Source organism: Helicobacter labetoulli (assembly GCF_003670275.1).
GTDB classification, from domain to species: domain Bacteria; phylum Campylobacterota; class Campylobacteria; order Campylobacterales; family Helicobacteraceae; genus Helicobacter_C; species Helicobacter_C labetoulli.
Genome location: NZ_QXJF01000014.1, coordinates 21,398 through 72,773 on the forward strand (window position 1 = coordinate 21,398; position 51,376 = coordinate 72,773).

49 protein-coding genes and 3 pseudogenes are annotated in these 51,376 nt (G+C 39.2%); 30 read left to right on the forward strand and 22 right to left on the reverse strand.

The features are described 5' to 3' along the window. From EBF12_RS11940 to neuC (EBF12_RS08205), 6 genes are all read left to right on the forward strand, one after another. Positions 1-669: AMP-binding enzyme (locus EBF12_RS11940; protein WP_425269268.1), on the forward strand; the 669-nt coding region annotated here is incomplete at its 5' end. Positions 670-751: 82 nt separating this feature from the next. Further along, positions 752-2,308 (forward strand): AMP-binding protein, encoded by a 1,557-nt coding sequence (locus tag EBF12_RS08185; protein WP_208630966.1) that lies wholly within the window; start codon positions 752-754, stop codon positions 2,306-2,308. Then, positions 2,305-3,078, forward strand: a complete 774-nt coding sequence (locus EBF12_RS08190; RefSeq protein WP_109205010.1) for a hypothetical protein — start codon at positions 2,305-2,307, stop codon at positions 3,076-3,078. The genes EBF12_RS08185 and EBF12_RS08190 overlap by 4 nt, the downstream gene beginning before the upstream one ends. After that, on the forward strand, positions 3,078-4,247 hold the full coding sequence (gene neuC, locus EBF12_RS08195) for a UDP-N-acetylglucosamine 2-epimerase (RefSeq protein ID WP_121727221.1): 1,170 nt from the start codon (positions 3,078-3,080) through the stop codon (positions 4,245-4,247). The genes EBF12_RS08190 and neuC (EBF12_RS08195) overlap by 1 nt, the downstream gene beginning before the upstream one ends. Positions 4,248-4,256: 9 nt before the next feature. Beyond that, positions 4,257-4,940 (forward strand): PIG-L deacetylase family protein, encoded by a 684-nt coding sequence (locus tag EBF12_RS08200; protein WP_244196466.1) that lies wholly within the window; start codon positions 4,257-4,259, stop codon positions 4,938-4,940. Beyond that, positions 4,941-6,191 (forward strand): UDP-N-acetylglucosamine 2-epimerase, encoded by a 1,251-nt coding sequence (gene neuC / locus EBF12_RS08205; RefSeq protein WP_121727222.1) that lies wholly within the window; start codon positions 4,941-4,943, stop codon positions 6,189-6,191. On the opposite strand, the gene EBF12_RS08210 is transcribed toward neuC (EBF12_RS08205), so the two are convergent. Continuing rightward, positions 6,173-6,868, reverse strand: coding sequence for a Crp/Fnr family transcriptional regulator (locus EBF12_RS08210; RefSeq protein WP_121727223.1), 696 nt, complete (start codon positions 6,866-6,868; stop codon positions 6,173-6,175). The two genes, neuC (EBF12_RS08205) and EBF12_RS08210, sit on opposite strands and share 19 nt — an antisense overlap. 91 nt (positions 6,869-6,959) lie before the next feature. On the opposite strand from EBF12_RS08210, the gene mnmG reads away from it, so the two are divergent. From mnmG to EBF12_RS08225, 3 genes are all read left to right on the forward strand, one after another. Then, entirely contained in the window at positions 6,960-8,858 is a 1,899-nt protein-coding gene (gene mnmG / locus EBF12_RS08215) for a tRNA uridine-5-carboxymethylaminomethyl(34) synthesis enzyme MnmG (RefSeq protein ID WP_121727224.1), read from the forward strand. A 25-nt stretch (positions 8,859-8,883) separates the two neighbouring features. Then, positions 8,884-9,495, forward strand: a complete 612-nt coding sequence (locus EBF12_RS08220) for a UPF0323 family lipoprotein (protein ID WP_121727225.1) — start codon at positions 8,884-8,886, stop codon at positions 9,493-9,495. A gap of 81 nt (positions 9,496-9,576) precedes the next feature. Then, positions 9,577-10,749 carry a glutathionylspermidine synthase family protein gene (locus EBF12_RS08225; RefSeq protein WP_121727226.1) on the forward strand — a complete coding sequence of 391 codons (1,173 nt, stop codon included), beginning with the start codon at positions 9,577-9,579 and terminating at the stop codon, positions 10,747-10,749. Positions 10,750-10,863: 114 nt separating this feature from the next. Here the strand turns inward: EBF12_RS08225 and EBF12_RS08230 are convergent, their stop codons facing one another. The 3 genes from EBF12_RS08230 to trxA form a co-directional block, all read right to left on the reverse strand. Beyond that, the gene (locus EBF12_RS08230) at positions 10,864-12,363 is read right to left on the reverse strand and encodes an SEL1-like repeat protein (protein ID WP_121727227.1); all 1,500 of its coding nucleotides are present in this window, start codon (positions 12,361-12,363) and stop codon (positions 10,864-10,866) included. 34 nt (positions 12,364-12,397) lie between these two features. Then, complete coding sequence (locus tag EBF12_RS08235; RefSeq protein ID WP_121727228.1) at positions 12,398-14,002, reverse strand: phosphoethanolamine transferase; 1,605 nt, start codon at positions 14,000-14,002, stop codon at positions 12,398-12,400. Between the two features lie 65 nt (positions 14,003-14,067). After that, positions 14,068-14,385 (reverse strand): thioredoxin, encoded by a 318-nt coding sequence (trxA, locus tag EBF12_RS08240; protein ID WP_121727229.1) that lies wholly within the window; start codon positions 14,383-14,385, stop codon positions 14,068-14,070. A 348-nt stretch (positions 14,386-14,733) separates the two neighbouring features. Between trxA and EBF12_RS08245 the strand changes: the two genes are divergently transcribed. From EBF12_RS08245 to EBF12_RS08275, 7 genes are all read left to right on the forward strand, one after another. Next, a complete protein-coding gene (locus EBF12_RS08245) occupies positions 14,734-15,894 on the forward strand; it encodes a hydrogenase small subunit (protein ID WP_121727230.1) in 1,161 nt (386 codons plus the stop codon). Positions 15,895-15,904: 10 nt separating this feature from the next. Next, complete coding sequence (locus EBF12_RS08250; RefSeq protein ID WP_121727231.1) at positions 15,905-17,635, forward strand: nickel-dependent hydrogenase large subunit; 1,731 nt, start codon at positions 15,905-15,907, stop codon at positions 17,633-17,635. Positions 17,636-17,653: 18 nt separating this feature from the next. Next, the gene (gene cybH / locus EBF12_RS08255; RefSeq protein ID WP_121727232.1) at positions 17,654-18,412 is read left to right on the forward strand and encodes a Ni/Fe-hydrogenase, b-type cytochrome subunit; all 759 of its coding nucleotides are present in this window, start codon (positions 17,654-17,656) and stop codon (positions 18,410-18,412) included. A 6-nt stretch (positions 18,413-18,418) separates the two neighbouring features. After that, the gene (locus EBF12_RS08260; RefSeq protein ID WP_121727233.1) at positions 18,419-18,958 is read left to right on the forward strand and encodes a HyaD/HybD family hydrogenase maturation endopeptidase; all 540 of its coding nucleotides are present in this window, start codon (positions 18,419-18,421) and stop codon (positions 18,956-18,958) included. After that, the gene (locus tag EBF12_RS08265; protein ID WP_121727234.1) at positions 18,955-20,763 is read left to right on the forward strand and encodes a hypothetical protein; all 1,809 of its coding nucleotides are present in this window, start codon (positions 18,955-18,957) and stop codon (positions 20,761-20,763) included. The genes EBF12_RS08260 and EBF12_RS08265 overlap by 4 nt, the downstream gene beginning before the upstream one ends. A 65-nt stretch (positions 20,764-20,828) precedes the next feature. After that, complete coding sequence (locus EBF12_RS08270; protein ID WP_121727235.1) at positions 20,829-21,596, forward strand: SIMPL domain-containing protein; 768 nt, start codon at positions 20,829-20,831, stop codon at positions 21,594-21,596. Positions 21,597-21,606: 10 nt separating this feature from the next. Beyond that, entirely contained in the window at positions 21,607-22,758 is a 1,152-nt protein-coding gene (locus EBF12_RS08275; protein WP_121727236.1) for a trans-sulfuration enzyme family protein, read from the forward strand. A 75-nt stretch (positions 22,759-22,833) separates the two neighbouring features. Here the strand turns inward: EBF12_RS08275 and EBF12_RS12340 are convergent, their stop codons facing one another. From EBF12_RS12340 to EBF12_RS12225, 4 genes are all read right to left on the reverse strand, one after another. Next, positions 22,834-22,938: an HNH endonuclease gene (locus tag EBF12_RS12340; protein WP_415579731.1), complete on the reverse strand. Its 105-nt coding sequence runs from the start codon at positions 22,936-22,938 to the stop codon at positions 22,834-22,836. Between the two features lie 47 nt (positions 22,939-22,985). Continuing rightward, positions 22,986-23,987 carry a DUF262 domain-containing protein gene (locus EBF12_RS08280; protein WP_208630968.1) on the reverse strand — a complete coding sequence of 334 codons (1,002 nt, stop codon included), beginning with the start codon at positions 23,985-23,987 and terminating at the stop codon, positions 22,986-22,988. 239 nt (positions 23,988-24,226) lie between these two features. Then, on the reverse strand, positions 24,227-25,240 hold the full coding sequence (locus EBF12_RS08285) for an adenine-specific methyltransferase EcoRI family protein (RefSeq protein ID WP_121727237.1): 1,014 nt from the start codon (positions 25,238-25,240) through the stop codon (positions 24,227-24,229). Continuing rightward, positions 25,165-25,629: an adenine-specific methyltransferase EcoRI family protein gene (locus EBF12_RS12225; protein WP_121727238.1), complete on the reverse strand. Its 465-nt coding sequence runs from the start codon at positions 25,627-25,629 to the stop codon at positions 25,165-25,167. Before EBF12_RS12225 ends, EBF12_RS08285 begins: the two co-directional genes overlap by 76 nt. A gap of 177 nt (positions 25,630-25,806) precedes the next feature. Between EBF12_RS12225 and EBF12_RS08295 the strand changes: the two genes are divergently transcribed. From EBF12_RS08295 to EBF12_RS08305, 3 genes are all read left to right on the forward strand, one after another. Continuing rightward, positions 25,807-27,003, forward strand: coding sequence for a PLP-dependent cysteine synthase family protein (locus EBF12_RS08295; RefSeq protein ID WP_121727239.1), 1,197 nt, complete (start codon positions 25,807-25,809; stop codon positions 27,001-27,003). 263 nt (positions 27,004-27,266) lie between these two features. After that, entirely contained in the window at positions 27,267-28,064 is a 798-nt protein-coding gene (locus EBF12_RS08300) for a DNA-methyltransferase (protein ID WP_121727240.1), read from the forward strand. Next, the gene (locus EBF12_RS08305) at positions 28,054-28,653 is read left to right on the forward strand and encodes an HNH endonuclease (RefSeq protein WP_121727241.1); all 600 of its coding nucleotides are present in this window, start codon (positions 28,054-28,056) and stop codon (positions 28,651-28,653) included. Before EBF12_RS08300 ends, EBF12_RS08305 begins: the two co-directional genes overlap by 11 nt. 20 nt (positions 28,654-28,673) lie before the next feature. Here the strand turns inward: EBF12_RS08305 and EBF12_RS12230 are convergent, their stop codons facing one another. The 14 genes and pseudogenes from EBF12_RS12230 to EBF12_RS08370 all read right to left on the reverse strand — a co-directional run bounded on the left by EBF12_RS12230 (position 28,674) and on the right by EBF12_RS08370 (position 41,054). Further along, positions 28,674-29,306: a methyl-accepting chemotaxis protein gene (locus EBF12_RS12230; RefSeq protein WP_279629427.1), complete on the reverse strand. Its 633-nt coding sequence runs from the start codon at positions 29,304-29,306 to the stop codon at positions 28,674-28,676. Beyond that, positions 29,270-29,608: a hypothetical protein gene (locus EBF12_RS11955; protein ID WP_244196468.1), complete on the reverse strand. Its 339-nt coding sequence runs from the start codon at positions 29,606-29,608 to the stop codon at positions 29,270-29,272. The genes EBF12_RS12230 and EBF12_RS11955 overlap by 37 nt, the downstream gene beginning before the upstream one ends. Before the next feature lie 522 nt (positions 29,609-30,130). Then, complete coding sequence (locus EBF12_RS11960; protein WP_244196469.1) at positions 30,131-30,454, reverse strand: hypothetical protein; 324 nt, start codon at positions 30,452-30,454, stop codon at positions 30,131-30,133. A 123-nt stretch (positions 30,455-30,577) separates the two neighbouring features. Continuing rightward, positions 30,578-31,477 (reverse strand): class I SAM-dependent methyltransferase, encoded by a 900-nt coding sequence (locus EBF12_RS08325; protein ID WP_244196470.1) that lies wholly within the window; start codon positions 31,475-31,477, stop codon positions 30,578-30,580. After that, entirely contained in the window at positions 31,437-32,087 is a 651-nt protein-coding gene (locus tag EBF12_RS11965; RefSeq protein ID WP_244196471.1) for a zinc-binding alcohol dehydrogenase, read from the reverse strand. The genes EBF12_RS08325 and EBF12_RS11965 overlap by 41 nt, the downstream gene beginning before the upstream one ends. Before the next feature lie 51 nt (positions 32,088-32,138). Beyond that, positions 32,139-33,224 carry a DegT/DnrJ/EryC1/StrS family aminotransferase gene (locus EBF12_RS08335; protein ID WP_121727243.1) on the reverse strand — a complete coding sequence of 362 codons (1,086 nt, stop codon included), beginning with the start codon at positions 33,222-33,224 and terminating at the stop codon, positions 32,139-32,141. 12 nt (positions 33,225-33,236) lie between these two features. Then, a complete protein-coding gene (gene lepA, locus EBF12_RS08340; RefSeq protein ID WP_121727244.1) occupies positions 33,237-35,054 on the reverse strand; it encodes a translation elongation factor 4 in 1,818 nt (605 codons plus the stop codon). Between the two features lie 64 nt (positions 35,055-35,118). After that, on the reverse strand, positions 35,119-35,769 hold the full coding sequence (locus EBF12_RS08345; RefSeq protein ID WP_121727245.1) for a class I SAM-dependent methyltransferase: 651 nt from the start codon (positions 35,767-35,769) through the stop codon (positions 35,119-35,121). Then, positions 35,736-35,876 carry a hypothetical protein gene (locus tag EBF12_RS11145; protein ID WP_157979084.1) on the reverse strand — a complete coding sequence of 47 codons (141 nt, stop codon included), beginning with the start codon at positions 35,874-35,876 and terminating at the stop codon, positions 35,736-35,738. Before EBF12_RS11145 ends, EBF12_RS08345 begins: the two co-directional genes overlap by 34 nt. A gap of 3 nt (positions 35,877-35,879) precedes the next feature. Then, a complete protein-coding gene (locus EBF12_RS08350) occupies positions 35,880-36,563 on the reverse strand; it encodes a class I SAM-dependent methyltransferase (protein ID WP_121727246.1) in 684 nt (227 codons plus the stop codon). A 57-nt stretch (positions 36,564-36,620) separates the two neighbouring features. Then, positions 36,621-37,729: pseudogene (locus EBF12_RS08355) on the reverse strand (N-acetyl sugar amidotransferase). Positions 37,730-37,802: 73 nt separating this feature from the next. Next, entirely contained in the window at positions 37,803-38,669 is an 867-nt protein-coding gene (locus EBF12_RS08360) for a TIM barrel protein (RefSeq protein WP_121727247.1), read from the reverse strand. Positions 38,670-38,772: 103 nt separating this feature from the next. Beyond that, entirely contained in the window at positions 38,773-39,633 is an 861-nt protein-coding gene (locus tag EBF12_RS08365) for a class I SAM-dependent methyltransferase (protein ID WP_244196472.1), read from the reverse strand. Then, entirely contained in the window at positions 39,633-41,054 is a 1,422-nt protein-coding gene (locus EBF12_RS08370; protein ID WP_104717395.1) for an aminotransferase class I/II-fold pyridoxal phosphate-dependent enzyme, read from the reverse strand. Before EBF12_RS08370 ends, EBF12_RS08365 begins: the two co-directional genes overlap by 1 nt. 217 nt (positions 41,055-41,271) lie before the next feature. Between EBF12_RS08370 and EBF12_RS08375 the strand changes: the two genes are divergently transcribed. The 11 genes and pseudogenes from EBF12_RS08375 to EBF12_RS08420 all read left to right on the forward strand — a co-directional run bounded on the left by EBF12_RS08375 (position 41,272) and on the right by EBF12_RS08420 (position 51,185). Next, the gene (locus tag EBF12_RS08375; RefSeq protein WP_002956409.1) at positions 41,272-42,318 is read left to right on the forward strand and encodes a nucleotidyltransferase family protein; all 1,047 of its coding nucleotides are present in this window, start codon (positions 41,272-41,274) and stop codon (positions 42,316-42,318) included. A gap of 18 nt (positions 42,319-42,336) precedes the next feature. Beyond that, positions 42,337-42,882 (forward strand): TylF/MycF/NovP-related O-methyltransferase, encoded by a 546-nt coding sequence (locus EBF12_RS08380; protein WP_121727248.1) that lies wholly within the window; start codon positions 42,337-42,339, stop codon positions 42,880-42,882. A 182-nt stretch (positions 42,883-43,064) separates the two neighbouring features. Beyond that, a complete protein-coding gene (locus EBF12_RS08385) occupies positions 43,065-44,432 on the forward strand; it encodes a hypothetical protein (protein ID WP_121727249.1) in 1,368 nt (455 codons plus the stop codon). 20 nt (positions 44,433-44,452) lie between these two features. Beyond that, the gene (locus tag EBF12_RS08390) at positions 44,453-45,241 is read left to right on the forward strand and encodes a class I SAM-dependent methyltransferase (RefSeq protein WP_121727250.1); all 789 of its coding nucleotides are present in this window, start codon (positions 44,453-44,455) and stop codon (positions 45,239-45,241) included. 100 nt (positions 45,242-45,341) lie between these two features. Next, on the forward strand, positions 45,342-46,214 hold the full coding sequence (locus EBF12_RS08395) for an acylneuraminate cytidylyltransferase family protein (RefSeq protein WP_121727251.1): 873 nt from the start codon (positions 45,342-45,344) through the stop codon (positions 46,212-46,214). Beyond that, positions 46,215-46,871, forward strand: a pseudogene (locus EBF12_RS11970) (Gfo/Idh/MocA family protein); the annotation flags it as partial. Between the two features lie 303 nt (positions 46,872-47,174). Continuing rightward, positions 47,175-47,888 (forward strand): annotated as a pseudogene (locus tag EBF12_RS11975) (acylneuraminate cytidylyltransferase family protein); the annotation flags it as partial. Positions 47,889-47,974: 86 nt separating this feature from the next. Continuing rightward, positions 47,975-48,703 (forward strand): acylneuraminate cytidylyltransferase family protein, encoded by a 729-nt coding sequence (locus EBF12_RS08405; protein ID WP_121727253.1) that lies wholly within the window; start codon positions 47,975-47,977, stop codon positions 48,701-48,703. A gap of 30 nt (positions 48,704-48,733) precedes the next feature. After that, on the forward strand, positions 48,734-49,543 hold the full coding sequence (locus EBF12_RS08410) for an SDR family NAD(P)-dependent oxidoreductase (RefSeq protein ID WP_157979085.1): 810 nt from the start codon (positions 48,734-48,736) through the stop codon (positions 49,541-49,543). An 8-nt stretch (positions 49,544-49,551) separates the two neighbouring features. Further along, positions 49,552-50,262, forward strand: coding sequence for an SDR family oxidoreductase (locus EBF12_RS08415; RefSeq protein WP_157979086.1), 711 nt, complete (start codon positions 49,552-49,554; stop codon positions 50,260-50,262). Further along, positions 50,256-51,185, forward strand: coding sequence for a Gfo/Idh/MocA family oxidoreductase (locus EBF12_RS08420; RefSeq protein WP_244196473.1), 930 nt, complete (start codon positions 50,256-50,258; stop codon positions 51,183-51,185). Before EBF12_RS08415 ends, EBF12_RS08420 begins: the two co-directional genes overlap by 7 nt. Positions 51,186-51,376 lie beyond the last annotated feature (191 nt).

Genomic DNA, 51,376 nt, shown 5'->3' on the forward strand with positions numbered 1-51,376 from the left:
AAATCCCACACAAACGCACTAGGCTATCTTAATAGTGATAATAGTGTGTTTGATAATGAAGGCTACTTTGCTACTGGAGATTTAGTAGAAGTAAAAACTATTAATGGGGAAGAGTATATAAAGATTATAGGCAGGGCAAAAGAAGTTATAAATGTGGGTGGAGAGAAAGTTATCCCACAAGAAGTTGAGGGAGTGCTATTACAGATTCCATTTATAAGTGATTGTGTTGTATATGGGGAATCTAATGCGATTACAGGGCAAAGTGTAAGTGTAAAGGTGGTGTTAGATTCTAATCATTACATAAAATCTAGCAAAGCAGAATCTGCAAACTTAGATTCTAAAAACACAGACAGCAACACTGCGGAAGTATCTTTGAGTGATTTTAGTGGTTTTCAAAGCAAAGGCGAAGGGAGTTACCTAAGGGGTAATGACCGATCCTTGAGCGAAGATGCAGTTGCAAAGCAACAAATCCACACTTGCAAATCCGCTAAAAGCACCAAAGAGACAACGCAGGTAACGCAGAATCTAGAATTAAAAAAATACATAAGAACTTTCTGTAAAGACAAACTTGCCCCCTTTAAGATTCCAAGTAAAGTCATCGTTGCGGAATCTTTGGAAGTGAGCGAGAGATTCAAGAAATTGCGACTTACTAATGGGGGGGGGGGGTAACACTCTATGAGTCCTATTATTATGCAATCTATCGTTATAAATCTTTATCATTTCGCCATATCTCTATATGTGAGAATTTACAATGTGCGTAAGTTCATTTATGCACAAAATGTCGTGCTATGGCGACAAAAATGCCTTAATACTCAACGACACACCCTACACTTATGCGGAGCTTTGCAAGAAAATGTCAGCCTTTAGTCTTTCTCAAACTATGCTTACAATCCCAAATAATGCAGTGATAGCACTTAGGGGGGATTATAGCCTTTCTTATATCATAGCATTTTTGGCTTTATGCAAAAAGCAGTGTATTATAGCCCCCTTACTTCCACGAAATATTGACATTTCGCTACAAGATTTTGGGGTAGAGTTTGTATTAGATACACAAGAAAACAAGCTAGATTCTATTAGTCCAAAATCACATAGTTTGCTTGATAGTTTAAAAAAGCAAAATAATGGCGGATTAATCCTTTTTTCAAGCGGTAGCACAGGCAAACCCAAAGCCATAGTGCATAATCTAAATACACTTTTAGAATCTTATTGTAATAAAAGGCAAAATCCATTGCGTATAATGAGTCTATATTTGCCAGACCATATCGCAGGGATTGATGTAATGCTAAATACCTTTGGGGGTGGTGGAAGCCTTATTATCCCAAAAGAGCGAAGTCCGCAGTGGATTCTAGAATCTTTACAAAAACATAAAGTAGAGATTTTACCTACTTCGCCGACATTATTGCGACTTTTGCTTGTTGCTGGATTAGGCAATTATGATTTAACTCATTTAAAGCTAGTCATTTATGGAAGCGAAAAAATGTCTTCAAAACTTTTAGAATCTTTGCAACAAGCCCTGCCGCACACAAGATTCAAGCAAAGCTTTGGGACAAGTGAGACAAATGCCATTAAAACCAAACAAACAGATGAGAGCGACTTCGCAGAGTTTTTTAGAATCATAAATGCAGGCTACAAGATAGTGGATAATATACTCTATCTTAAATCCCACACAAACGCACTAGGCTATCTTAATAGTGATAATAGTGTGTTTGATAATGAAGGCTACTTTGCTACTGGAGATTTAGTAGAAGTAAAAACTATTAATGGGGAAGAGTATATAAAGATTATAGGCAGGGCAAAAGAAGTTATAAATGTGGGTGGAGAGAAAGTTATCCCACAAGAAGTTGAGGGAGTGCTATTACAGATTCCATTTATAAGTGATTGTGTTGTATATGGGGAATCTAATGCGATTACAGGGCAAAGTGTAAGTGTAAAGGTGGTGTTAGATTCTAATCATTACATAAAATCTAGCAAAGCAGAATCTGCAAACTTAGATTCTAAAAACACAGACAGCAACACTGCGGAAGTATCTTTGAGTGATTTTAGTGGTTTTCAAAGCAAAGGCGAAGGGAGTTACCTAAGGGGTAATGACCGATCCTTGAGCGAAGATGCAGTTGCAAAGCAACAAATCCACACTTGCAAATCCGCTAAAAGCACCAAAGAGACAACGCAGGTAACGCAGAATCTAGAATTAAAAAAATACATAAGAACTTTCTGTAAAGACAAACTTGCCCCCTTTAAGATTCCAAGTAAAGTCATCGTTGCGGAATCTTTGGAAGTGAGCGAGAGATTGAAAAGGAAAAGAGGGTGAGAGAGAATATTATTATTTTAGAAAATAGCAAAGATAAATTAAATTATCAGGCAGAGATTCAAAACTTGTTTCACAAAATCTTTCGTAAGCCTATGCCGTATTATGAAAGATTTTTTACCGCCACACCATTTGGCAATAAAATGATTTGCTACACTCGCGATAACGCGATTAAGGGTATGGGGAATATCACAAGAATCCAAGCCAAGCTTGATGAGCAAAGCTACAATTATTATCTCTTTACAACCTCAATGATTGATGAAAGTGTGCGGAAAAATGGAGCGTATTTTGCCATTCTCAACACCATAAAAGAAGTAGCTATGGAAGATAAAGTTGATTTTATCCTTGCTTTTCCAAATGCTAATGCCTATCCTATCTTGTCAAAACTCGGTAGATTTGAGCTTATAGGCAAATATGCTTTTTCAACCCTACCCTTACATCAGGTTCTGTCTCTGCCTTGGCAACAACTTCGCTTTACGCAAGAAATGTTGCAGTGGAGATTGTCATTTCATCAATACTATAAGCATATTGATACAGACTGCCAAATCATTTACAAGCTCTATAATGATGTGATTGATGTGTTACACATCTTTGATAATCAAGTGCAAATCCCTATACCAACGCAAAATTTTAATCATAAGGAAGTGCTAATGCCACTAAAATTTGAGAGCAAGATTCATAAAAATACTCAACCCATTTGTATGACTTTTTTTCCTATACTGAAAGATAAAACCTCTTTAGATTTTTCACCTATTTTATCGGATGTGTTTTGATGAAAAAAATTCTAGCCTTTAGCTCTATTCGTTCAGAATATGACCTCTTAAGTCCATTGTATAAACTGCTTACACAAGATTCACAAATAGATTTTCGCCTTTTAGTGAGTGGAGCACACCTTTCGCCTATTTATGGATATTCTGTGAAAGAAATTGAAAAAGATAATATCCCTATCCTTGCAAAAATAGAAACACTTCTTGCAAGTGATTCTAAAATATCAAGGATTAAAAGTGCTAGTCTTTTATTGCAAAATTCACTAGAGATTATTGCAGATTTTGCCCCAGATGTCTTATGCTATGCGGGAGATAGGGAAGATGTGGTGATCTACAGTATGATAAGTGGTTATCTTGGTATTCCTTCAATTCACTTTTTTGGTGGAGACCATGTCCGTGATGGCTATATTGATAACCCGATACGACACGCCACATCAAAGCTATCAAGCCTACATTTTGTATCGTGTGAAGCACACTTGAAACGACTTGTAGCAATGGGGGAAGCAAGGGAGAGAATCTATAATATTGGAAGCATTGCCCTAGATAAATTTGTGGATTTTAACCCTATGCCCTTGAAACAGATTTTTTCAAAATTCAATAGAAAGCAACTTGAAAGATTCGCTATTCTTATTTTTCACCCTGTTACACAAGAAGCAGATATTGTTGATGTGATTTTTACAAATATTTTAGAATCCTTACAAGAGGCAAATATAGGAGCTTTTGTAAGCTATCCAAATGTTGATTATGGCAATCAAAAGCTTATTGCTACAATAGAGCGTTTCAAGACACATCAAAATTTTATTTTTTACGCAAACATAGATAGAGATTTATTTTTATCTATTTATAAACAAGCGGAGTTTATAATAGGAAACAGCAGTTCTGGGATAGGCGAGGCAGCTTCTATCCCAATACCTGCGATTAATGTCGGTATGCGACAAACCGGTCGTATGGCAGATAAAAATGTCATTTTCTGCTCATCAAATAAGCAGGATATTAAAGATTCTATTATCAAAGCGACAAGCACTACATTTAGAGAATCTATCCAAAATATACAAAATAGTTATGGTGATGGTAGAAGTGCAAAAAGAGCGTATGAACTTATAAAAACCTTGGACTTTTCTCGGTTTTTAAGTAAAAAAGAAGATCCACTTCATCAAACATTAGTATTAAAATAAAGGACACAAATGAATAAAGACATTCTAATTATTGCCACGCACCCAGATGATGAAACGCTAGGTGCTGGTGGGACACTTCTCAAGCACAAAGCTCAAGGAGATAGAATCCACTGCATTTTTTGCACAGATATTTTTGAAGAAGAGGGCTTCAGCAAAGAAGTAATCCAAAAAAGAGAGAATGAAATCATCGCCGTATGCCAAGCCTATGGCTTTTCAAGCGTGCATAGACTAGGGCTTAAAACAATGAAGGTTGATGAATATCCAAAAAGTAAAATTATTAGTGCATTTTCTGCCATTTTCAAACAAATACAGCCTAATATTATCTATCTACCCTTTGCGTATGATGTGCATAGCGATCATCGCGTGATTTTTGAATCTGCATTTGCCTGCACGAAGTCCTTTCGCTACCCAAGCATTGAACGCGTGCTAATGATGGAGACTTTGAGCGAGAGTGAGTTTGCCCCTAGCTTTGCCGCACAGAGCTTTGTGCCAAATGTGTTTGTGGATATTAGCGAGTTTTTTGCTAAAAAATGCGAGATTATGGCAATTTATGAAAGTGAAGTGGGAATCCTGCCCTTCCCCCGTTCAATCCCAAACCTAAAAGCCCTAGCACTCTATCGTGGCTGTATCCGCGGAGCGGACGCGACATCTATGCAAAATTTAGCCCATAATTTAGCTGGGGGGGGGCGATAGATGAAGTCCCTCTCTATGCAGAATCCTTTATGCTCCTTAAGGAAAAGCTCTAACTCTAAATCTCTTAAGTCCATAGCTTTAGTTACCGGCACTCGTGCGGAATGGGGCTTACTCTACCCACTTGCTAAAGCCCTAAGAGATAATCATATTTTTAATTTTTCCCTGCTTGTTACAGGCTCTCACCTTAGCCAAGCCCTTGGCAATACCTACAAAGAAATAAAATCTGATGGCTTTCATATCACTGCTAAAATCCCTATCTTGCAAGATTCTAGCTCTACTCAACTTGACATAGCAAAATCCCTAGCAGCCACTATCACAGCCTTTAGTCAATATTTCTTACAAACTCCTTGCGATATGGTTATTCTTCTAGGTGATAGATATGAGGCTTTTGGTGTGGCTATCGCGTGTGCCAATCTCAATATCCCCATAGCCCATATCAGCGGTGGCGAAACCACGCAAGGTGCAAATGATGAGTATATGCGACATTGTATCACTAAAATGAGCTATTTGCATTTTGCTAGCACAGAGATATATAGGAGACGCGTTATTCAGCTAGGCGAAAACCCATCGCGTGTGTTTAATGTCGGATCATTAGCCGTTGAAAATATCCATAACACACCATTGCTTACTCAAGCAGAGCTAGAATCCACCCTTCAAACCCCTGCACATTTTTTAGATTCTTTTTGTGTGCTGACTTTTCATTCCACCACTTTAGAATCCACAAATCCAACGCAGGAAATCACACTTATCCTTCAAGCCTTGCTCAAAAGCCCATACAAGATTCTAGCGACAAAGGCAAATGCCGATAGTGGCGGAAGCCTCATCAATGAAGTGCTAGAATCTTATATGAGAAAATATCCGCAAAACATAGTGCTTTGTGCGAGTTTGGGCAGGGTGCTGTATCTCTCAAGTGTAAAACTTGCAAAGTTTGTGATAGGCAATAGCTCAAGCGGTTTGGGCGAAGCTCCTATCCTTAATACGCCTACAATTAATATTGGCGATAGACAAAAAGGGCGGCTTATGCCCCACTCTGTGATAAGTATCACGCCAAACCCAGAAGAGCCACAAGCCTATGTGCAAGAAGTTTTAGATTCTATCAATCATCTTGCAAGTAAGGATTTTGCCCCAAAAAATATCTCCCACCCATTTGGCAATGGCACAACCTCAGGGCAAATCATAGAGATTTTGCAAAACACGCTCTACCACGGCACAATCAATCTCAAAAAAGCATTTTATGATATAGAGCCTTGAATCTTAGCCATTTTGACATTACCAAAAAGTGTGGCAAAGGTAGATTTATCATTAATACACAAATCTCCGCGTTGATCTTTGCTAAGCAAACCTTGTTGTTGCATTTTTTGCAAGATTCTGCTTAGCGTTTCAAGCTTGATATTAAGCTCGTGTGCTATGACTTGCCTTTGAGTTTTATTAAACCTCTCTAGCTCCGTGTGGAGCAAATACCCCACACGCGAAGTGCTATCATACACTTCCTTAAAATTGATAAAATTTTTAAACACAATCGCCTTATCCATAAACGCAGATAAAAAAGCATTACTTATCTCAATATTCTGCTTCACAAGCAATGCCAAAGGCTCCATCTCAATGAGTGCTACCACACTTGGCTCTATGCCCCGCACACTCGCAGCTGCCTCATAAGGCTTAAAAGCCCCACAAGCATTAATCAGCCTTGCACCCTTAAGCCTACTATCCACATAGCACAAAAATAATTCATTATCATTTTTATCCATTTTGTATAGCTCCAAATGCCCGCTCACAAGCAAACACACCCACTTAAGCACATCTCCTTCATAATATAGAATCTCATTTTTATCTACATTTTTTATCTTTGTAATAGATTCTAAAGATACTAGGCTTTTTTCACTTATCTTTTCAAAAAACCCTATGCGACGCAATAATTGTTTTTTCATCATTATCCCTTATCTATTGTTTGTTTGCGTGAGAATAGCAAAAAATAACCATTCTAGAGTAAAATACGCCAAAAATTTTTCAAGGATTCTAATGGAATATGATGTTTTAGTCGTGGGCGGCGGACACGCTGGGCTAGAAGCGAGTATAGCAAGTGCAAAAATGGGAGCAAAAACGCACCTGCTTACACTTTTAATTCAAAATATCGCTCTAGCAAGCTGCAACCCCGCAGTGGGAGGGCTAGGCAAAGGGCATTTGGTAAAAGAGATAGACGCTCTAGGTGGCGTTATGGGAGAGATTACCGATAAATGCGGAATTCAATTTAGAATCTTGAACTCTTCTAAGGGTCCTGCTGTGCGTGGCACACGAGCACAAATTGATATGGATAGATACAGCATTATCGCCAAGGACATAGCCCTTAACACCCCAAATCTCACACTTTCACAAGAAAGCGTAGAATCTCTTATCTACGAGCAAGATTCACAAGGGAGATTTATAGCCAAAGGTGTGAAAACAAATATCGGCAAAACTTATTATGCTAAGGCTATTATACTTACTACCGGAACTTTTTTGCGAGGACTTGTGCATATTGGGGAGAGCAAGATTCAAAATGGACGCTTTGGCGAGATGAGTCCGCAGAATCTTAGCACTTCTTTGCAGGAGCTAGGCTTGTCTTTGGGGCGACTGAAAACGGGGACTTGTGCTAGGATTGATGGGCGAAGTATTGACTTTTCACGCCTTGAAACCCATAGTGGTGATAGCAACCCTCCACATTTTAGCCACAAGACAAAGGATTTTGCCCCAACACAACTCTCCTGCTATGTAACCTACACAAATGAAAAAACCCACAATATTATCCGTAGCAATTTCCATCGCGCACCGCTTTTTACAGGGCAGATTGAAGGGGTAGGACCGCGATACTGCCCAAGCATTGAAGATAAAATCAACCGCTTTGCCGATAAAGAGCGACATCAGCTTTTCTTAGAGCCTCAAACTAAGGAAGCGGTGGAATATTACATCAATGGGCTTACAACTTCATTACCTATTGATGTGCAAGAGGAGATGATTCACAGCATTGAAGGACTAGAAAATGCTCATATCACACGCTATGGCTATGCCATAGAGTATGATTATGTAGAGCCAACCGAGCTTTATCACACTTTGGAGACAAAAAAATGTGCAAATCTTTTCTTAGCAGGACAAATTAATGGCACAACAGGCTATGAAGAAGCCGCTGCTCAAGGCATTATGGCAGGGATTAATGCCGCACTCTCATTAAAAGGAGAATCTTTTAGCCTAGCACGAAATGAGGGCTATATCGGCGTAATGATTGATGATTTGGTAACAAAAGGCACAAAAGAACCTTATCGTGTCTTTACCTCTCGTGCGGAGTATCGGTTGCTTTTGCGTGAGGATAATGCGTATTTGCGACTTGTGCCTTATGCGTTTGCATTTGGTTTAGTTGAAAAGGAATATTATGAAAAAACTATGCAAGATAAAGAGCATATCACAAACACGATGAATTATTTACAGAATAATTACCTTACCCCATCGCAAATCTCACTTGATATGCTATCTTCCCTTGGGCTTTCACCCATTAGCGATAAGACTTTGCTTATTCATATCATTGGAAGAGAGGAGTTAAAATCCCAAACGCTTAGAATACTGCTTACAAAGTGTGGAGTAGAAAATGTAAAATCTATGAGCAAAGAGGCAATTGAGCAGATTTTTATAGAATCTAAGTATTTTGACTACATACAAAAACAAAAAAATCAAATTGGACAAATGGAGCAAATGCTACAAGTGGAGATTCCGCGTGATTTTGTGTTTGACAAGATTCCCGGACTAAGCCTTGAAGTGATAGAAAAACTTAAAAAATTCACACCAAAAAGCCTTTTTGAAGCAAGTGAGATTAGCGGTATCACCCCTGCGAGCATTGATGTCTTGCATCTCTATATACATTTACATCATAAAAAATCAGCTTTGGTATAATCTTTAGAGTTAAAAGGAGTAACAAATGAAACACATCAATACGATTAAAAACTATGCTATGGTTGGCGGACTTGGCGTGATGGCTATTTTTGGACTAAATGCGTGTGATTCGGGTAACAACAATAACGAACTTAATTCCACCTTACAAAATAGCCAAAAAAATGGTGCATTTGTGATTATTGAAGAGCAGTTTGATGGGAGCTACAAAGTGCTTGAAGAGTATCCAAGCGAGCAAACACGCATTATGCTCAAAGATAAAAATGGCGATGAGCGAATGCTAAGTCAAGCCGAAATTGATGAGCTTATCAAGCAAGAAGAGAGTAAAATCAACGCTGGGACAAGTGAGCTAACAAACCCAAATGGTGGAGGATTGGGGCTTGGCGGGGCGATTTTAGCAAGTGCAGCAGGGGCAATTTTGGGAAGCTATATTGGCAACAAACTTTTTAATAACCCCAACTATCAAGCCAACCAACAACGCAACTACAAATCCCCACAAGCCTATGAGAGAAGCAAAAATAGCTTTAATAATAAAAATACCACTAGTGGCACAAAAAGCAATGCTGGAAAAAGTGGATTTTTTGGGGGTAATAATAGCGGGACAAGCACAAATAAAGGCACACAAAACTACGGCGGATAATCACGACATATAGAATCTATTAAGGCGTGTAAAATCTATAAAATATGCAAAAACCCACACAACAACAAAAAAGGAAATCAAATGACAATCACTACTCTTTCACTACCTAACACACAGCAGCTTGAATCTATGGGATTAGCGTGGCATACGGATTTGGATAACACCTCTTATATCAGCGATGAGCTTATCCATATCACAGAGCAGGAGGCAAATGCTTTCTATGAAGCGGGAAATACACTCTATGATATGTTTGTAGAGGCTGGAGAGTATGTCATAGAAAATGATTTATTTTTTGAGCTTGACATTCCACCTAGCCTGATTAACGCAATAAAGCAAAGCTGGGAGGAGGACATACATTGGCATTTATATGGACGCTTTGACCTTGCTGGTGGGATTGAAGGCAAACCCATTAAGCTTTTAGAGTTTAATGCTGATACACCAACAATGCTATATGAAAGCGCACTTTTGCAATGGGCATTGCTCAAATACAACAATCTTGATGAAAATAAGCAGTTTAATAACATTCACAACGCTTTGAGCGAAAATTTTAAGCGACTTATCACGCTAGGAGAAGATACTTCAGCCTTTGGCTCACTCTATGAGGGTTGGAAAATTTTATTTTCTTGCATTGCAGATTCTAGCGAAGATGTTAGCACAACGCGTTTTTTAGAATATATCGCTAGAGAATCTGGCTTTATATGTGATTTTGCCCCGATTGATAAGATAAGCTTTTGTGCAAATGAAGGTGTAAGCTTTGAAGGGGTGAATTATGAATTTTTATTTAAGCTTATTCCGTGGGAGAATATCGCCATAGATGAGCCTGAACTTGCCTTGCTAATGAGTGAGATGATGCAAAATCACAACACTATTTTTCTTAACCCCGCCTACACACTCCTTTTTCAAAGCAAAAGAATGCTAAAGATTCTTTGGGATCTTTTTCCACATCACCCCTTATTGCTTCCTGCGAGTTTTGAGCCATTAGCCAACACAAAGCAGGTTTGCAAAAAGGCATTTGGACGCGAGGGAGCAAATATTGAGATTTTAGATTCACAAGGCAGGATTGTAGAATCTAAAGATGGCATATATGCTAATCACAAAAGCGTGTATCAGGCTTTTTATGAGCTAAACTCGCATAAAGACTCTTACTATCAGCCTAATGTGTTTTTTGCCTACGAATCTTGTGGGCTTGGATTCCGCAAGGGTGGAAATATTATAGATAATTTTTCAAAATTCGTAAGCCATTGCATTAAATAGAATCTAGCCTAGACTTAAAGGCTAGATTTGCTGATTGTCATTATTTGAGGCGTTAAGCTAGGCTTTAGCGTATTTACAAATCTTTGGGATTTAGATTCTTAAAAACAACGCCATTCACTGCGTTTTTGCTTTTAAAGATTCAAAGTTTCTACACGCAAGTTCTAGCCCCATATCACAAGCCTTTTGATAATATTTAAGTGCCTTGCTTGTATTTTGTGGCAAATCAGTCCCACCCTGCTCGTAAAATGCCCCGATAGTTTGACACGCCACACTTTTGTAATTTTGCTCATTATTTTGACATTGAGTAAGGCTAGAATCTTTGCACGCCTCTTTGACTTGTAACTCATCGCAGGATTTTACAAAATGCTCTATGGCTTTTTGATTACTTTTTTGTAGCCCACCATACCCACCTGAATACCATAGTCCAAGATGATAGCATCCACCTATGCCACCAAAACTGCACGATTTTTGCATAAACTCCACGGCTATGGCATCATTTTTTACCACGCCATTAAGCCCGTGATAATAAGAAAAGGACAAATCATTACAAGCTGAAGGTATATTTTTTTCACACTGCTCCTGTAGCTCCAACACACGCTCATCAAGCTTCTCTACTGCTTTAGCTTTTTCTAAAGATTCTAGCAATCTACACCCCGCATTCATTTGCAAATCACAAGCCTTACCCGCATACGCCTTAGCTTGAGCAAGATCCTGCTTCATACCTTGTGCGTTTTGTGCCATAAGGGCGAGATTATAGCAGCTTGCACTATCATTGCTTTCACAGGCTTTAGCATAAAGCTGCAAGGCTTTTTGCATATCTTGCTTTACCCCAACACCAAAGCGATACAAACTAGCCAATGCACGATACCCAAAGGCAGATTCTAGCTTCACTGCCTTTTGTGCATAGCTCAACATTAACCCTCGCCTAGATTCTGCAATATCCTGCACATTGCCTTCCCACAGCTCACTTATAGCAATCTCGCAAACTTCTTTTAGATGAGTATCTCCTATATTTTGATCATTTTTACACGCAATACCATATTGACTTTCTAAACTCTCACTTGGTAACTCTTTGCTTAACTTTGTGATATTATGCGTAAAATCCCACTCCACAAGCCCACTTTTCAAATCAAGCAATGTGAAAATGAAGTGATATTCAATGATGTATGTATCTTTTTGCAATCGCGTATTACTTGATAGACGCGCACTTATGGAATATTGTGGAGTAATAAGCGAACCTTTAGGAATAGAATCTGCAAACTCCTTGTTATTACGCATTTGGCGGATTTTATCTAGCATTGGGTCAGCATTAAAAGCATTACTCGCAATCGCACCGCTTAGGACAAAATTTTTATTTTCTTTTAATGTCGCTAGAAACAATCTCGCCATAAAAGGCATATCTGCATTAAAATCACTGATATTATTAAAATCTGAAAGCATAAAAACCTTTTTGCCTTGAGATTCTAAAAAATTTGACTGCAATAAGTCTAAACCAGCTAGTTGGCTCACCTGCTCTAAATCACTTTGTGTAAGCAAAGCTGTATTTTGAATCTGCGCATAAAGTGGATGTAGCAAAACACAAAATAACATTACAAAATAAAAGCTCTTTCTCATTTATTTTTCTCCATTTTAGAATCTTTACAAAATCTTAAAGCTGTAAAATGTCTAGATTCTTATCATAATCCTGTGTTTGCACATTTAAAATATGTAAAAGTGTATGAAATACATAATCTTGACTTAATTCCTGCTCCACTCTTTTTCTTGCTAAATGTGGAATCTCACCCCACGATTGGCTAAACCACATAATTGAGGGGATATGCTTTTGATACTTTGGAGCTAGAGCATAGCCAAGCCCTCCGTGCATATACAGCCCAAGCTCACCCAAACTCTCGCCGTGATCACTCACATACCACAGCATAGAACGCATAGAGCTAGAATCCTCTCCATTAGAATCTGCTTTTAGCATATCTATCATTTGGGCTAAAACCCAATCTGTGTAAAGGAGTGAATTATCATAAGCATTCCTTATCTCTTCATTCGTGCATTTTGATAGCTCTTTTTGCTCACACACAGGGGTAAAACGCTCAAACTCCTTTGGATAGCGGCTCGTATATGAAGCTCCGTGACTCCCATAGCCGTGAATGACGATAAATGTATTTTGATTGTTTTGCTCTGCATTTTTGATTATCGCTTGTATATCTTTTAGCATTACACTATCAAGGCTATCAGTTGGGTAAAAAAGGGTATTATGAATATTTCTATCACAACCTCCGACGCATTTTCCACCATTATTTCCCAAATACCACACATCATACCCAACACTTTGAGCAATATCAAGAATATTATTAACATAAAGCGAAAGATTACGATGTGTGTAGGTCTCTCTCGTGTAGTGTGTAAGCATACAAGGCACAGCAATAGCTGTAATCACACCGCAAGAGTAAAATTCTCTAAAACTTATAACATTAAACGCTTTTGTGTAGGGATTTGTCTCTTTTTCATAGCCATTAAGTGAGAAGTTTGCACCTCTTGCACTCTCGCCAATCACAAATAGCACAATCTGCTTTGGAGAATCCGCACCCAACACCGCATCTTGAGCTACAAGCATAGGAGTGAAATTCCTCTCTTTTGAATGCTGAATATATAACACAAGAGAGCGAATAGGGGCAATAGGGTTGGGCATATCCCCAAGTATTTTTTGCTCTCTAAACACAAAGATAATATCTTTGCCCATAGACATATAGCTTCCACCAATCACAATGGCTAAAACAAGCATAAAGAATAATTTTGGTCGTAATGCTTTGACAAAGCTACAACACTTTATCTTTATAAAACATATAACCACACTTGGAACAATACCAAAAAGCAAAACATACATAACAAGCCCAAGACTTATCATACTCAAAGCTTCATCAGTGTGTGTCTCAAATACACTTTGGATAATATCTTCATCAATCACCACACCCAAAGATTCCATATAGAATCCACACACACTACATAAAAGTAGCACGAAAATCAAAATATACTTAACGCTTACTCTTAAGGCTAGAATCTCAAAAGCCAATGCCAAAATGGCTATATGCACGATATACTTCACCCATACAAGATACACAAACCCCGCTGATAAAGCAGCACTATCAAAGGTTTGATGAAAGGGACGATTAAGACATAGGGCAATATACGCACTCACAATGAGAATAAGCCAATGGTAACTAATGGGGTGAGAAAAAAGTCTTTTTAAAAACTGAAGCATTGTGTATTTGAAAGCCCAAGCTCCGCCTAGCAGAGCCTAGATTCTACAAAAATCAAAAGATTTTGTTATAGAAGTGAATCTAACTTTTGGCGGATAATGTCTTCTGGCTGAACACCAGTGATTTGATCAACAATCTCCCCATTTTTCATAAACAAAATGGTGGGGATATTGCGAATTCCAAATCGTCTTGAAAGCTCACCTTCATTATCCACATTAACCTTGCAAACCTTTGCCTTACCACTATAATCCTCTGCAAGTTTATCAATCACAGGAGAAAGCATTTTGCAAGGATTGCACCAAGGTGCCCAAAAATCAACTAACGCCACGCTATTAGCGATTTCCGCATCAAAATTATCATTACTCAATTCTATATACTTAGCCATCACAAGCTCCTTCAAGTTGTTTAAAATTATTTTAACCTCGCATTGCAAGTTTAAAATCCGCCTATTATACAACCCTTTATTCAACAAAAAATATTTTTTATTCCTCATTTCCTTGCACAATCCTACAAAAATTCCCAAAAACTACCTCACAACACCTATGCCTTATCTTTGTCATTGCCACAGCTCACATTCACAATAAAACATCAAACAAAATATCACTTTTTGTAACTTTTATTTAAAAATATTTTACTTTTTCTCACAAGCCGCATTTTTTCCCAATAAAATACAAAAAATAAGATAGTATTCCAAAATCACAAACACAAACTGCAAAAAAGGAGAAATCAGCAAATGAAATTACAAGATGCAAATGAAGAGTTGTTTAAACAAGCCTCAAAGCGACTTGATGAGTTAGCCAAGCTCCCCGCACATAACCCCAACAAAGATTTAATGCAAGAGCTAGAATCTAAAGGTTTTTCTCGCCGTGATTTTATGAAATGGTCAGGTATGATGACAGCTACACTTGCTCTACCTGCGAGTTTTGCCCCTTTAACTGCTAAAGCTGCTGAAGTGGCTAATCGCTTACCTGTGGTATGGCTACATATGGCAGAATGCACCGGCTGCAGTGAAAGCTTGCTAAGAAGTGATGCTCCAAGCATAGATTCTCTTATCTTTGACTACATCAGCCTTGAATACCACGAAACTGTTATGGCTGCGGCAGGTTGGCAAGCAGAGCAGAATCTTGAACACGCTATTGAAAAATACGCTGGAGAATATATCCTTATGGTGGAGGGTGGAATCCCAAAAGGTGGGAGCGAGTTTTATCTCACTATTGGAGGGCACGGACGCACAGGAGCAGAGGAAGCAAGAATGGCTGCAAAAAATGCAAAAGCCATCTTTGCTATTGGCACTTGCTCTAGCTTTGGGGGAATTCAGGCTGCCCACCCAAACCCAACAAATGCCGTGCCACTAAGCGAGATTACAAATCGTAATGTTATTAATGTGCCGGGCTGTCCGCCGAGTGAAAAAAATATTGTAGGCAATGTGTTGCACTATATCCTTTTTGGCTCACTCCCTACGCTTGATGCCTACAATCGCCCAACTTGGGCTTATGGACTTAGAATCCACGACTTATGCGAGAGACGCGGGAGATTTGATGCTGGGCAATTTGTGGAGCATTTTGGCGATGAAAATGCACAAAAAGGCTATTGTCTCTACAAAGTCGGCTGCAAAGGACCTTATACATTCAACAACTGCTCAAAATTGAGATTCAACCAACATACAAGTTGGCCTATTCAAGCAGGACACGGCTGTATTGGGTGCAGTGAGCCACATTTTTGGGATACAATGAATCCATTTGAAGAGCCTATTGGCAACAAGCTCTATACGACAAGTTTTAATGGTTTGGGAGCGGATAAAACCGCAGATACAATAGGGGCTGTCGTGCTTGGTGCAACAGCCATTGGAATTGCCGCTCACGCGATTATCAGCTCAACACAGAATGCAAAATAAGGAGTAGAAAATGACAAAGCGTATTATTGTAGATCCTATCACAAGAATTGAGGGGCATTTGCGTATTGAAGTGATTGTTGATGAGAATAATGTCATTCAAGATGCGTTTTCTAGCTCAACACTTTGGCGTGGGCTAGAGACAATCGTAAAAAACCGCGACCCACGCGATGCAGGATTCTTGGTGCAGAGAATCTGCGGTGTTTGCACTTATTCACATTACAAAGCGGGTATTGTGGCTGTTGAAGATGCTTTGGGAATTAAGCCTCCACTAAATGCCATTCTCACACGCACACTAATGAATATCTCGCTCTTTTTGCACGACCACGCGGTGCATTTTTACACTTTACACGGACTTGATTGGTGTGATATTACCTCAGCCTTACAAGCTGATTGTGCCAAGGCTGCTAAACTTGCATTCAAATACACGCCAAATCCGTTGTGTGCAGGAGAAGCTGATCTTAAAGTCGTGCAAGAAAAAGTAGGTGCTTTTGTCAAACAAGGTGCATTAGGACCATTTGCAAACGCGTATTGGGGACATAAGACTTATAGATTTTCCCCAGAGCAGAATCTCATTGTGCTTTCACATTATCTTAAACTCCTTGAAGTGCAACGCGTTATTGCACAAATGATGGCAATTTTTGGTGCGAAGAATCCTCACCCACAAAGTCTAACCGTTGGCGGAGTAACTTCTGTTATGGATATTTTAGATCCTAGTCGTTTGGGCGAGTGGCTCACTAAACATTTAGAAGTAGTGGATTTTGTCAATCGTGCGTATTGGGCGGATATTATTATGGCAGCAGAGGCATATAAAAGCGAAGATTCTGTGCTAAAGGGCTGCGGGGTTAAAAACTTCATTAGTTTTCAGGAAATGCAGGTGGGAGCTGAAGAGTGGCTTTTCAGTAGTGGGATTGTTAAAAATGGCGATTTGAGCAAAGTTTATCCCATTGATGAAAGCAAAATTACAGAAGAGGCTACGCACTCGTGGTATGAGGATAATGAGCCACTCCACCCCTATGATGGCAAGACAAATCCACACTATACAGGCTTTAGAGATGCTCAAACTATTGGAGCTGATGGCAAGCTCGTGGATTCTAAAATCCTTGATGAAAGCGGTAAATACTCTTGGATTAAGTCTCCACGCTATGATGGTAAGCCTATGGAGGTGGGACCTTTGGCGAGTGTTGTGGTAGGATATGCAAGCGGCAATAAGGCGATTGTAGATGTTGTCAATGAATTTTTACAAGCCACAGGTTTGCCAAAAGAAGCACTTTTTAGCACACTTGGTAGAACTGCCGCTAGAGCGATTGAATGCAAGGTTGTCGCAGACCACGGAATCAAAGCCTTTAATGCACTTAAAGATAACATTGCAAAGGGCGATAAAAGCACTTGTGCGCCTTATAGTATAGATAAAAATAAAGAGTATAAGGGGCGGTTTATCGGCAATGTGCCACGCGGTATGCTAAGCCATTGGGTAAGAATTAAAAATGGTGTAATTGAAAACTATCAAGCTGTTGTGCCTTCCACTTGGAATGCAGGACCACGCGATGCTAAAGGGCAAAAAGGACCTTATGAGATGAGTCTTATTGGCACACAGGTTAAGGACATCACTCAGCCACTTGAGATTATCCGTCATATCCACTCTTTTGATCCTTGCATTGCTTGTGCTGTGCATGTTATGGATACACAAGGCAATGAGCTTAGCCTTTACAAAGTAGAGCCATCATTTGCACGACTCCGCTAGAAGATCAAAGGAGAAAATATGAATAAGGTTGAAATGTTTAAAAAAGAACTCCATATGCACGAGGAGTTTTCGGGGCTTACGCGAATCTTCCATTGGATTAGGGCATTGTGTATTTTTGTTCTTATTGCCACAGGATTCTATATCGCTTATCCTTTTATCGCTTCTAATCCGGAGATGACACAAGCTACTTTACAAGGTGTCATACAAGGACAGGTTGTTACAGAACAACAAGTGGGTGCGGTGAGCAACTCTTATCTTCAAGCCTATATCCGCAGTGTGCATTTGATAATGGGATTTGTATTGATTAGTATTTCATTTTTTAGAGTTTATCTCTTCATTTTTGATAAAAAATCTTTGCCAGAGAGGGTTTCTTTTGCTCAAGTCAAACAACCTAAAGTGTGGCTAGATACCATTAAAGCCTATTTATTTATAGGCACTCATCCACATATTGATGGTGCGTATAATCCATTGCAGTTTGCTACTTACCTTTGCCTTGGCATACTTGTTTTGCTGATTTCACTCACAGGTGTTGTGCTTTATTATAATATTTATGATGATGGGCTTGGGGCGATTCTAGCCTTTTGTTTCAAATGGGTAGAAGTGCTTTTTGGTGGGTTGGCAAATGTGCGTAATTTACATCATATTCTTACTTGGGCGTTTGTGATTTTTATCCCTGTGCATATTTATCTTGCCGTATGGAACTCTGTAAAATACCCAAATGGTGGTGTAGATGCGATTGTAAGCGGTATGCGTTATACCGATGATGTGAAAGTTTAAGGCAGAATGAAGATTCTTGTCCTTGGCATTGGCAATATTCTTTTTGGCGATGAGGGCATTGGGGTGCATTTATCCAATCTCTTAAAGCTAAACTATCGCTTCAGTGGAGAAAATGAAGTGGATTTTGTAGATGGTGGGACACTTGCTTCTATGCTTATTCCCCTTATTACTTCTTATGACAAAGTGCTTATCCTTGATTGCGTGAGTGTTAAAGATGCTCAAATAGGTGATGTGTATTATTTTGATTTTGATAATGTCCCACAAATCGTCACTTGGGCAGGGAGTGCCCACGAAGTAGAAATGCTCCAAACACTTAGAATGACAGCTATTTATGGTGATTTACCACCGGTTAAAATCATTGGCATTATCCCAGAAGTCATTGGCGAAGACACGGCATTCACCCTTTCATCTGCTGTTAAAAATGGAGCAAAAACAATGGAGCAGCTCGCCCTAGACTTTTTAGCAGAAAATGGAATAACTGCTCATAAAAAAGACAATAGAGATCTGCAAGATGTCGCAAATGGCTCATTTAGAGGCTATGAATGATTTATGACTTTAGATTCTTAAATACAAGTCAAGATGCGGATTTTTTTCTCTATCTTCTTGCCTCACAAGCTAAAAACCTAAACCTAGAGGCATTTTTCTACACGCAAGATTCACACACGCATTGCATTATCCCAGACCTATCAGCTATTATAGAATCTTACCCACAAAGCCAAGCCCCACAAGATAGCCAAGATTCTACACAATCAACACCCACGCAGACAACCCAAACGCCCTATGCTTTCACACTTTATCACAACTCACAAAATATTATAGATTCTCAAAAAATATTGCAATTTGCCAACGACATCTCACTTTCCCTCCCGCTCTCACTCTATTTTGCTTTTGAAGAGATTGTTCCGCTCTCTCCAAATCAAGCATTTTTTGACAAGCTCTCTTTGCAAGAATGCCCTACATCTAGCCAGAATCTAAGTGAAATTCTATCTCTTGCTTTGCTTACACTACTCCCCTGCTCCACACTTTTTAGCTCTCATCAAATTATCGCTCTTTTTAACACACCAAAAACCTATTATTACACCCCTATGCAAACAAGTCAGATTCTTAATCCCAAAAGCGATGGTTTTGCGTTTTTAAACCCTCCACTATCCATCGCTCATAAGCCCCTTGCTACACAAAATAAGGAATACTTTTTACAAATTGTTCGCTCCCTTAAAGACAATCAGCAAGTCCCTTTTCACACACAACGCGGCATTGTTTTACTCTCCCTTACCCCAACGCCAAGCACCCACACAACCCTTGCTTGTGATATTGCCTCGCTTAAAACCTACTTCCGCATACATAAGGGACAAATTGATGTTCTTGCAAGTTTTGAAAAGCCCCTAACCCACCTTGTGCCAAAGGAAGTTTTTGAAAAACATTTTCCGCTCAATGCCACGGGGCTAGTTAAAGTTGGACTACCTTATGATATGCCTTTAGCCATCATCGGGGCTTTACTCTTACAAGATGATATAGGGTATTTTTTTCTCTCCACACCAAGCCAAGATTCTCCATCACCATTTGATTTTTGCCACTCCCCTGTTCCAAAAGAGCAGATTCTTACCATCTCACAGAGCGGAATCTTCCTTGACAATCACATTGCCACATCACATACGCTCACTTCTCTTATACAGGAGCATATCACAGATTTAACCCAAAGACATTTAGTCATCTACCTTAGCTCACGGCATAAAAGTGCTTTTCTCGTGTATGAAGAGAAACCAAAAGTCCTGCTTGATATCCACTTTGAGAGTAACCCAAAGCTTATTTTGCAAAACATTGCCACATCTTACAAAGGCGGGGCGGAGCTTATTAAAAACTTCACTTCACGCTTTCCACACCTTGCAGAATCCATAAACGCCCTGCCAGATTTAGAACAGCCAAAAGATAATCTTATTGATATATTTGATAGTGCGGCTTTTACTCTAGGCTTTAACACAAATGGAGTGAGCGATAAAAATGCTATTTTTTATCGTGCATATCGCTTTGTGCGTGAGCGGGGTCCTCGCATTGATTACACACTTTTACGAGAGGACAATGCACTAAGCCTTGATTATCATCGCATTATCCGCTCAAGCCTAAGTTTCAAATGTGCGGATATGGAAGATGAGATTTTAAGCTATGGTATCTTAGATTCTCTAAGTGAGTTTGTTGCCACACTTGTGCGAGATACAAAAACTAATTTGCAAATTAAAAAAGTCTTGCTCCTTGGAGATATGCTAAGCAATAGCATTTTCCTTGATAGAATCTTAGGCTATTTACCAAAAGACATTCATCTTATTTTGCCAAAAGATGGACTGCTTGATTACTAGTAAGTTACTCAAAAAAGCTATAATCGACAGCGTTTCACACCCACTTTTTTATACAGGGAGAGTTTATGAGATTTCAGCCTTTTGCCATAGCAACACTTAGTTTTGGGCTAGTTTTTTTTACCGCGTGCAGTGATGATTCTATAAATCTTGCTACAAATGAATGCCCTAGTCATTCTCTATGTATTTACAAAAATATATCCTTTTCCCAACCCATTATGCCTGATGTATATAAAGCGAGTATCCGCATTACTGAAAGTGATAGTTTGCGTAAGGGCGGCGAGATAGAATCTAATGCTAAAAAAGAGATAGCCAACACTCTTAATGATATTTTGAATCTCAATAAGGAAAAGGGATTGTGCGAGGGCGGCAACTATGATTTGCGTCCAAATATTCAATACAAAGACGGGGCAGCAAGAGACACCGTTGGCTATACGCTAAGCTTTAGCCTAGAGTGTGATGTCCCAAGTGAGCAAAAAAAAGATTATGATAACCTTATCGCCACTATTGATAAGAAAATCAATAAAAATAAATTCCTAAGTTTCCTTGCACCAAATGTTACCATAATTGCCACTCCTGAAGCGTGGCAACACACACAAGATAAAGCATTTAATGGGGCTTTGAATCTTGCCAAAGATGCCCAAAAAGAGCTAAGCGAGATTCTAGATAAAAAATGTATGTTAGCAGGGGCTGATGGCGTGAATAACGCTATTGCACCGCGTGAGTTTGCCAAACTCAGCAATATGAGTGCATCAGCAGACATAAGCTGGGAGCTTCCCGCACCAAAGGAACAGGAAGTAAGCACTAAGATACAAGTTAAATATATTTGTAAATAAAGGATTTTCTATGCAAAGTAGCTTTGATACAACACTAATTCACGCAGGCGCGACCACAGACCCACGCACAGGGGCGGTAAATACGCCCATTTACCAAACTTCCACTTACGCACAAGATGAGCTAGGCAAACACAAAGGCTATGAATACTCTCGCACCAAAAACCCCACAAGAGATGGGATTGAGAGCCTTATTGCTGAATGCGAGGGCGGGAAATATGGCTTTGCCTTTGCCTCTGGTATGGCAGCCCTTGGCACGATTTTGAGCCTATTTAAAAGCGGAGATTGCCTTATCATCTCACAAAATGTCTATGGTGGGACTTTTAGAATCTTAGATAAAGTCTTTAACAACTTTGGCATCGTGTATAAAATCGTGGATACAAGGGATTTAGACGCACTCAATTCCGCCCTCACCCCTGAAGTCAAAGCCGTGCTGATAGAAAGCCCAGCAAACCCACTTCTAAGCGTTACACCTTTGGCAAAAGTCGCTGAAATTTGTAGAAAAAAAGGCGTGTTAAGTATCGTGGATAATACCTTTATGACACCCTATTTACAGCAGCCCTTAAAGCTTGGCATTGACATTGTGGTGCATTCAGCAACAAAATATCTTGGCGGACATAGCGACCTTGTAGCCGGGCTTGTGGTGGTAGATGATGAGAGCTTGGCTGAACGCATAGGATTCTTGCAAAATAGCATAGGTGGAGTGCTTGCGCCATTTGATAGCTTTTTGCTTATCCGCGGTATGAAAACGCTAGGCTTACGAATGCAGCGACATTGTGAAAACGCACTCTTTCTAGCAGAAGCCCTAAGCGAACACAAAGCAGTGGAAAAGGTGTATTACCCGGGGCTAAAAGGCGATAGTGAATATGAAGCCCAAAGCTCTCAAGCACGCGGTGGTGGGGGAATGCTAAGCTTTATCCTAAAGCCAGAGTATGATTATAGAATCTTTTTTAAATCCACGCGTATTATCGTTTTAGCTGAAAGTTTGGGGGGCGTGGAGAGCTTACTCTGCCACCCTGCGAGTATGACACACGCCTCTATCCCCAAAGATCTGCGTGAATCTATGGGGATAGCTGAAAATCTTATCCGCCTATCTGTGGGTATTGAGTATAAAAAAGATTTGCTAGAAGACTTATGCCAAGCGATTGATAAAAGTCGTGCGTAAAATCTAGTCTCATAGGCTATATTGAGCCTTATCTATTGAGATTCTAGCCACTTGCTTTTAGATTCTTTTTAGAATCTACTTAGCACTCTTTGCCCTATTACACTTTACGCACAGCATTTGACAATTTTCTCTCTCTGTTTTTCCGCCTTTGCTCCAAGGGATTATGTGGTCTGCTTCCATTTGCTCTAGCTCTAGCTTTTGCTTCTCGTGCGGGCATTTCACGCCTTTTATATGCTCATCACTATTGGCACACACGCCCTTTTGATACTATCACTAAACGCCCTTAAGCTTAAATGCTTCTCATCGCCACTTAGCACATATTCATAAACACCTTTTTTACTCGTTATCTCATCATCTTGCATAAGCTTGGCAATTGTAGATTCTAACTCTTTAGCGTCCAAGTCTTTGTCTTTGTAAAGATTGTAGAAAAATCCCCATTCAACCCCTTTCATCTCTTTGCGATATGTTGGGAATTTCATCTCCACCCAGTCTATCACGCTTGAAAAATACCCCCACAGCTCATCGGCATTTTTAGAATCTTTAGCGTGTTTTGCCATATACTCACAAATCTTTTCATCTCTCTTAGAATCCACTATCCAAGCAATCGCAGTCTCTAAAAATTCTTGCCGCAATGCACTGCCTTTTAGATATTTAGCTCCCTTTAGCACTGCCAAGCCCTTTTCCTTAGAAAATCTAAGCTTTGCATCGCTTAGCCACTCACTCGCATATACTGCGTTTCTTAGCTCTTGATTTGTGAGTGTCTCTCCTGCGATATTGATAGTCTTAAACCACTCTAGCTTCTCGCTCTCACTCCCTTGACATACATACACATCAAGCTTGTAGTCTAAAAATTTTTCTTTCATATCATCTGGCAAGTTGTGAAAATACTGCGAGCTACCTTTCCACAGCACAGAAAAGCTCCCTTTCACATACTCGCATATACTTATAGTCCTTTGCTGTCCATCTAGCACTTCATATTCACACTCCGCACTAAAATCTTCATTTTTAACCCAATACATTATATTAAGCGGAAAGCCCTTTAGTATCGTATCTATCACAGCATTTCTTTGGGCTTCTTTATACACAAACTCCCTTTGATATTTAGGGCGGATATTAAGCCTTGCTACTCCGCTAGAATCTGCATAGGCGACGACTTGCCCACTTTCTTCATCTCTTGTATAGCCCCTTGCTAGCTCTTTTATGCTCATTTCTGTTTTGTCTATTTGCATTGTTGCTCCTTTGATTGAGTTTGGCTTATTATGATTTGCTTACCTTTTTCATTTGTCATATTTAGTCCTTTTTATGTATTTGTTTAAGCCCTTTTTTGTCATACCCTTTTTTTATTTGCTTCTCTTTTGTCATACTGAGCCTTTAGGCGAAGTATCTACACTACTACACGCTCAACAGAGATATTTCGCTACGCTCAATATGACAAGAAAAAACGCTTGATATGACAATAAGAGACAAGTTAAGTCTGCATTTTCTCTTGCTCGGCTTTGCGTAAGGTTTCTACTTCGGCGATTTTGCGGATTAGGATTCTGGCGTAAATGCTAGAATAAAGCTCCCCACTTTCACAATCCTTAAAAGCTGGAGTTTTGTCAGTGCTTGGGTCAAACTTTCTATAAAGTGTGCCTTTAGCATTAAAAGTAAATTTTCCCGTGCTATTGCCAAACTTATCCAAAACTTCCATTTTTTTATTGCAAGTAAAATCTACCGAACCAACTATACCTAAAGCCACTATCTCAAACTGCTTAGGATTATGTTTGTCTAAGAAAGTTATCGGCACGCCCATAATGCCATCATAATCTAGTGGAATCTCAATAGTTTTATCCACATTGATAGCATCATAATTATCATATTTAGGGTATTTTTCAGGGGTTTTAGCAAAACTAGCGATAGTTTCTAAAATCTCATTGCGTTTTTTGTGTGTTAAATTTGTTACCCAAGTAACTCCTGAAACTCGTATCATTCCTTCTCTATGATCTGAGGCTGTTGCATAATCTTCATAATGATAATTTATAAAATGCCCAGCTCCACCTTTAAATCCATATCCCAACCACAACTTTTTATCTTTAATAAGAGAAAAGACTTCTTTGTAGGTAATACAGTTTTGATGTGCTACTATCAAAAACTTCTTATCATACTTCACAAGCTGTGCGACATACTCACGGAAGAGTGAAAAGGGCGGATTTGTTACCACAATATCGGCGAGTTTAAGCAGCTCTATGCAGTCTTTGCTCCTAAAATCCCCCGCATTATTTAGCCCTTCATCTTCGCTTATCTCAAAAAGTTTTGGGTGCTTGGGGGATTTCTTGATTTTGTTTTGTGTGGATTCTTTGGGCAGTCCAGATTCTAGCTCGGCTCTAAAATTTTCAAAAAGCTTATGTTTGTTTTTATCAAAGGCTTCTAGTGTTTCTTGTGATTGTGTTTGGCTATTAGAGAGAGAGTAGCTTCCACTTCTTTTAATGGGTGCATTTGTGATAAAGCCTTATCCACATCTTCTATGGAGTGCTTTTGTGGGTTTATTAGCTCATCTTTTATCACATCATCTCTGTGGATTTTTATCGCATAGGCACTCTTAGGGGAATCTTCCGTGCTTACTTCTCTGTAATTTTGACTTTTATAGCAAGTGGTGATAAGAGCCTTTAAGTCAAGCCATTTGAAATTTTTGAAAAAGTATTCAAAAAAGGCACTTTGCAGTGGGTCATCGCAGTTGCAATACACGATTTTATCTTTAAAATGCTCCTTGTAGTGCTTTAGCTCATTTTCTATATCGCTAAGTTGCGTGTAGAACTCATCTTTTTTATACTTTTTTGCATCGTGCAAATTTGTGTTAGCGGTGGTGGTGTTTGCTACTTTTGTTTTTGCCATTGTGTAACCTTGATAGTTTTGTTTGCGTGCATTGCGTAAGAGCGGATTCTATCTTTTTTGTTTTAAATTTTGCTTTATCTTATAGTAAAGTTGCATTGCTATTTATCATACAATTAAAAACCTTTTTTACTATTTTTAAAAATTTTCAAAGATGTATATTTCAAGTAAGGATATAGAATGCTTTTTCACTCAAGCCTTGAACTTATCGGTAATACGCCACTTGTGGAGCTATCTCGCATAAAGATTCCAAATAACAATCGCATTTTTGCTAAATTAGAATCCTATAATCCCGCCGGGGGTGTGAAAGATAGAACAGCCCTGCATATTTTGCAAAAGGCACAAAAGCAAGGCAAGCTACAAAAAGATTCTGTGGTGATAGAAGCCACAGCGGGCAATACCGGGCTAGGCATAGCCTTTGTGTGCTTGCATTTTAATATCAAGGCGATTTTAGTCGTGCCGGATAAATTTTCCATTGAAAAGCAGATTTTAATACGCTCTTTAGGGGCTGAAGTGATTAACACGCCAAAAGAGCTAGGTATGCAAGGGGCGATTGATAAAGCAAAGGAACTGCTAGATTCTACTCCACATTCTTTTAGTTTGTGCCAGTTTGAAAATCCGCTAAATCCTGAAGCACATTATCTTACTACTGCAAAAGAGATTTATGCGGATATGCGTGGAGTGCGGGATACTAATATACGAGATTTTTTGGGGGATTTATCCACAACACACGCAACAAGCAATGACAAAAAAAGTAGCCAAATTGATTTGGCAGATGAATTTTGCGATGATTTTAAGGGTTATCAAGCGAAAAACAATCTCTCAAACACAGATTCTAGCAATTCTAAGATTGTGAGTGAAAAATGTGGGAGCTCAGGAAAATCACAAGGGAGTTTATTAGACATAAATGACCGCAGGGATTTTTCGCCGCTCCCGCATTTTTCACCACAAGCTGAATTGCCCAAAACGCCAATTTTTGATTACTTTGTAGCAGGTGCTGGAAGTGGGGGCAGCTTTAGCGGCATAGCCAAATACTTAAAAGAGCAAGATTCTAGGATACAAGCTGTGCTATGTGATCCTATCGGCTCTGTGATTGGCGGAGGGGAAAAGGGCTGTGCCAATATTGAGGGCATTGGCAATAACTTTATCCCAAAAACTATGGATACAAGCCTTATAGATATGGTGCAAAAAATTAGCGATGAGCAGGCGTATCAAGGGCTTAGAATCCTAGCCAAAGAAGAAGGGATTTTGTCTGGAATCTCATCTGGGGCGTGTTTGCAAGCGTGTTTAAAACTCGCCGAGCAGGTAGAAAACTCACTTATTGTAACGCTCTTTGCCGATGATTTAAGCAGATATTTGAGTAAGAGGATTGTGTGATTTTGTTTGCATAATGGTAAAAAAGGATTCTATAAGTTTGCTATAATGGCGGATTTAATCTCAAAAAAAGAGTTACCAAAACCATCAAAATAAGAGTATAAAATGACTTTCGCACAAGAAAAAGATTTACAAAACGAAATTGCAAATAATCAAAACTTGCAAAGGGATATTTGCTCCGTGCTTGATATGGATTTTTATCAAATAAAACACTTCAATGCTATTATTAAAACAATAATTTTTAAATACCTAATAGGGCTTCAACAATGACAATACCATTACACAATACATCTTTTAGCTACAAAAACACAACACTATTTAATCACACCTGTCTTGATAAAACACTTTTACAAGAAAAATCACTTGATTTGATCATCACTTCCCCGCCCTATAATGTAGGTATTGAGTATAATTCAAACAAAGATTCCAACTCTTATGAAAGCTATTTAGAATTCTCTCAAAAATGGATAGAAAACTGCTATTTTTGGGCAAAAGATGGGGCAAGATTCTGTCTTAATATCCCACTTGACAAAAACAAAGGCGGACAACAAAGCGTAGGGGCGGATTTAACCACTTTGGCAAAGCAAATTGGCTGGAATTATCACAGCACAATCATTTGGAATGAGGGCAATATCTCACGCCGCACAGCGTGGGGAAGCTGGCTTAGTGCATCAGCCCCTTATGTTATCGCACCTGTGGAGCTTATAGTCGTGCTTTATAAAGGGGCTTGGAAGAAAAAGTATAAAGGAGAGAGTGATATAAGCAAGGAAGAGTTTATGGCTTGGACGAATGGATTATGGAGCTTTAATGGAGAGTCTAAAAAACGCATAGGACACCCAGCCCCTTTTCCCAGAGAGCTGCCGAAGCGGTGCATTAAGCTATTTTCCTATGTAGGTGATGTGGTGTTTGATCCATTTTGTGGGAGTGGCACAACAATGATAGAATCTTATCTTAACAATCGGCACTTTATAGGCATTGAACTAGATAGGGAATATTGCAAGTTAAGCAAAAAACGATTTTTAGAAACAATTCAAAAAGAAAAGGGAATTTTTGATGAAAAATAATGGCTCTCAACTTGATTTAATAATGGATTTTTTTAAGACAAATCCAAAACGAGATATTAAACACACTGGAGTGGTGGATTGGGTTGTTAAAGAATGGCAAAAACGCACAGGGAAAGTTTTTAGAGACCCAGATAGAGGTATTAGAAGTTTGCACCAAAAAGGCTATTTGCAAAAGATTGCAAAGGGAGTTTATCACTATGACCCAGATTCTATCAATTTAAGGCAAGATTTAGAGGATTTTAGTCAAGCTTTAAAAAAGCAAATTTTAGAGCGAGATAATTATAAATGTGTGATATGTGGAATGGGTAAAAAAGAAGGAGTTGAGCTTCATATAGACCATATAAAACCAAAGGATTTAGGTGGAAAAGCGGTTTTAGAAAATGGGCAAACTCTATGTAGTAGGCATAATTTTTTAAAGAAAAATCTAAAGCAAACTGAAACAGGCAAAAAGATGTTTATCCAAATGTTAGAATCTGCAAAAGATTCTGGTGAGAGTGAGCTTGTGGCATTTTTAGAAGAGGTTTTAAGCATTTATGAAAAGCATAATATCAATGGGCATATAGTGTGGAAAAAGTCAAGTGATATGTAGTCTTAGAATCTTATTTTATTCTATGTGCGAGAATCCTTGTGTCTAACAACACACAAGGCAAAGGAAGAGGTTTGTGTGCGTTCAGCCAAGTTTCTCACCTCATCAGCTACGACTGCAAAGCCCCTGCCGTGTTCCCCAGCCCTTGCTGCCTCAATTGTTGCATTTAATGCTAAAAGGTTAGTCTGGTCAGCAATCTCTGCGATAAATCTTAGAATCTTTTTAATGTCATCGCCTTGCTGCACGACTTCTTGTGCCTTACTATCAACACCCTGCATAGATTCTGTGATCTCTCTTACCGCATTTGCTGTTTCTTCTAGCGATTTGCTTTGCTTTTGTGTGCTTTCACTCATCGCCATTACAGAATCTTCTAGCTCTTTTGCCTTGAGATTAAGCGATTTTGCAAAATCAAGGCTTGTAAAAAGCATTTTGCGTATCTCTTCACCCAAATGCCCCACACCTTCATTCATCGCTTGAAGTTCGCCTTGCAAGTTCTGTGTTGTCCCATTTTCTTGCTTTTGGAAGTCATTATCTGTATATCGATTCAAAATCGCAAGCACACGCGAGACATTCTCATCAAGGAAAGTTAGCATTTCATTAAACAGCACGCCAAGCTGTGTTAATTGCGGATTATTCGCATTTGCAAATACAAACAATGTATCTGCAAATGCGAATGCCCCTGCTTGATATTCTCAACCGCTTGAAAAAAGTCTTCCAAACTCTTTGTATCCTTTAAAAGATTATGCTGAATCGTCTCTACATTTTCATTAATCGCCTCTGCCATTTCTTGAAACTCATCGCCACTGCGGAGTTTCAAAGGATTTACACTTTTTTGTTTATGATTTAAAAAGTCAAAAAATTCTAGCAAACTCTTTTTAATGCGTCTAATAGGTTTGAGTAAATATGCCAAAATCACATATAATGCCACCACAAGGACAAAGGCAAAAATCCCAAGCATAATGAAGATGGGCTTATTATTTTTACTTAGCTTATCGGCAATGCGAGATTCTGGGATAATGGAGCATAGTAGCCATTGTGTTTAGGATTCTAGCCTGCAAGTTGCGATATTAGAATCTAGCTTAAAAATTGGCGTATTGGCACTAAAGGCACTCTTTATCGCTTGAGCTAACTCATCGCTTTGCAAAATCTTACTCTCATCATTATGGCTGACATAATTGCCATTTTTGTCTATGATGATAATCTCTTGTTCGCTTGCATTCTTATCTTGTGCGTGGATATAGGCATTAAGCGATTTTAGGGCAATGTCCGCACTTGCACACCGATGAATCTGCCATTTTCAATCAGCGGAGAGGCAAAGCCAAAAACGGGGATTTTATAAGAAGCCTGAATCCACGGCTCACTTAGCACTTCATCTTTGAGTAAATTTTTGGGATTTGATACCAGCTTCGTGAGCGGGGGTCATAGCCATCTTGTGGATATTGATGTTTGCCATTGCCCCATAGCATTCTCCCGCTAGATTCTATACCGATACGATATAAGTGAGATTAAAATCCCCTGATTCTTGGATAAGGTGGAGATTTTGTGTTATTTGAGATTCATTTAAGCCACTTGCAAGGGCTTCTTTTACGAGTTTGTTAATAAGGCGTTTTTTCTCATCAATATACACATCTATGAGATTTTCTAATTGCGTTACTTGCTTTTCTTGCGTCTCATACTCAATAAGTGTAATAGTCTTTTGTGCGTTAAAATACACAAAACATGCCAAAATGTTAAAACTCACAAGCACCATTAAAGTCGTGCTAATAGATACCTTTGCATTGATTCCTAATCTTAGTTTCGCCATTCATTACATCTTTGCCATAAGATATTCCAACATAGGCTAATCATATACACAAAACATAAAAACAAACTTTTCATATACTCTCTCATTTTTAATGTATTTTTACACATTCTTTATATTTTTTTGTCATTTTTGCTTTTCATACACATAAAAATCACAAAATGAACTCTCATTTGGCTTGTTTATATCATAAGGATAGGCATTTGGTATCATTGTCTTAAACTTCCACTCTACTGCATTTTTTTGCACCCAACTACTAAACTGCCTATGTCGCACATGTTGAGTGTGGGGCTGGTCCTTGTTTGATGAATAGATGATTACAAATTTTTGTGCGTGTGTAAAGAGATTACGCATATAAGATTTAAAATTTTCATCATCTACAAGATGATACATCACATCTAACGATAAGCCAAGCTCTGCACTACTAGGATTTTCTAAAAAATCACTCACTTCATAAAATGCCCTGCTTTTATCATTAGCAAATCGCCTTTTTACACTCTCAATCACACAAGGCGATACATCAAGCCCTATGTATTGCGGATATTGTGCCAAGGAGAGCTGATTGCCATCGCCACAGCCCCACTCTATCACGCTTTGAATCTTATGCTTTTTTACAAAGTCATTTATCACTTTTGCCTTAAAAATTGCCAATCTTCCATAGCTTCCAGCCCCAGACGCACCAAGCCTTTGTGAATCTTCATGGGATTTATAGCGTATTTCCCAATACTCATTACTATCAAAAATCACCCTTTGCTTCAAAATGGGATAAAACTTCAATAAATTTTGAATCTGCCAATCATTCCGCCACTTCGCATTTTCTATCCACAATGCACCACTTTTAGCAACATCAACAAAGCTTGATTGCATTTTGAGATTATCTCTCACCACATTGATTTTTGTCCCATTTAGAACCGCCATTGCCCAAAACCATAAATCATCGCCATATGGGCAAAGCTCCATAAAAATCTCTTCTTTTAGCACATCATTATGCAGACAATGGGGGGGGGGGATAGAGTATGCCTCCAACACCTGTTGGGAGATTTAAAAACGAAGCTACACTTTGCTTATATGAAACATCAAGATTCCATTTAAGATAGGGCAGAATCTTACCATATTTATCAAACACAATGCGGTGAGCGCGGTGAGCATGGATACAATGCGGATTCTGCTTATATGCGTCATAAAGTTTAAAGAGCCAATCCTTTGCATACAGAGCATCATCATCGGCACTTACCAAAACACAATCACCAAACTCTTTAATAGCATAAATAAGCTTTTTGTAAGACTTGATATTGCCCTTGACCCAAACTATCTCTAACCCACATTGCCTAAAATCTAAAACTTCTTTAGGCAAGTCCGCCAATAACCCAACAAACTCATCTTGTGAAAGCCACAAAATCACCCTATGCGGCTTAAAATCCTGTGTAAATAATGTAAAAAGCGTATAGTGTAATGTGGAGATTCTAGCCGGATATGAAGTGAGCGTTACTACAACTTGCGGGAATTTCTTTGTAGAATCTTGATATGCTAAATATGGATTTTTGGGATTTATAGCATTTTTGGCATTGCACAAAAACTCTGCAATCTCTCTATCAAGCCTTGCTTGAAGTTCATCTTGTTTATGCTGATTTTTCAACTTTTGCCCTTCACAATAGCACCATATCAGCCTTTTTGCAAATACTCTTATCTAAAAGGCATTCACCACTCGCACAACCTCTTGCGCCTGCTCTCTACTCATCACTGGACTAATTGGCAAAGATAATACTTCCCTATGAATCTTTTCAGTAATCGGCAAGGAAAGATGATTATATTCCTTATAGGCTTCTTGCTTATGCGGTGGGATAGGATAATGGATAATTGTCTCAATCCCATTCTCCTTTAAATACGCTTGGAATCTCTCCCGCTCCTCACAACGCACGACAAATAAATGCCACGCGTGTCCTTCTTCACTCACACATTCGGGCAAAATAATCTTTTTATTTGTGATATTTTCGCGATAAAACTTCGCCACTGCCCTGCGAGATTCATTATCAGAATCTAAGTGTTTTAGCTTTATTTCTAGAAATGCTGCTTGAAGCTCATCAAGGCGAGAGTTTAGCCCCTTGTAGAGATTGACATACTTTTTATGTGAGCCATAATTCCCTAACGCTCGCACTCTCTCCGCCACATCTTTATGCTTTGTGATAACCGCTCCACCATCGCCTAATGCCCCTAGATTCTTCCCCGGGAAAAATGAGAATCCAGCCACATCGCCAAGTGTGCCAACCCTTTTACCCTGATATATCGCTCCGTGGGCTTGTGCGCAATCCTCTATAATGGCAAGATTATGTTTTTGTGCCAACTCCCACACTTTTTGCATTTCCACAACCTGCCCATACAAATGCACGACTAAAATCGCCTTTGTGCGAGGCGTTATGGCAGATTCTATTTTCTCTACATCAATATTATAGGTTTGCAAATTCGGCTCAACAAAGATGGGCTTACAACCATTATCAGAGACTGCTAAAATGGAGGCGATATAGGTATTTGCCGGGACGATTATCTCATCATTTTCACCAAAGCCTAGTGCCTTTATGCCTAGCCGCAGTGCATCTAGCCCATTACCACAACCTATGCAATGACTTGCTCCACAATACTCAGCAAACGCCTTTTCAAAGGACTTGCTTTTTTCGCCCAAAATATACCAGCCAGATTCTAGCACTTTTTTCATCGTAGATTCTAGCTCGTCTTTAAAACGCGAATTTATTGTCTTTACATCAAGAAATGGGATCATTGTATAACTCCTTTATCCATCAATTTTTAACACAGCTAAAAACGCTTCTTGTGGTAGCTCAACCTTGCCGATAGCCTTCATACGCTTTTTACCCTCTTTTTGCTTCTCTAGCAGTTTTCTTTTACGCGTTATATCCCCGCCATAGCACTTTGCCGTTACATTCTTACCCATTGATTTAATCGTCTCACGCGCAATAATCTTATTGCCTACACTAGCTTGAATCGCCACTTCAAAAAGTTGCCGTGGGACAATCTCTTTCATAGATTCTACTAATGCTCTGCCTTTTTCATAGCTTTTTGACTTATCTACAATGATTGACAACGCATCTACAACTTCCCCTGCCACGCGTATATCAAGCCGCACCAAATCGCCATCTCTAGACTCAATAGGCTCATAGTCAAAGCTCGCATAACCCTTTGTGCAAGACTTTAGCTTATCATAAAAATCCATAACAATCTCATTACTTGGCAACGCATACACAAGCATTACACGGCTTTGCGTGAGATAATCCATCTTTTCTTGAATCCCGCGGCGACTTGAAAGCAGTGTGATGATATTCCCCAAATACTCGCTAGGTGTGATGATACTCGCTCTCACATACGGCTCTTTTATAAATTCTATCTTTTGCACTTCGGGTAATTCACTAGGATTTTGCACCGCTACCATACTGCCATCGGTGAGATAGACTTCATACACAACCGTGGGCGCTGTTGCAATGAGACTTAGCCCAAACTCCCGCTCCAAACGCTCCTTTACGACCTCCATATGCAAAAGCCCTAAAAAACCAACGCGGAATCCAAAGCCCAATGCCACACTCGTTTCCGGCTCAAAGCTTAAAGCAGAATCGTTAAGCTTAAGCTTATTGAGTGCATCGCGTAACTCTTCAAACTTATCTGTTTCAATGGGATAGATTCCAGCAAATACAAAGGGCTTTGCCGGGCGAAATCCCTCCACTGGCTCTTGTGTGGGATTCTTCGCATCTGTAATCGTATCGCCAACTGCCATATCTGTAAGGCTTTTTAACCCAAGCGAGAGAATGCCAATCTCACCACAAGCAATACTCTGAATTGGAATCTTCTGCACTGGGTGGGGATAATACAATGCCAAAACCTCATACTTTTTCCCGCTACTCATCACCTGCACTTCCTGCCCTACTCTAAGCTCCCCATTCACAAGTCGCACGAGTGCTAATGCACCAAGATAATTATCAAACCAAGAATCATAGATTAAAGCCTTTGTAGGAGCGTCTTTATCACCTTGTGGAGCGGGAATTTTTTCAATAATGGATTCTATAAGCTCCTTAATGCCCTCTCCACTTTTTGCACTCACTTTCAAAGCCTCCGTGCAGTCAAGCCCTATGGTAGATTCTATATCTTCAGCCACTTTAAGCGGGTCAGCAGCAGGCAGGTCAATCTTATTAATCACAGGTAGAATCTCAAGATTATTTTCCATAGCAATATAAACATTTGCAATGGTTTGTGCCTCCACACCCTGACTTGCATCAACTACAAGCAACGCTCCCTCACACGAGCTAAGAGAGCGTGAAACCTCGTAGCTAAAATCCACATGTCCGGGCGTGTCAATGAGATTTAAAATATAGGTTTGTCCTTTGTATGGGTAGCTAAGACGCACAGATTGTGCCTTGATGGTGATACCTCGCTCTTTTTCAATATCCATCGTATCCATAATTTGTGCGGTCATCTCTCGCTCACTCACCGCCCCACATTCTTGAATCAGCCTATCAGCAAGGGTAGATTTACCGTGATCAATGTGGGCGATGATAGAAAAATTACGAATATATTGCTGCCCTGAAGCATTTCGTGCGTTCATTTTGTGCCTTTGTGTAGAATCTAAGGCGTGATTGTATCACACTCAAGGCACTTTGTCTATACAACTAACCCTTATGCCTTATCTCAAGCAGAGAAAAATAATGCACAAGTCCTAGTCCGTTGATAATAGCCCTTTTGCCATCTTCAAGCCTTATTGTCCAAGAACGCAAATAATCATCATCTCTCCTAGGCAAATCAATACCTATTTCAAAGTCATTGTGAAACACTCCCTCAAAGCCAAGCTTTTCACATAATTGCAATGCTGTTTGCCTACTATGCATATTCCAGCCAGATTCTAAATGCTCACTCCCAACAGCACGGGCTTTGATAAACACATCGTGTGGATAAGGATTAAAAATACCCATAATAAATCCTCTACCTCCATTTGCAATCATTTTAGTAAAGTTTCTCAAAGGTTGTTCAAGGTCATCAAAAATACTTAATACACCATTGCAAAACACTAAATCAAATGTTTGATTTGGAAACCCTTCTCCACTTACTATATCTCCTTGCCATAATGTGGGAACAGGCTTATTGCGTGATTGAAAATCTGCCCTTGTCTTTTCAAGCAGACTTGGCAAAATATCAATGCCAAAAAGCTGAGATTCAGGGAAAATCTCGCTCAAGTAGTAGAGAAAATCCCCATTAGAACAACCAATATCTAAAATACTTTTAGGGGAATTTATAGAGGAAAGCTTTTTAGTTGCCCCCCCCAAGATTCTAGCACTACATTTGCTATGTATTTGAAGCTTTCTTTGACATTATCCTTATGACTTTCACTCGCATAAAACTCATCGTGAGTTCGCTTTATCTCTGCTGACATTTTTTACTCCTTTTTTCCAATAAACATATAATGATGTGAATTCCCCTCGTATGTAGGTGGCTCATACAGATTTATCAAGTACTCACCAATATACAAAGACTTAAAAGGAGTAAAGATATTCTTTAGCTCACTTTCATCATTCACAAACCTAATGTAAGTCCGCTCATTTAGCCTACCACTCAAAGTCACCTCACTCAATCCATTGTCAAACTCCTTTGTAATGTGTTTAGTATAACCATTTTTTCTGCCCATCATCGTAAAAAAGCAGATTCCACCTTTTCTAGTCATAGAGTATAGCTCATCAACCTGCCGCCTTAAGTTTGCATTATCTAAGTAATACAAGCTTTGATTAGCAAAAACCACATCAAATTGAGTATCAAATAAGTTAGCCACACTTTGATTTGGCTCTATAAGCTTTGCCCTTTCACCCATAATACTTTGAGCTTGGGATATTGCCTCTTTGATAATATCCACGCCATACACTTCAAAGCCCTTACTTTGAAAATACTCAGCGTGTGTGCCATTCCCACAACCAAAGTCAAATACTTTCCCAGAAGTCAGTCCTAGCTCATATTTTAAAATCCGCTCATAAAAGCGTATGATATGCCCTTCAGGGTATCTAACACCATAGCCCTTTGCATATTTATCCTCATAAGCTGCTTGAGAGGTTACCCCCCCCCCCCGCACATAAAGTGCTAGGCATTACTTTATTGTTTTCCACAATTTGCTCCTTTTGTTTGTTTTTTAAGATTCCCATACAGGGTTTTTTAACACCCAACGCCCAAAGCTATCTTTTGTGAAAATATCACGATTGTAGAATCCATCTAAAATCTTCCAAAACTCACTCTCTCTATATCCCGTGAATTTGCAAAAATCTTCTACAACCCTAAGATCCAAATCGTGATCGTGCTTTTTAACAAGTTCTATAGCTTCGTCCCTACTCATCATTCCATAACGAATAAAACGAGAAGTCATATCTGTTGCACAGGCGTGTCCAAATTTAGGATATTTCATCCAATGATGCACATGCAACCCAATAGAATCTACCTGATCAAAACTTTCCACACTCATTGTTCTGTCCCATTCGCCTCTTAGATCGTGAAGGCCTCTGGATTTGGCAAAAATATAATGTGAATATGAATTCCAAGGAATAAAATAAGAAAGATAAATAGGATCAAGCTTTTCTAGTTCTGACTGGGGGGGGGGAGAATAAAACCAAAATCTTGTTTTTTGATATTATCATCAATCAACTGTGTGGCAATATCACCAACAGCACTATCTTGCAAAAGATTTTTAGCGCTATAAGTTTCCTTGGCACCAAAGCCACCATATTCATAACTCATATTTTCTGCATAAACAAGCAGCGAAATATTAAACCGTAACGCCATATGAACAGGATATGTCCCAATGAGCTGTTCCACCAACCACATTGGTTTTCCATACTTCTCGAATGTTTTCCGAGTTATCAATTTATTCAATCTTCTATCAAGATTAAAACGAATAAGATGGCAACCAAACTCCTCGGACAGGTTAAGCAAATTATGTTTTCCAGCCTCGGTAACAGACAAGTTGTCATCAACAAACAATAAAAGTGGATTCATACCCATTTTTTCTCTCATCACATGGACTAACATATACGAATCTTTCCCACCACTCACAGCAATCGCACAATCCCAAGAATCTCCATTACACCCACGATACTTATCGCATAGCTTTTTAAGCTCCTCAAATCGTGCTTCATAATCCACTTGCTGTTTGCGTTCGTGATTTCTACAAGCCACGCACACGCCATCACTATCAAATGTAATACCCGGACGCGTATCAGGCATTACACACTTTTTGCAATACTTCATTTGCACTCCTTTAAAATTAAGATAGGCAAAAATTATATCACACTTTGCGTTTTTTTTGTTAAAAATTGCTCAACTACCCAAATATTGCCTTAGCTACTTCATAGCTTTTTCTAAGAGAATCTAAGCCACTATACACTTCTAATGTATAAATTTTTTGACTATGATGAAAAGAGGCAAGGATAGGTAAAAATTCACTTTGCATACTTATAGCCTTATTTTCATCACTTAAACTATTATTATCGCTCAAATGGATATAATCTGCCACTTCAGCACACCCCAATAACTCGTTTATAAAATCCCTGCCCATTGTATTGGCACTCACTTTCAAATGCCCCACATCAAGTAATAATTTACAATCAATAGAATCTTGAAGTTTAAGCAAATCCTCCAAGCAAAGTAGCATAGCCAAATCCCAAGTGCCATACTTGTTGGCATACGCAGTAGAAATAACATTATTTTCAATATACAGGGTAATTCCAAGCCTTTTGGCACTACTATCTAATAGCTTATAGCCCTTGATAAACTGCTCTATTGCCTTGTCTTTATCATAGATTCTATGCTTATGCCCTAGATGCGAAACACCTAGCTCATTTGAAGCAAGTGGTAAAAAGAATCCCGCGTGAAAGCCAAAATGAGTACTTCCAAGCTTATGACTATATTCCAAAGCTGTATGCAAATGCTCCAACGAACGCTCAAACACAGCAGAATCCAAACTCGCAAGATTAATGACAAAATCACCATTTTTAGGCGGGGGAAAATAATTATGACACGCAAATTGCAAATTATATTTTTCTTTCAATTCCAGTAAATCTTCTAGAATTTGCGGATAATACTCACTACCACCAGAAAGCTCAATACAGCCAAATCCACTCTCTGCAAGTGTTTTTACACTTTGCTTAATGTATTGAGCCTTGATACAAGAACTTGATACATAAATCATCTTTTACCCCTTTACTCTTACTCCAAATCAAACATAAGCCTTCCCCTCAAAAAATAAACAAACATAAATCAAGATTCACTCGTAAAAATATTCAATACAGATTCTACTCCGCACTAAGCAACGCAAAAAGCGTATCACTCGCTCCAAGAGATGCTAAAGTCTGCTCATACGCACACTTGAGTAACTCATTATCCAAAAACTCACCCCACACCTTATGCCCAGCTGGTTTATTGTGGGAGAGCCAGTAGAGATGATTTGAAAGAGAGTATCTCTGCACACATTTAATAAACTCCACTTTCAATCCTGCTAATTTAGCCAACTTCTCAAGTGTATGAGGCGTAAATAAATACAAATGCGCACTCCAATATGTAAAATCAGCAAACGCCTCACTCTTATAGATTCTAAGCAGAGCGTCATTCGCATTTGGCACTTCAAGGATAATCTTGCCACCTTTTTTCAAGTGTCGTTTAAAAGTCTTAAGGAACTCAATGGGATTTGCTAAATGCTCCAAACAATGAAAACTTGTAATCACATCAAAATGCTTATGAGAATCCTCTATATTTGTATAGAGTGGAATCTGCTCTTTTTCATATATAGGGGCTACTTGAGATTCTAGCTCCACACCACATACAGAATCTGTCACTTCTTTTGCCAAAGTCAAAAATCCCCCATATCCACTTCCAAAGTCGCAAATATCCTTACAAGCAATCATATTTTTCACAAATTCATATCTCCTTTTTGCATCTTCATCATTAGCAGCTAGGTTGCCCCCCCCGACAAGCATTTGTATGCGTTCATCGTGCATTTTGCCTTCTTTATAAAACGCTTCATTCGTCTTATGTGAATCCAAATACACAAGCCCACATTCCAAGCATTCCCATACGCCAATGCTCTTATCATCACGCACACCATTATGAATCCTGCTCCTTTTATCACTTCCGCATAAGTAACAACTCTGTATCATCAAAACTCCTTTAAAATTGATTGAATGCTTGAGCTAATATCCTCAAGGCTTCTTAGCGATTCATAAGTTGGCAAATTAAAGCCAAGTTTAGAAATCTTATGTGCTACCGGTGTGGGCTTTGCATATTTTGCATACAGGGGCATATCACTTAATGGATAGAAAAAATTTCGTGAATCAATACCATTTTTCTTTAACTCCTGTATAAACGCATCTTTATTCTCACCGCGAAATAAAAAACTCGCCAACCAAGTGATTTTCTTTCGTTTTGGCAAATGAGCTTGAGGGATAATCAATGAGCCTAGAATCTGCTTATACTGCTCCTCATATCGTGTGCGATGATATAAAATCTCATCAATGCGTTCAAGCTGTGCTAGCCCTAGTGCGGCTTGAATATTTGTCATACGATAATTAAAGCCAACTTCGCTATGCCAATATCGCTTGTGCTTATCCATTCCGTGATCACGCAAGATTCTCATTTTCTCACTCAACGCCTTGTCATTACACACGCACATTCCACCTTCCCCTGTGGTAATGACCTTATTCCCAAAAAATGAAAAGCACCCCACATCGCCAAAGCTCCCCACCTTTTTGTCATTAAACTCCGCTCCGTGAGCCTCTGCACAATCCTCAATCACATAAAGTTTATACTTTTTAGCACGATTCATAATCGCTTCCATATCGCATACTTGCCCATATAAATGTACAGGGATAATTGCCCTTGTTTTTGGCGTAATAGCAGACTCTATGGCTTGTGGAGAAATACACCAAGAATCTTCCTCAATATCTACAATTACAGGCGTAGCACCAGCCAACAAAACAGCATTAATCGTAGCAGCAAAAGTCAAATCAGGCACGATAACTTCATCGCCTTGCTTAATTCCAAGAGAATGGAGTGCTAAGTGCAAAGCCACCGTGCCATTAAACACACTCACCCCCTGTCCCACTCCACAATATGAAGCAAATGCCTCCTCAAACTGCGTAATATAACGCCCACTACTTGAAATCCACGAACTAAGAAAGGCATCTAAGAGATAATTTAGCTCATTGCCGTGCAAACTCGGTGTTGCCACAGGATAGAATCTTTTTTTACTTGAATAATAATCCACCAAAATATGCGATGTATCCACAATGGGAATGAGCCTAAACTCCGCTAATTTCGCATTATCAATCACATCATTTTGTAGCGTGTAATAATATTCTTTTTGTATAATGGATTTAGCAGGACTTTGCAGACTTAAGCCCTTAAGCAATCCCCTGCGTATATCCCCATCGCTTATCACACCTTGTAACTTCATAGCAGAATCCACCACAAACGCAACGCCCATTGTATTTTGATTGATACAAGACATTGCCGTAAAAATACTCGCCTCATAATCAATGCAAAACTCGCTCAATCCTAAACTTCCCACTTTACTATTCAACTATTTCTCCTTGAGAGCATTGGCAAGTTATGAAAAGTCAAATTTTCATAACTAAATATGAAGTTTGTTTGCGATAGACAAGGCATTTTTTCTTAAGATAAATTCAGTTTGTTTTTGCTAGAATGTGCCTCCAAAACCTAAAAATAGGCATTGTGTTAGTTATGAAAATTTGACTTTTCGTATCTTAATTTCACTCTTAAGGACATATTCAAAAACTATGCAAAACATCAAACAATTATCCGTTTTTTTAGACACAAGCATTCAAGATGCGCTAAAGATTTTTGGCACTTATGATGGTGTAAGACTACTTGTTGTCAATGATAGAAATGGCAAGTTTTTAGGTATTTTGACTGACCCAGATATACGCAGGGGATTGCTTAAGGGTTTAAGTCTGCAAAGCCCTGTGGAATCTATTATGCAAAAGTCCCCCATTACCGCAAGTATCAAAGATTCTAAACAAAAGCTTATTGGGCTTTCAGCACGATATAATATTTATGAGATTCCGCTTTTAGATGAGAATGGCAAAATCGTGCGGATAGAATCCATTGCTTCCTTGCTAAGAACGCCAATTTTTGATAATCCCATTGTGATTATGGCGGGGGGCTTGGGGAAGCGTCTTAGACCTTTGACAGATTCTATCCCAAAGCCTATGCTTAAAGTCGGCTCAAAGCCGATTTTACAAATCATTTTAGAGCGATTTAAGGCTCAAGGCTTTAGTAATATTATTCTTTGTGTGAATTACAAATCACATATCATTGAAGATTTTTTTGGCGATGGTAGCAAGTTTGGGCTATCAATCCGCTATGTCAAAGAGGAAAAAGCCCTAGGCACAGCCGGGGCATTAAGCCTGATTGACAACATAGGAGAAAAGCCGTTTTTTGTGATGAATGGCGATATTTTAAGCGATATAAGCTTTCAAGCAATGCTAGAGTTTCATAATGAGCGTGGCTCACACGCTACAATGGGTGTGAGAGAGTATAGCTATCAAGTGCCTTATGGTGTAGTAGAATGCGAGGAGAGCAAGATTCTTAACATCATAGAAAAGCCCACGCAAAGTTTCCTTGTGAGTGCGGGAATCTATGTGCTAGAGCCGCAGATTCTGCCCCTTATCCCCAAGGATTGCTTTTTTGATATGCCTAGCTTATTTAATCTTATTTTTAGCCAAGCACACTATAATTCCCACTCGTATTTAATCACTGACTATTGGATTGACATCGGTCGCCACGAGGAATACGAAAGAGCTAATAGCGAATACACAACATAAACCCAAAGGAGTTTTTTTATGAGCACGAATTACCGACAAGATGACTACTACTTCCACGAAAACGAATACTATAAACAAGTTGATGCTTTTAGATTTGGCAAACTTCTCTCACACTATGAGATATACAAAAAAACCATAGGGATTCCGGGCGATATAGTGGAGTGTGGAATCTTTAGAGGTAAGTCGTTTTTCCAAATGGCTGGATTTAGAGATGTGGTGGAGAATCCTTACTCAAGAAAGCTGATTGGCTTTGATATTTTTGGTATGTTCCCACCTACAAACTTTGAAGAGGATAAGCAGATTCTACAAGACTTTATTGATGCTTCTGGTGGGGAGAGTATAAGTATAGATGAAATGCACACTGCCTTAAAGGCTAAAGATGTGAAAAACTATGAGCTTGTCAAAGGCGATATCAATCAAACCGTGCCGCAATACTGCAAAGACCACCCCGAGCTTAGAATCTCGCTCCTGCATATTGATGTTGATGTGTATGAGCCTTGCGTTACGATTTTGGAAAATCTTTATGAGCGAGTAACGGGGGGGGGGGATAATAATGCTAGATGATTATCCTTGTTTTCCGGGTGAAGAAAAGGCGGTGGAAAATTTTATTAAAGGGAAAAATATCCAGTTACAAAAGCTTCCCTTTGCTCACGCCCCATCTTTTTTTGTAAAGCCTTTGTGATTTATCACGGGCTTGAAATATGACTTAGATTCACATTTTGTATTTTGATTTTTAGGGAGTTGTTATGAAAAAACCAATCGTATATGTCGTGCATTGCATAGATACAGAAGGACCACTCTATCAAAGCACACAGGCTATTTGTGAGCTACTTCAAAGCACTTTTAAGATTAAAGTAAGCTCACAAGATGAGATTTTAGCATTACAAAAAGGCGATTTTTCACATTTAGCTGGGGGGGGGGCAACACTAGATTCTAAAGCAAAAGAAGCCATACAAACTTTTTTAGACCCTCATCTTTTACATTCACACGGCTCTTGGGAGCAAATTGATGTTATGTTAGAATCTATTACTGCTCCGGCATTTCGCAATGCCCTGCTAGATTCTTTTGGTGGAGGCTGGATATATAATTGGTTTTGTATGGACCACACGGGATTTGATGGCTACAATCCACGCAGACGCGATGCAGGCTATCACAACATATTTGATCATTATGCGGGGTTAAAAAGTGTTACAGATTATGATCATTTAAGCTTTCATTATCACCCTCTGCCTTTCATAGCCGATTATCACGCTAGTGGCACACGATTTTGGGGAAGTAATATTACTGAGATTCTCTCTCGCAGATTGATTGATAGACACTTTTTTCCCTCTACTTTCCGCCCCGGATTCCACACAGAGCGACCTGATAGCCATTTTTTCTTAGAGCAATGGATACCCTTTGATTATGCCAATCAATCTACAAAGGGCTTAGATACTAATCAGCCCGATTGTGGCGATGGACGCTTTGGCGATTGGAGACGAGCTACAACAGAATGGGAAGTCTATCACCCAAGCCACGATGACTATCAAGTCAAAGGATCGTGCAGGCGCTACATAGCACGATGTCTTAATATGTATGCGAGGCTTCGCTGTATTACACAAGATGATGTTAATGATGCATTTCAAAGGGCGGCAAAAACAAATGAAGATGTAATTTTGGCATTTGATTGCCACGATTACCGCGATATGAGCTTTGAAGTCAATCTCTTACGCGGTATGATTAAAAACGCTTCCCTTGCCTACCCGCAGGTGCATTTCAAGTATGAAAAAGCCGATGTAGCAATGAGAGCTGTCCTAAAGCTTGATAAAAAGCCGCTGAATCTGCGTTTAGAATATGACTTTTCACACAATAAGCTTCATATACAAACAGATTCTAATATCTTTGGTCCCCAGCCATTCCTTGCCATAAAAACAACGCAAGGGCAATACTATCACGACAACTTTGACTTCTACAAGCCATATCATTGGACATATAGTTTTGATAGAAACACAATCCCCCCACAAGCAATAGAAAAAATAGGCGTAGCAAGCAACACAAATGCCGGTGTAACGGAACTCATCGTGTGGGATAAAGCCACAAACACACAGAGCAAAACCACACTCAATAATGCATAATCTCACCTAAAGGATAAACGATGAACGAGCAAGACAGACAAGCTTATTGGGATAATTACATTAACTATTGGCTTAAACGCGTTGAAGATTCAAATACTAACACCAACAACGAAGACAAAATGGCTGATGATTCTGTAATGGAAGGCTATATCGCCCTCCTAACAGATTCTCTTAAAAATGAACGGGGGGGGGGGCAATACACGATTTTAGACTATGGCTGCGGTTTTGGTAGGTCATATCCATATTTTGAAAAGCTCAACTGCTTGTATTATGGCTGCGACATCGCACAATCCTGCATTGACTATATGCTTTCACACTATCCCAACGCACAAGCCCAAAAACTTCTCCCAAATGATTCTATCCCCTTTGAAAAGCAAAAATTTGATGGTATATTTTGCTATGGCGTGTTTGATGCGTGTTTTCAGCATATCACAATTTTTGAGATTCTATCCCGTCTTAAAACCGGCGGTATAGCCCTTATCACAGGCAAAAATAACAATTATTTAGAATCCGATGAAATGGCACTTGTAGCAGAGATTGGCGCAAGGAAAAATAAGCACCCAAACTACTTTACAGACACTCCTTCGCTTTTAAATGAGCTACAAAAACGCAAGGTTAAAATCCTGCAATCCCGCTTTTTCTTGGAGAGAAAAGATGGTGCGACTGATACCTACACGACAACTATGCCAGAACGATTTTATACCTATGCTCTTTTACTACAAGTCCAAGAGAATAGCATTTTAGAGCCTTTTGCACCTTTTAGCCACACACATAGCAAAACCTTTGAGCTAAAAAATAAACATTTATAATTCTTTGCTATAATCCGCCCCTGTTTTACAAAGGATTTATAGATTTTACAAGGGGTGGCAACTCTCGCTTAGAATCTTAAGCTAGAGATAGCAATTTTATATGGCAACACTTACACTAGCACATTCTCATTCTCGCTTTCTCTCCATTATCCCAGCAAGGAGTGGGAGTAAGGGATTGCCTGATAAAAATATCAAGCTTTTATGTGGGAAACCACTTTTAGCGTGGAGTATAGAATCTGCTTTAGATTCTGCTTATATTGATGAAGTGGTAGTAAGCACAGATTCTAATGTGTATGCAGATATTGCTAAGTCTTATGGAGCTAATGTTCCTTTTTTAAGACCTGAATCTTTAAGTAGTGATACTACTACGACTTTTGATGTATTAGAGCATTGTATTAGATTCTATAAAGAATCTTTGGGAAAGACTTACGATTATGTGGTGTTGCTTCAGCCCACTAGCCCCTTGAGACAAACTTGGCATATAGATGAAGCGTGTGAAAAAATTATCACAAAAGAGGTAGATTCTCTTATCTCTGTGTGTAAATGCGAACACCCACCATTATGGAGCAACACCCTGCCAGAAAATGAAAATATGAATGATTTTATTCCTAAGTCTGTGCGAGAGATACGCTCCCAAGACTTGCCACAATACTACCGCCTAAATGGCACGATTTTCATCGCTAAAACTGAATCCCTACTTGCAAACAAAAGTTTTCTCACGCCCCAAACCATTGCCTATAAAATGGACAATCTCTACTCAAGCGACATAGATTCTGCCCTTGATTTTGCATTTGCTGAGTTTTTGGCTTCACATATAAGAGAGAATATTAACGGGGGGGGGGGCAATACACAACTAAAGCCAAAAATTCTTTATATTCTCCCCACGCCTTTTATCACAGCATTATCACACCGCACATTTTTATCCACCCTAGAGATAGACTCACCAAAAGCAGTCTCAATGGAGGCAGCCTAAATGTCGCTTAAGATTCTTATTATCGGCTATGGCTCCATTGGCAAACGCCACGCACAAGTTTTGCAAGAGTATTTTACAAACATAGACATAACACTCATTAGCTCGCAAAATCTCCCTAACGCCCACCCTAGCTTAGAATCTCTACCAAACCTCCACGCTTTTGATTATTATATTATCAGTTCTCCCACCGCCCATCATTTGGCTCATCTTAGCTATCTAGATTCTAAAACGCAGGGTAAAAAAATCTTTGTTGAAAAGCCCCTGTTTGAATCTGCCCACAGCTTTACCCAAAGTGGTAAAAATCTCATTGTTGTGGGATTTTGCCTAAGACTTCATCCGCTCTTATGGCAGGTTAAAACAATCTTGCAAAACTTTACACCCTATGCGGTAGAAGTCTCGTGTGGCTCATACCTCCCATTATGGCGTAAAGATGTGGATTATCGCAAGGTATATAGTGCGCATAAGGCACAAGGCGGGGGTGTGCTGCTTGATTTGAGCCACGAGCTTGACTATATACAATGGCTTTTTGGGGATTTTGATGATGAAAGTCTCGTGGGCTTTAATGGCAAAATTTCAGAGCTTGAAATCTCAAGTGATGATACGCTTATGCTTGTTGGTAAAACCAAGCAAAATACGCTTATCCAGCTCAACCTTGACTACTTTAGCAAAAATCCAAAACGATTAATGAGAATCCACACGCCAAGCCAAAGCATAGAGCTTGATTTACTTGCTAACTCACTTACCATTACCGACACGCAGGGAAAGAGTGAAAGCTCATATATCACATTTGAACGCAATGAACTTTTTGCAGCTATGCACCAAAGCGTGCTACGCTCAACGAACTTTTTGCACAATGCAATACCACAAAGTCTTTTGCACCCACTCAAATCTCAAGTAGAGATTCTCCCAACCTTAGCTGAATCTCTACCATTAATGCAAACTCTTACAAGGATAAAAAATATGAAACCACATCAAAAAATTCTTTGTGTTATCGGTGCTAGAGGTGGAAGCAAAGGTGTGAAAAATAAAAATATCACGCCCATTGCCGGAAAGCCCCTTATCGCTTATACTATTCTCCAAGCCCTGCAAAGCAGTCTCTTTACACATATTGTGCTTAGCACAGATTCTGAAGAAATAGCCAAAGTTGGCAAAGAATGGGGTGCGGAGGTCTTTTTCTTACGAGATAAAGAGTTAGCAAGTGATACTGCTGGTAAGCTCCCTGCTATACGCGATGCACTTTTAAGAAGTGAAGAGCATTTTCAAACGCATTATGATGTTGTATTTGACCTTGATGCGACAAGTCCTTTGCGGCTTGTGAGCGACATTACACAAGCTTATGAGCAGTTTGTCCGTGATGATAATGATATTTTAATCACCGCCGCACCGGCACGAAAAAGCCCATATTTTAATCTTGTAGAAATCTTTGAAGAAAATGGAAAGGCACGAGTAGATTTAAGCAAACGCCCTACCCAGCCTATTTTACGCCGACAAGATTCACCAAAATGCTATGATATGAATGCGAGTATTTATATTTGGAAGCGTGAGGCACTGCTCAAAAATCCAAGTGTTTTTACGGCAAATACCGGGCTTTTTGTAATGCCAGAATCTAGAAGCGTAGATATTGACACGCCACTTGATTTCGAATTTGTAGAATTTATGCTAAATAAGGCAAACAAGTTAAATCTAACGGGGGGGGGGGATAGAGTAAATATTTTTGCGCGAGATATAATCTCCCATATAGCCTCCATAAAGGAGGCTATATGATAAAAAATCTCGCTATTATCCCCGCACGAGGCGGAAGCAAAGGTATTATAGGTAAAAATATCAAGCCCATCTGTGGCAAACCTCTCATTGCTCACACGATTGATTTTATAAAACAAATCCCTGCTTTTGACAAAATCATTGTATCCACTGATGATTCTCATATCAAACGCGTAAGCCTTGAATATGGTGCAGAAGTTATTGATCGCCCAAAAGAGTTAGCCACAGATACTGCCTTGGCTATGGATTCTATCCGCCACGCTGTGCAAGAGCTAGAATCTAGCGGGGAAACAATAGAGTATATCTATATACTTGAGGCAACTTCGCCCTTGCGTAGAAAAAGTGATATTGTGCAATGTATGGAGATTCTAAGAAATGGTGATGAGAGTGGGGAGTATGATAGTATCGCTACTCTTATGCCATCACACATATCGCCCGGACGAATGTTTCAAATCAATAACAACACCATAAGCCCTTATATTGAAGGCTCTGTGGCGTGGATGCCTCGCCAATCCCAACCAAAAGCCTATCAATGTGATGGGATTCTCTATGGCTTTAGCAATGCCGTTCTTCAAAAGGAAAAAGATTCTAAATCCGCCTTTTTAGGCAAAACCTACCCCTATATCACGCCCTATGAATGCCTTGATATTGATACACTCTTTGAATTTGTCATTATTGAAAAGCTCCTTGAAATGGGTTATCCAGAAAAGCCTTTATCAAGCCTTTAGAGTGAGAAATCTACAATGAAAAGGAATGCAATGAAAAAACCTTATCTTTTAATCACTGGGGCAAGTAGTGGCGTGGGCAATGCTCTTGCACATTATTTTTCCCAAAGATTCCATATCCTAGCCCTAGCAAGACGCAAGAAAAAAATGCAAGAATCCTTTGGCAATAACGCCAATGTAGAGATTATAGAATCTAACCTTGCTTCACTTACAGACCTAAAGCACACACTAGATTCTATTACACAACGCTACAATGAAGTGCTATATATCATTAATTGTGCAGGGACAAACAAGCCTCAAGCTCCACTAGAATCGCTTGATATGCAAAGCCTAGAGTATGCTATCACACTCAATGCAAAAGCCCCTATGATGATTATCAACCACTTTTTGCCCATAATGAAAAAACGCAACTTTGGCAGAATTATCAATGTAACAAGTGGCGCTCCGCTCAATTGTGCGGAAAACTTTGGCATATATAGTGGGAGCAAAGCCCTGCTTAACACCCTAAGTGTAACTTTAAGCAAGGAACTCAAAGATACAAATATTAAGCTTAATCTCCTATCCCCCGGACCTGTGCGTTCAGAAATGAGCCCTAATGCGACTTTAGAGCCAAACATCTGCTTTGATATGGTGGATTATCTATTAAATGTAGGTAAATCTGCCATTGGCGGAGGATTTTATTGGATTCAGTGGAAGGTGCCACTATTCCCTGATTTGGAGGGAGTAGATTGGCTTAATGGCGTGGGCAACCACAAATTAGAAAGGATTTTAGATGAAAACACTCAAGGAATTAGCAAACCTCAAGGGCAAAACAGCTCTAATTACAGCGGGGGGGGTATCTAGGAATGTCTATGAGCGAATGTGTAGCTGAACTTGGTGCGAATGTTATTGTAGCTAGTCGTAATAAAACAAAATGCCAAGAGAGTGCAAAATATTTGCAAGATACTTTTGGTATTAAAGCCATAGGCGAAGTGGTGGATATTACAGATACTAAAAGTATAGAATCTCTAGCAAATACCATAGAGCAGGAGTTTGGAGAGCTTGATATTCTTATAAGTAATGCCGCTCAAAGAAAGAAAAATACCTTAGAAAGCATAGATAAAGAGGATTGGCTTTTTGATATGGAGCATTGCCTAAATGGCGTGTTTTATCTCATTAAAACCTTTATGCCCCTACTTAAACAAAGCAAAGGTTGCGTTATCAATATCGCCTCTATGTATGGACATATAGCACCTGATTACAGAATCTACAATCGCGACTGCTACACAAACCCGCCAAGTTATGGTGCAGCAAAAGCTGGAGTCATACAATTTAGTAAATATCTTGCAAGTTTTTTAAGCCCCTATGGCATTAGGGTTAATAGCATAAGCCCCGGAGCGTTTCCTTATGGATTCACAAATGATGATGAGGAGTTTATGCAAAATCTTTCAAGCAAGGCTATGCTTAATCGCATAGGTGAGCCTGATGACTTAAAGGGGGCTATTATGCTTCTTGCAAGTGATTTGGGCAAATTTATCACCGCACAAAATATCTGTGTTGATGGAGGTTGGAAAGAATGGTGAAAAAAATCAATCTAGGTTTAATCGGCTTAAGCGAGGGCAATGGACACCCCTACTCTTTTTCCGCCATTATCAATGGCTATGACAAACAAGCGATGGAAAAAAGTGATTGGAGTGTGATTTATAACTATCTTTTAAAATGCGACAAACAGGACTTTCTTAACCGCGATGATGTGGCTATCACTCATCTTTACACGCAAGATTCACAAATAAGTGAAAACCTAGCCGCTGCTTGCAAGATTCCACATATTACACACTCACTTGAGGAGCTAGCTTTATCCCCTATTGATGGGGTGATTCTCGCTCGTGATGATTGGCAAAACCACAAAGAAATGGCAAAGCCATTTTTGCAATCTCATAAATTTGTTTTTATTGATAAGCCTTTAAGCCTTGATACACACGATTTATCTTACTTTGTGCCATTTTTAGAATCTAAAAAGCTAATGTCTTGCTCAGGTATGCGATATGCTAGAGAGCTAGATTCTGTGCGGAAAGCGGTGCGAGAAGATGGAGAGTCTATTCTCTTTATTGAAGCGAGTATTGGCAGTGCTTGGGATAGGTATTTTATCCATTTGATAGATGCGATTATGGGGCTTACACCCTTTAGGGCTAGACATATTGAAGTGATGAAGCTAGATTTTTGTGTAAGCACTTTGATACAGACTAAAGACTTCATTATTCAACTCAATAATATCAACGCCTCTTTTCAGCCCTGCACCCTTGCTATCACAACAGATAAAAATCGCTACACCATTACGCTAAGCGATAATTTCAGTGCCTTTAGACGCACAATGGGACATTTTGTAGAATTCATACGCGGCGAGTCTTTTGACTATCAAAGCACCTTAGAAGCAATGAGAATCTTAGCTCAAGTCAAAGCAAAGCTTGAAAAAGTAGATATTTTAACGGGGGGGGGGATAGACTAAATTCCTTCTCCCATATCTCTTTTGCCTCTGCCTTTTTTAATCCTACCTCTTTTGCCATAGATTCGAGAATTCATCTTTACGCCCCTGTTGCTAACCTCTATCGTGCGGAGGTTTCCTAATGTATCAAGGATATACATTTTTAGCCATTATTCCCGCACGGAGTGGAAGTAAGGGATTGCCTGATAAAAATA

What these genes read in the sequence shown, in the direction of transcription:
- EBF12_RS08185 (WP_208630966.1), top strand. Translation starts at nt 752, where the DNA reads ATGTGCGTAAGTTCATTTATGCACAAAATGTCGTGCTATGGCGACAAA.
- neuC (WP_121727221.1), top strand. Translation starts at nt 3,078, where the DNA reads ATGAAAAAAATTCTAGCCTTTAGCTCTATTCGTTCAGAATATGACCTC.
- EBF12_RS08200 (WP_244196466.1), top strand. Translation starts at nt 4,257, where the DNA reads ATGAATAAAGACATTCTAATTATTGCCACGCACCCAGATGATGAAACG.
- neuC (WP_121727222.1), top strand. Translation starts at nt 4,941, where the DNA reads ATGAAGTCCCTCTCTATGCAGAATCCTTTATGCTCCTTAAGGAAAAGC.
- EBF12_RS08210 (WP_121727223.1), bottom strand. Translation starts at nt 6,868, where the DNA reads ATGAAAAAACAATTATTGCGTCGCATAGGGTTTTTTGAAAAGATAAGT.
- mnmG (WP_121727224.1), top strand. Translation starts at nt 6,960, where the DNA reads ATGGAATATGATGTTTTAGTCGTGGGCGGCGGACACGCTGGGCTAGAA.
- EBF12_RS08220 (WP_121727225.1), top strand. Translation starts at nt 8,884, where the DNA reads ATGAAACACATCAATACGATTAAAAACTATGCTATGGTTGGCGGACTT.
- EBF12_RS08225 (WP_121727226.1), top strand. Translation starts at nt 9,577, where the DNA reads ATGACAATCACTACTCTTTCACTACCTAACACACAGCAGCTTGAATCT.
- EBF12_RS08230 (WP_121727227.1), bottom strand. Translation starts at nt 12,363, where the DNA reads ATGAGAAAGAGCTTTTATTTTGTAATGTTATTTTGTGTTTTGCTACAT.
- EBF12_RS08235 (WP_121727228.1), bottom strand. Translation starts at nt 14,002, where the DNA reads ATGCTTCAGTTTTTAAAAAGACTTTTTTCTCACCCCATTAGTTACCAT.
- trxA (WP_121727229.1), bottom strand. Translation starts at nt 14,385, where the DNA reads ATGGCTAAGTATATAGAATTGAGTAATGATAATTTTGATGCGGAAATC.
- EBF12_RS08245 (WP_121727230.1), top strand. Translation starts at nt 14,734, where the DNA reads ATGAAATTACAAGATGCAAATGAAGAGTTGTTTAAACAAGCCTCAAAG.
- EBF12_RS08250 (WP_121727231.1), top strand. Translation starts at nt 15,905, where the DNA reads ATGACAAAGCGTATTATTGTAGATCCTATCACAAGAATTGAGGGGCAT.
- cybH (WP_121727232.1), top strand. Translation starts at nt 17,654, where the DNA reads ATGAATAAGGTTGAAATGTTTAAAAAAGAACTCCATATGCACGAGGAG.
- EBF12_RS08260 (WP_121727233.1), top strand. Translation starts at nt 18,419, where the DNA reads ATGAAGATTCTTGTCCTTGGCATTGGCAATATTCTTTTTGGCGATGAG.
- EBF12_RS08265 (WP_121727234.1), top strand. Translation starts at nt 18,955, where the DNA reads ATGATTTATGACTTTAGATTCTTAAATACAAGTCAAGATGCGGATTTT.
- EBF12_RS08270 (WP_121727235.1), top strand. Translation starts at nt 20,829, where the DNA reads ATGAGATTTCAGCCTTTTGCCATAGCAACACTTAGTTTTGGGCTAGTT.
- EBF12_RS08275 (WP_121727236.1), top strand. Translation starts at nt 21,607, where the DNA reads ATGCAAAGTAGCTTTGATACAACACTAATTCACGCAGGCGCGACCACA.
- EBF12_RS12340 (WP_415579731.1), bottom strand. Translation starts at nt 22,938, where the DNA reads ATGGAAGCAGACCACATAATCCCTTGGAGCAAAGGCGGAAAAACAGAG.
- EBF12_RS08280 (WP_208630968.1), bottom strand. Translation starts at nt 23,987, where the DNA reads ATGCAAATAGACAAAACAGAAATGAGCATAAAAGAGCTAGCAAGGGGC.
- EBF12_RS12225 (WP_121727238.1), bottom strand. Translation starts at nt 25,629, where the DNA reads ATGGCAAAAACAAAAGTAGCAAACACCACCACCGCTAACACAAATTTG.
- EBF12_RS08295 (WP_121727239.1), top strand. Translation starts at nt 25,807, where the DNA reads ATGCTTTTTCACTCAAGCCTTGAACTTATCGGTAATACGCCACTTGTG.
- EBF12_RS08300 (WP_121727240.1), top strand. Translation starts at nt 27,267, where the DNA reads ATGACAATACCATTACACAATACATCTTTTAGCTACAAAAACACAACA.
- EBF12_RS08305 (WP_121727241.1), top strand. Translation starts at nt 28,054, where the DNA reads ATGAAAAATAATGGCTCTCAACTTGATTTAATAATGGATTTTTTTAAG.
- EBF12_RS11955 (WP_244196468.1), bottom strand. Translation starts at nt 29,608, where the DNA reads ATGCTTGGGATTTTTGCCTTTGTCCTTGTGGTGGCATTATATGTGATT.
- EBF12_RS11960 (WP_244196469.1), bottom strand. Translation starts at nt 30,454, where the DNA reads ATGGCGAAACTAAGATTAGGAATCAATGCAAAGGTATCTATTAGCACG.
- EBF12_RS08335 (WP_121727243.1), bottom strand. Translation starts at nt 33,224, where the DNA reads ATGATCCCATTTCTTGATGTAAAGACAATAAATTCGCGTTTTAAAGAC.
- lepA (WP_121727244.1), bottom strand. Translation starts at nt 35,054, where the DNA reads ATGAACGCACGAAATGCTTCAGGGCAGCAATATATTCGTAATTTTTCT.
- EBF12_RS11145 (WP_157979084.1), bottom strand. Translation starts at nt 35,876, where the DNA reads ATGTCAGCAGAGATAAAGCGAACTCACGATGAGTTTTATGCGAGTGAA.
- EBF12_RS08360 (WP_121727247.1), bottom strand. Translation starts at nt 38,669, where the DNA reads ATGATTTATGTATCAAGTTCTTGTATCAAGGCTCAATACATTAAGCAA.
- EBF12_RS08365 (WP_244196472.1), bottom strand. Translation starts at nt 39,633, where the DNA reads ATGATACAGAGTTGTTACTTATGCGGAAGTGATAAAAGGAGCAGGATT.
- EBF12_RS08375 (WP_002956409.1), top strand. Translation starts at nt 41,272, where the DNA reads ATGCAAAACATCAAACAATTATCCGTTTTTTTAGACACAAGCATTCAA.
- EBF12_RS08380 (WP_121727248.1), top strand. Translation starts at nt 42,337, where the DNA reads ATGAGCACGAATTACCGACAAGATGACTACTACTTCCACGAAAACGAA.
- EBF12_RS08385 (WP_121727249.1), top strand. Translation starts at nt 43,065, where the DNA reads ATGAAAAAACCAATCGTATATGTCGTGCATTGCATAGATACAGAAGGA.
- EBF12_RS08390 (WP_121727250.1), top strand. Translation starts at nt 44,453, where the DNA reads ATGAACGAGCAAGACAGACAAGCTTATTGGGATAATTACATTAACTAT.
- EBF12_RS08395 (WP_121727251.1), top strand. Translation starts at nt 45,342, where the DNA reads ATGGCAACACTTACACTAGCACATTCTCATTCTCGCTTTCTCTCCATT.
- EBF12_RS08405 (WP_121727253.1), top strand. Translation starts at nt 47,975, where the DNA reads ATGATAAAAAATCTCGCTATTATCCCCGCACGAGGCGGAAGCAAAGGT.
- EBF12_RS08410 (WP_157979085.1), top strand. Translation starts at nt 48,734, where the DNA reads ATGAAAAAACCTTATCTTTTAATCACTGGGGCAAGTAGTGGCGTGGGC.
- EBF12_RS08415 (WP_157979086.1), top strand. Translation starts at nt 49,552, where the DNA reads ATGAGCGAATGTGTAGCTGAACTTGGTGCGAATGTTATTGTAGCTAGT.
- EBF12_RS08420 (WP_244196473.1), top strand. Translation starts at nt 50,256, where the DNA reads ATGGTGAAAAAAATCAATCTAGGTTTAATCGGCTTAAGCGAGGGCAAT.